Below are 57,671 nucleotides of genomic sequence, written 5' to 3' on the forward strand. Positions count from 1 at the left end.
TGCGCCAACGACGTGCCCTACAAGAAGCCGGCCAGAACCCTGACGGGGCGCAAGCCCGTTCCGGTGATCAGGTCGAGGGGTACCTCGGCTAACCCGGTAGCCAGGTAGCTGGGAGGTGCACGATGGATGAGCCGGGCGCGCAACTGCACGGCGGCGTTCTGGTCTGGTCTAGAGACGTTGCCACCGCACGAGCGAGGCCGTGTTGCTCGCGTCCCACGCCGGGAGCTGTGCACTGGCTCTGCGGGAACGTCGCGTCGAGCACTTCACCGACACCACCGTGCAGGCACTGAGGCTGATCTGGCCGGCTCAGCCGCGTAACCGGTGCAGGATCCGAACCAAGACCTCGACCTCTGTCGGCTCCACCAGGCCTCCGAACACGCCTCGGACGACTTCGTTGTTGGCGCGGGCAGCCGACCGGGGTACGGCGGCCCTGCTTCAGACAGATCAGACCGCACGACGATCGGTGCCCGATGGCTCGCGCGCGACGAGGCCTCGGGCCGGTCGACCATCCGGGTCAACGCGCTGCGGGTGAGGATGACCCGGTCGGCCAGCTGCCTGCCACGCCGTTACCGCGGACGTGGCGGCTCGCTGTGGCGGACCGTGCCGCAAGAGAGCCGACCTCCGATTGCTCGGCCGGGGGTGAAGGTTGGTGCAGAGGGCGGCACGGTTAGTCGGTGACCTTGCTCGGCGGGGCGCCGTACAGCAGGTCGCCGTACTCGTGATGGTTGCATACCCAACCGGTGATGAAGGGGCAAATGACCAGCGCCTTGATGCCGCGTTCGCGGACGTCGTCGAGCGCCGCCCGGGCCAGCGCACTACCGACCCCTTGCCCCTCAACCGAGGTGTCCACCTCGGTGTGGGTGAGCACCACGAGATCGGTCGCGAGCTGGTAGTCAGCGAACCCGGCCAACGCGCCGTCCACATGGGCCTTATAGCGGTGCTGATCGGAGTCGTCGGTGACGGACACATCGACGGCCACAATAATCACCCCTCCTTGGCCAGGCGCTGACGTTGGGGGAAGTACCACTGCAAGACCTTGCGGAACTTGTCGGAGTCCTCGCGGGCCCAGTTACGCATCAGCTCCGAACCGAACGAAACCGCGGTCACCGGCTGCGCACCGGCGGCGATCATCCGATCGAACGCCCGCTCATGCGCCACCGGCGAGATGCCGCCGACCGCATCGGCAACAGGATATACGTCGTATCCCTCGGCGAGCAGGTCCAAGGTCGGAAAGGTCAGGCAAACCTCGGTCCACAACCCGGCAATCACCACCTTCCGGCGACCGCTGTTCTCGATCGCGGCGCGGAAATCCGCATCCTCCCAGGCATTGACACCGGTACGGTCGATCTCCTCAACCTCCGGTAGTTCGTCGCGGATCACCTTCGCGGTGCCCTCGTTCACCCCCATGTCCACCCCGACGGTGGACAACACCACCGGCACGTCGTAACTGGTGGCCAGCCGACACAGCGCCACCACGTTGAGATCGATCTCCTCCCGGGTGGCCGTGGTGACGGTGGAATACTGCCCGGGCTGAAAATCAATCAACGCCAGCACGAGGTTCCCGCCCAAGACACCGGTGGTGGTCAGGGTGAGCTGATCTGTGTGATCACCACGCTCACCGACCCACACGCCGCCCCCGCTGCCCGGCTGGCCCAGACCTACCATCAACGGTGGGAGAGCGAGGGTGCCAACGCCGAACTCAAGACCACCCTGCGCGGCCCGGGGCGGGTGTTGCGCTCGCACAGCCCGGACATGGTGCGCCAAGAGATCTACGGCTGTCTGCTCACCCACCACGCGTTGAGCGCGTTGATCTGTGGGGCGGCCACCGAGGCCGATATCGATCCCGATCGGGTCAAGTTCACCCGCACGGTGCGTATCGCCCGCCGCCGCGTCGCTGACCCGGCGGCTTTTTCCCCCTGAGAGTCCGCTCGGTGGGCTGCGGGGCCTGCATCGCGATCTCACCCGGAGGAAGAACCTCAACCCGCGTCGCCGTCATCGTCGTTACCCGCGTGTGGTCAAACGCGCCCGCCACAACAGCTACCGGATCAAACGCGCGACCGATACCGGCACACACCATGCTGGTGCCGCGACGGTTCGGCTGGTCAACCTCCCCGAGCCCGGGCTCGCCGCGTGAGGACCGACCTACGCTAAGCGGCATTGCCCTCTGGTGCGTTGGTGAACAAACTGCGCGCGGCTTGGGCATAGGCATAGGTGATCTGCTCACGGCTGGAAGCATCACTCCAGACCAGCATGTCTACCATCCGGTCTGGGGTGGCAATCTCCCGCTGGCTGCGAGCATGGCGGGCGGCGAGCTGGGTCTTGCCCACCCCGCCAGCACCGGAGAGGACTTGGCGCAGGACGACGGCACCGAACCTATCCAAAGCGGCGTCGAGCTGATCGGCGATAGCACGGCGCTGGAAGTGGTCAGCCTCCTCGGGGATGGTGCCGACCCTGATAGGCCAAGCCACTTCATGAGCTTGCGGGGGGTGATGTATACGTCCCTGCCTTGAATGAGGGGAACGCCGGAGACGTCTCCGTTCACAGAGTTGGTGACGTCACCCCTTGCGATGTCCATGCCATCTGATTGTGGTGCGTCAAGCCTCACAGGTTAAGAGGTTTCGGCGGAAACGGCCGCATGCGGCCTGTGGGGCCAGACGGCGTAGACGGTGTGGGCCGTGTGGTGTGAGGGCGGCTGTGGGGCGCTGGTGGGCGGACACACGGCACCCCGGGCGCCGCCGCCAGAGTCACGGGACGGCAAAGTGCTCCGCGAGGTGGGCCTCCACCTGTACTGGACCCTGCACTGCGGAGCACACATGGAGGATGTCAGGCCCGGATTCAGACCCCGCGCCTCGTCTGTTCGACTCGCGCACCCCGTCTGACCTGGGGTTTTGTGGCGCACCCGGCAGGATTCGAACCTGCGACCATCGGATGAGAAGTTCGCTGGTTACGTACCGTGGCATATCACTACGTGCCGTTTCGTGTCACCCCAACCGATCCGCCATGCCGTCTGAGACCGTGTGATGCCGCCTGCTGTCGTGTCAGTACGGAACTGAAGAGCACAAACGGAGCACGGAGGGCCGGTTAGCGGCGTCCGATGGCACCTCGCGAGGTTCTCACTTGTCGGTGCCAACCTGGACAACCACAGAGTTTTTACTTCTATCAGAGGCTGTCCTGGGTCGGGTCCATGCACAAGGGCGATGGCTGGAGAAGCCAACGCTCGTGGAGCTTTGCAACCACCGAGTAAACGCCTGTGTAGGTGGCCCCTTCGCCGATTGGTGATTGTAATCGGTAGAACGTTCGGAGGCGGAGTGCTCACTCGACGGGCACACTGAGTTCATGACCCCTCACACCCCTGTCCCTGAGGACCTCGGAGCGGAGAATGACTCGACGGTCGTGAAGTCTGATCTGAGCAATGCCGTCCGGGGTGATGTGTCGGGCACAGCGGTCCAGGCCCACACCATCCAGGCGGTGAACATCAACCATGCCGTGCGGGCCGAGACTGGACGAGATGGGGCCTGGGTGCCGGTTCGGGTGGATGAAGTCGATCTGCGGGAGTTAGGAGTCCACCCTGCGCGTGAAGGCCGTGATGGCTCGTCGCTGCCGCCGTACGTGGAGCGCGACATCGACACCCGCCTGCACCAACTGCTCACCCAGGCAGGCACCTGGGGCGGGGCGGTGCTGGTGGAAGGTGACTCCACCGCCGGAAAGACCCGCGCTGCTCTGCACGCCCTGCAGCAGGTCCTGCCGGGCCGACCACTATTCTTTCCCGCCCCGGGCCAAGACCTGCGCACTCTGGCCGAGCACCTGACCACACAGGGCAGCAGGGGGGCGGTTGTCTGGCTGGACGACCTCCACCGCTTCCTGGGGCTGGGCCAGCAGGGGATGACTGAGCACCTCCTCCAGGTGCTGCGCCACCATAGGACGGTCGTCGTGGCTACGCTGCGCGCGGAGTACGCCGACCTCTACCGCGGAATCGACCTCGATCATGGCCATGATGCTCACGGGTGGCAGCATGCGCACGGTGAGGGCGAGAGTATCCTCGCACTGCTGCGTCGGTTCGCATTGGTCGAACTCGACCGCATATGGTCCCAAAGCGAACTCGATCGCGCTGCGCGGGTGGGTGATGATCGTCTGGACGAGGCGGTGGCCCGCCACGGAGAGCACGGTATCGCCGAGTACTTGGCTGCTGGTCCCGAACTGTTGCGTACCTGGACCCGCGCCAAACGCTCCACTGCCCGAGGCGGACACCCTCGTGGACACTCGGTCGTGGCCGCGGCCATTGACCTGGCCCGTACTGGCTTGCTCACCGCCCCCAGTCGCGACCTCCTAGAACAGGCCCACACCCCCTACATGGCCGGAACCGCGTACCTGCGACCCGAGCCCTTCAGTGAGGCTTTGGAGTGGGCACAGCAACCTGGGCTGGGTGCCAGTGGCCTACTGCTTCCTGTCGACGGCGACGCCGAGTGCTGGCGGGCCTTCGACTACCTGATCGAAGCAGCCACAGCTCCGATCCCGGCACCGGTATGGGAACTGGCGGTGGGAAGAGCTACTGGCCCGGACGAGCGCTTGGGCATCGCGATCAACGCCTATGAAGCGGGCCGGGAGGATCTGGCGTGGACCGTCTGTGAGAGCCTGGCCCGCTCCGGTAACCCCAGGGCCATGAACCTGGCGGGATACTGGGCCCACCAGCAAGGCCGAGACAATGAGGCCGAAGGATGGCTTCGTAAGGCTGTGAAGTGTGGGTTCACTGCTGCTCTGAACAACCTCGGAATCTTATTGAGTGACCAGGGAAAAACAGCAGATGCGGAAGAGATTTACCGACGTTCCATCAAAGAGGGAAACACCTATGCCTTGAGTAACCTCGGCCTTCTTCTGGGTGATCAAGGTAAAGAGGATGAAGCCGAAGAAATGTACCGCCGTGCAGCAGAGTCTGGCGTTGACACGGGTGCGTACAACCTAGGAAATCTCCTAGTCGCACGTGGGCAGTTTGGGGAAGCCGAACGGGCTTACCGTGATGCTATTAGCTTGGGTCATCTGAACTCTCTTTTCAACCTTGGTCTCTTGCTGGAAAACCAGGGGAGAATAACCGAAGCTGAAGAGGTGTACCGCCGAGCTGCGGAGAACAACGATGTCGGTTCCTTGATCAATCTCGGTGCTTTGCTAGTGGGCCAACAGCGCCATGAAGAAGCTGAAGAGTGTTACCGCCATCTCGGTGGTGCCGATCACCTTGAGATTGTGCGGAACCTCGGCCATGTGGTTGCTCTGCGAGGACGATTAGCGGAAGCGGAAGATATATTCCGTGTCGCTGTTGATGGCGGTGATCTCGATTCTTTGGTTGGGCTCGGTTCCGTCCTTGCCCAGCAGGGTCGTTTGGTGCAATCTGTCAAAGTACTCGAGAGGGCTGTAGAAGTTCTTCAGGGTTCTGGTCGGGATGAAAGGCGAAAAAGGGCTGCCAGTCTAGTGGGGGAGGTGAGGAGATTCCAGGAGGTGGTGGATAATATACGCAGCAAAGTTGAGTACGCCAAGGATGAAATGATGTCGCTTGATGCTTTGTCTGTCGACCAGAAGCGTGTAGTGAAGGTGGGCTTGGCGATGCTCGATGCTTTCCAAAATCTGACGGACGCTGAGCAGGTGGACCCGCGCCGGGTGGCCTTTGAACTACGGGAAATGCTACGCAGCATCGCCCAAGAGAACCCTTCTGAATAGGGGGCACTGGTTGTACCATCACGAAGGTTCGCTTGATGGGGGTCCTGCTTTTTGGCCGCCACGCGAGTGGCAATCGCTCAAATTAGAACAGACCTCATATTTTGCTTCGGCTATCCTTTCGGGCTGCTTGATCTAATATCGATTGCTATCCCAGATGCCTGCAAGGCGGAGACCGTGATTGCCGACCAGCCTATATTTCCTTGGATCTCGGGAGAGTGAATGGAAGATTCGAGGACTGTCGTCGAGTGCCTTCGAATTTCCTGATCATTCCCCTGTAGTAGGGACAGAACCAACTCCAGCACGGCGTACTTGTGTGCGTATTCTCCGCGGGCTGTGGCTCGAGCAGAACGTACGCCGGGGGCTGACATCAAAGAAAGGAAGGCGCTTTGTGCCTTGGTGTCGACTTCAAAAAGGGAGAAACCAGCCAACTGGAGGCCGATGTTGTTCATGGCGTCGTCGAGGTTTGGCTTGAATAGAGGGTTTGTGCCCATGTGTGCGATGAAGTATTTGAGTTCGGCTAGACCCTCGCTCCAACGGTGCTGGTAGAAGAGGGCTTCGATCAGGAATCTGCGGGCCTCTAGGCCATGGGTGGTTTCACCGTTGTCCTCTCGGATGATCCGTCGGCACAGTTGTTCGGCTGTGGAATGGTCGCCCGAGGACAAGAGCTGAGAGGCCTCACGGAGGTCCTTCGTGGCTGCTGCCTCACTGGTAATGGGAAGCCGTTCCAAGGTTTCGTTGAGGATCTGGGTGAGCTGGCGTGCTGCCGGCGAGGTGAGCTTGATGTTCTCCGCCCGTTCGAGTACGGCTAGGGCTCGGACACAGAAGGTCGCTGACTTGCCTTGGAACTCTGAATCCACGGCCAACCTCTGCGCGTAAACCAGGACATGCCCAATCTGTTCCACAACATCATCGAGGGAGGAGTGTTGAGGGTCATCGTGGATGATTGCCGCGCTCGCAAGGTGGAGACGGGCCTGGTTGATGAGAAAGCCGTTTGATGGGTCGCTTTTTTCTAGTACTCGAACTTCCCTTCGAAGCAGGGAGATCGCGGTTTCCGGGTCCTTACCGCTGAGATGATAGAAGGAAGCCAGATTGCCCATGAGGAGCACAGCCGGGGCGCTGGTGACCTCTAACCGTATGAGGTGTTCAACGAGACTAGACGCTTGCGGGTAGATGCTGTGAGAACGATCCGCTTGCTGTTTCTGCAAGGTGGACCAGAGCCACCGGTTGGTGTGGAAGGAGAGGCGAGTCAGTGCCGCGTGCACCTCGGAGGCCGGGGTGATGGACTCGAACCTGCCCCCTAGAACCTCCTGCAACACGCTGTTGAAGGTGACGGTGACGTTCGCCTCGGGCCAATCAGGATCGGTTTCGGGCAGTGAATGATCCTCTCGGATGAGGTTGGCTCGCGTCAGTGTACGGATGACTTCCCTCTCCAGATGCCTCGGGTAAATGGATATCGGCTGGGGTTCATCATCCAGGTCCACCTCCTCGTCGAGGGAGGCGATCACCAGGTGCAGGGGGATACGACGGGTGTTCAAGTACGAAGCGTGGAAGAGGAACCCGTAGGACAGGTTCTGGATGATTGCATCATCCTCCTGCGCGATGAGTTCGAGGGAGAGGTTGATGGACGCGACCAGGGTGCGGGGATAACCGTCTGGGACCGAATGACGGTCCGCGTAGGCCCGTTTGCGTAGCTCGCCAACGAACTCGGGAATCTCCACAACCCGGTAACCACACGTGTGCAGGTATCGGGAGACGAGTTCCAGAGCGAGCGGCCAATGTTCGACTGAGGCCGCCAAGCCCTTCAACGTCTCCCTATGCTCCAGAACCTCCTCCTCCGTGAGCTCCAGCCGAGCCGTGAGCAGCCGGACTGCCTCTTCAGGGCGCATCCCCTCCACTAAAACCGTGCAACCGGAGCCGGTGGGCAGGTGCCGGTTCAATGAAGTAACCAGCACATCGCCGTTACCCATGCGAGGAACCCAGGAAGAAACAGAAGCCTCCCGAGCGTCGTCGAGGATCATCAGCCAACGCCCCGAACGCGAGCTCAGTGCGTGAAAAACCGCTGAGCGTGTTTCCCCCGGGCCACCCTCACTGCTGACTCCCAGCTTCCGGGCCAGGGCCCGGAAACCCTCGAAAGCGGTGTCCTCGTTGGAGGAGTCGACCCAGAACGCGATGTCGTAGGCGTCGGCATACTCGGCCAGGTAGGCCGCGGCCAGGGACGACTTCCCGATTCCCGACAGACCTGCCAGCACACACAGCCCCGGCTTGCGAGACCCGTTCTCCCGGTAGGGGAGCAGTCTGCCTGCCACATCATCCAGCAACGCTTGCCTCGGTACATCCGGGATGGGGGCCATCTCACCAAGCACGCCTCCCCAGTCCCGCTGCCCCAGCGCATCCGCCAGCACCTGGTCGTCCAGGGTCAGGGCCTCGCGCAAATCCTCCGCCGTCCACTCGGCCGCGTTTCGGTCGCCCGCGCGCCGTTGGGCCTCAGCCTGGAGGTAGGCGAGTAGCAGACCGCTCGACTGGTGTCCGAGGGAACGCCCTGATTGCCTCCGGGCCTTCCTCAAAGCCTCGCGCAGGTCCTGGTCGAGTTCGGCGCGGTCCCGGGAGTCCACCTTGACGACACACCGGCCTAACCGGTTCAGTTCCTCCTTGTCGAGGCTGTTGAGCCAACTAAGCGAGTTGGTGCGCCGGAGCACTTCCGCGAGCCGTGTCCGTCGTTCCTCGGGCAGTAGTGGTTCCGCCAGAACACGGGCGAGGGCGTCAACAGTGGGGTGGGTCCGGGTGTTGGTCAGGAGTGCGTAGCGGTCGGCCTCCCCGCTGCTGATCAGCTTGGCGAGAATGTCGACGACCTGTCCCACCCTCAGCTCACTGGTGGGGCCGCCACTCTTGACTTGTGCGGACTGGAGGACACGCCCCTCAGGGCCAACGAAGGCGAAGTCGACGATATCGACGGCCGGGCCCTCTGTCGGCAACGGATCGCCCTCCACATGACAGGCATGGAAATCCGGGTCGGATAGGGCGATCAGCGTGGCTTCTATCGTCCGCAGGTACTGGTATTCGAAGCCGCGTGCGGCTACTCTGCCGCCGTCCATGACACTCCTCTGCACTCCGCTGGGGGTTTCTTGGGGAATCCTAGAAGGCGCCAGTGACGTTCCGGCGTTAAATCATGAATTTCCGTTGTGGTTTGAGGTGTTTTGTCTTGTGCGGGGTGTAATGGAAACTTCGGTGTGCCGGGATCGCCTCCTGTCACCTGTCCTGGAACGCTCGGGCAGCGAGCTGGACGCACGTCGGCCCCCGGTGGTGCTTGAGTTCTAGTGGTCGTCGCAACACCCCACCTCAGGGGATGCGATGGAATTCAAGATCCGGGACCGCTCGGTCAACGCGGGGACGCGTGCCCTGGTAGAAGAACGCCGGGTCTACCTTCAGCTGGTGGATCAAGGTGTGGGGTACGCAGAGGCAGCCCGGATCGTGGGCATCAACGTGCGCACAGGCAAGCGATGGCGCAACGGGCGTACCGCGTCCGGTGGCACCGGCGAGGCATTGCCGATCGAACCGTCAGGGGCGTCCCCGAAACCTTCGGGAACGCCCCTGGACGGACCGTCCAGGTATCTGCGCGAGGCGGACCGAATCCGCATAGCCGACCGGCTCCGGGAGAAGGCCACGATCCGCGCGATCGCGGCCGAGCTGGACCGTAGCCCCTCCACAGTCAGCCGGGAAATCCGCCGCAACCGGACCGTCCTGCCAGACGGCAGCTGGGTCTACCGGCCGCACGCCGCCCAGCGCCGAGCTGATCAGCGCAAACCCCGTCCCAAGCCCGGCAAGATCGGCCAGAGCCCAGAGCTAGGGGACTTCATCCAGCACCACCTGAAGATGCGGTGGAGCCCCGAACAGATCTGCCACGCTCTTCGCAGACGGTTCCCTGACCGCCCGGAGATGCGCGTGACCCACGAGACGATCTACCAGGCCCTCTACGTCCAGGGCCGCGGTGAACTGTGCCGAGAGCTGGCCCGTGCCCTGCGGACGGAACGCGCACGTCGCCGCCCCCACCGCCACGCATGCAAACGCCTGCCCCGCGCGATCCGGAACATGGTCATGATCAGTGATCGGCCCGCTGAGGCCGCTGACCGGGCCGTTCCCGGCCACTGGGAGGGCGACCTCATCATCGGCAAGGGCGGCAAGTCAGCGATCGGCACCCTGGTGGAACGCTCCACCCGCTACGTGATGCTGCTTCATCTGCCCGCCGGCCACAGCGCGGCCTCCACCCGCAATGCCCTGGTCAAGAGCGTTGGGACGCTCCCGCCGCACCTGCGGCGATCTCTCACCTGGGACCAGGGATCGGAGATGGCCGCGCACCTCGCGTTCACCGTCGCCACCGACGTCCCGGTCTATTTCTGCAACCCGGCCAGTCCCTGGCAACGCGGCTCGAACGAGAACACCAATGGTCTGCTGCGGCAGTACTTTCCCAAGGGCACCGACCTGTCCGACCACACCCGTGAGCGCCTGGACGCCGTCGCCGCTGAACTCAACAGCCGACCACGCAAGACGCTCGGCTGGGAAACCCCAGCCGAGCGCCTCACTAAGCTACTCCAAACGAGCAACTGACCTTCTGTGTTGCAACGACCCCTAGAATCCGCCGTGTTCCGGGGGCCGACGTGCTGCAGGAGGGTCAGCGGCCTTGAGTCTTCACCTGGCGGAGGAAGGTGCTCCACTCGGGAGAGGGGAAGGCCAGCTGCGCGTCGTCGGGGTGCTGGGAGTCGCGGACGGCGGAACCGGTCGGCAGCTCCGCTACCTCGACGCAGTTCTGGCCTCCACCTCCGCTGTAGGAGGACTTGCGCCATGACAGGTTCTGCATCAGTGTTCGCTCTCTAACGCCGCCAGGACACCCTGGAGGAACTCACGTGACTGAGCTGGAGTGGACGCCGCGTTGTGTACCGCGTGCCATGTCGCGTTATACCGTGCCAGCTCAGGATCGGTCTCTACGAACAGACTATCCGTGGGAGTCTCGGCGAACCCGATCGAAGGGTCCAGGGGTTCGGGGAAGTCCATGATGACGAAGCTTCCCAGCGTCGCGGCGTGCAGCCCCGCGCTGAACGGCAGGACGTGGATGTGGATGTTCGGCCGGGTCGACACCTCCACCAGGTGTTCGAGCTGCTCCCGCATGATGTCGAGGTCCTGGGGTTGGCGGCGCAGGGCGGCCTCGTCGACGACCGCGTAGTACTCCGGTGGATAGAACCGGGTCAGGATCTGTTGCCGTTCCATCCGAGCGTCCACGTGCCGCTTGATCTCGGCGTCGTCCAAGGCCGCGGTGCCCCGTGCGAGCGCGTCCGCGTAGCGCGGAGTCTGCAGCAGCCCGGGCACGACCTGGCATTCGTAGGTGCGGATCACCGAGGCTTCCGTCTCGAAGTCCGGAAGCGCGTGCGTGCCGAACACGTCGCGGTACCGCGACCACCATCCTCGTTCTCCCGCCTCACGCGCCAAGGAGTGCATGGCCTCACGGGTTCCCGCGTCGGTGATCTCGTACAGGTCCAACAAGGCGTCCAGGTCGGTGGCCTTGACGGTCTTCAGGTCGCTGGTCTCGATCCGGCCCAGGCGGCTCTTCGGGATGCGGGTGCTCTGCGCGGCCTGCTCCAACGTCAGCTTGTGTTGGGAGCGTAGGCGGCGCAGCTCGGCGGACAACCGCCGTCGACGCACGCTGGGACTGTGGGTGCGCGGTATCCGTCTCATGACACTGATCCTAACCTTCCCAGTGTGATCATGGATTCCCCTTGACATTTGGGAATCCCTAGTCATGCTTGAAGAGTCAAGGTGGACCGAGCCTCCCAGCTCGTATCCGATACCGCTGCGCCCGCGTGCCATATGTGCGGCCAGAGGGCCGTGGCGCATCGAGAGAAGGCGAGGCTCGCAGGCCACCTCAGACGAGAAAGTCCCGGCGACTGTTACAGCAGCCCCGGGACACGGCCTCACCCATGCGTTCTCGACACTCCAGGTGACAACATGCAGGAGAGTACCCAGCTCGGGACAAGCCGGGGTAACGCCCCCAGCCCTTCCGACGCCTTGCCGCGGCTGCCTCGCCGCATTCGCTGCGCCGACCCCAACACGTGGATCGCCGAGTTCGGACACGAATCGCGCCACATCCGCACGGCCGCCCGCTGGCTGTTCCCGCGCTGTGGCTCGCCGGCGAGCCAGCGCAAACGGCTGCTCGAGGCTGTGACGATCCTCCACCGCAACGCCTTGGCGCACACCGCCTCCGGCCTGCCGGGCGGGACCGTGCGGATCAGGCTGGAGAAACAGCCCTTCTCCTTCAAGCTGGCGGTGACCGACGACGGACCCCGTCCGGGTGAACCGTTGACCTTCCCCGTTCCCACCGAGGCCCCTTCCGCCGAAGGGCGCCCCGAACGGCAGGGGAGCGGGCTACGACGCCTGGCCGAGCTCGCCCTGTACTGGGAGTGGGACGGCTGCGCCGGAGGCCCCGTCACCGTGTGGGGGATCTTCGACCGCCACCTCCCGCCCACGCGATAGCAACCGCGCCGCGGCCTGGGACGTCCGCCACGGCCCCGAGCACGATGAGACCGCCCGCGCGCTTCAGCGCGGGCGGACCACCGCCCGGTCACCGTGCCGACGAGCCCTCAGTGTCCGCTTCCACGGCCCCGAGCACGCGTGCGTCCGCTGATCGCACTCACCCCCGGCGGTAACGCCACACACCCTGTCCAGCGCCTTAAGGCTTTCCGCCGAGGAACACGAGGACCAGCCGCACAGGCCGTACCCCTGCGCACCTTACGCCTTCAGAGAGGAACCCCTGTTGTCTCTGTCCCCTGGACCGACGACACCCGCTCTCCGAACCCTTCGCGTACTCACGCCAGGAGAGGTCGCCCAGACCTTCCGCGTGGACGCCAGAACCGTCTCCCGGTGGGCCAAGGAAGGCCGGATCAGCAGCTTCCGAACCCCTGGTGGCCATCGCCGCTTCCTCAAGCACGAGGTGGACGCACTACTGGTCGCGAGCACCTCCCTCACCCGCTGACCCTCACCCCCGACGACGAAGAAAGCACCCTCATGTCCAGGTCCATGCTCTACCTACTCAACGTCTCCAACGCCTCCCGGCTCAGCGCCGACTCCGGATGGATCTACGCCGACATCCTCACCCCGGCACTCACCGACGCCGGATACGACGTCACGCTGGTGTGCCCCATTCCGGTCACCGACACCCGCGTCCGCCACATGGTGCCCCCACCCGCGGCCACCAGCAAGTACCGCGTGCGCCTCACCCACGACGTCGGCTACCTCGCCCAGCTCCTGCGCGCCACCCGCCCGGACACCGTCGTGGTCAACCAGATCGAGGCCGCCCCCGCCGTCCGCACCGCGATGCTCGACGCGGGCATCGACGCCCAGGTCGTCGGCTACTGCCACTACCTGCCCTTCTCCGTCGACGAACACGGGCACCTGGTCAAGGACGCCTCCCTCAGCGACGGCGGCCTCGAAGTCCCCCTCCGCCTGGCCTTCGCCAGCGGCCTGGCCGCCTGCGACCGACTCCTCGTCCACTCCCGCACCGCTCGGGACTGGGTCCTCCAGGCCTCGGCCACCTACCGGGCCGGCGTCGACGACCGGGTCCACATCGTGCCGCCTCCCCGCGATCCCCGCCTGGTCCGCTCCGACGCCACCGCTCCCGAGCACCCGACAGGTCTGTACAACCACCGGCTCTACCGCCACTACGGCACCGGCCACTTCGTCGACATCGCCCAGCGGGTCACCGCCAACGGCCTCGCCCTCCGCGTCATGGACCTCTTCGGCCGCCGCGACCCCAGCCGCATCGCCCTGGACCCCAGCCCCGAACACGCCCTCGCCCGACTCTCCGCGACCCCCGGAGTCACCGTCTGCACCGATGGCGGCGACCGCGAACGCTACCGCTCCTTCCTCGCCGAGAGCACCCTCGGGTTCGCACCCCTGCGCCCCGGCTGTACCTGGTCCATGTCGATCATCGACCTGCACGCCATGGGCGTTCCCGTCATCGCGCCCCGGATGGCGTGGATGGCCGAGGCCGTCCACCAGGACCTGCTCTTCGACCCCCACGACCTCGACGGAGCCGTCAAGCTCGCCGACCGCCTGGTCCAGGACCCCGCTTTCTGGTCCGCCCACAGCCGCCACGCCCACGACTCCACCCGCCACCTCGCCCCCGAGCACGTGGCCGCCCGCTACCTGGAGGCGATCGCGTGAACCCCCGCCCCGACGCGGTGATGCTCTCCTTCGACGAACCCCTCGCCAACGACCTGCACACCCGCCTGGAACGTGTCCTGGAGCGCCCGGTCAAACGCCTGCACGGCGTGGTCGGCATGCGCCGCGCCTACCGGCTCGCCGCCGAACTGGTCGACACCGACGCCTTCCTCCTCGCTGACGGAGACTTCCACATCCACACCACCTTCACCCTCGAACCCGATGCCCTGGGCGAGGACGTGGCCATGCGGGTGTGGAAGGCCGCCAACCCGGTCACCGGCCGCGCCTACGGCTACGGCGGGATGAAGCTCATCAGCCGCGACGCCCTCCGCCACCTGGGCGAGGCCGTCGACGTCCTCGCCGCCCTCCCCGGGCGGGTGGAGTTCCTCGACCAGGTGGCGGGCACCACCCGTTTCGACCAGAGCCCCTACCACGCCTGGAAGGCCGCCTTCCGGGAGATCGCGATGCTCACCCGCGGCTGCGAGTACGGGGCCGACACCGACACCACGCGCGAGCAGCTCCGCGCCTGGTCCGCCCCGGCCGGAGGCCGCTTCACCCGTTGGGTCCAACGCGGTGCGCGCGACGGCACCGCCTTCGCCCGCAGCACACCCGACGACGCCCCCGCCTGGCAGCGTCTGAACGATCCCGTATGGCTGCGCGCCCGGTTCGACGCGGCCTGTGCCCAGGAGCGGTCGTGAGGCGGGCCGTGGCGCTGGTCGAACCGGCCACCGAACACGCGGGGCACTGGCAGCACGCCCTCACCCACCTCGCCCGTGCCGCCGCCACCGCAGGCCACCAGGTCGCGGTGATCACTCTCAACGGAATGCCAGCCCACGTACACACCCTGCTCCAAGAGCACGGCGTCCGAGTGGCCACACGACCGGAGGGCGTCAAAGCCCGACTTCTCCTCGCCCTGGGGAAGGGCGCGCAGCGCTCCGCCGCGAGGGCACGGCACCTGCTGCCACACCGGCGACTCCCGCACCAGGTCACCCTGGTCGCCCGATGCCTGACCGAAGCCGCCTCCCTGCACACCGCACGTCACCTGCTGGGCCGCACCCCCGAGACCGCCGTCATCCTTACCGCCAGCGAGGCCCTCCACGACCTGGCCCGCGCGTTGTCCCGGACACCGCACCTGCGCGTGGTCCACGAGGTCAACACCACCGAGGACCTCATCGTGCGGGCACTCGGACGCCTCGCCCCGCCCAGGCGGGTCCTCGCCCTGTGCCCGACGCGGTCCGTGGAGGACGAGGTACGCGAACGCTTCCCCGCACTCAGGACCGCGGTCCACCCCTTCGCCCTCGCCAACCCCGACGAGCGCATCAGCCCGAGCGAACGCACCCGTGCCCGACAGGCCCTCGGCCTACCGGAGAGGGAAGCCGTCCTGTGCCTGGTGGGCGGATGGTGGCCGCACAAGGACATGGCGACCGTGACCACCGCGCTGGAACACCTCACCCAGCCCCTTCACGTCCTCGTCGCGGGCAGCCCCACCGATCCGGACCTGCTCGACCGTATGGCCAGAGCACCCGGCGTCGACCTCCGCGCGCTACCCGGCCCACTGAACCCCGCGGACATCCGGCAGGTCTACGCCGCCAGCGGCTTCACCGCCGTCATCCGGTGCCCAGGAGTGGGCAAGGAGTCCGGGCTGGTCGCGGACTGCGCCCGCTTCGGCGTCCCGCTCCTGCTCTCCGACCACGACCCCGACCTGACCGGACGCGTCCGAACCTGGGCCACCGTCGTCCCGCCCCAAGACCCCGTCGCGCTCGCCCACGCCATCGATGAGGCCGCGACGCACCCGCCGCTGGTACCCCCGCCGGCAGCGGCTGAGGACCTCGGGCTGCGTACACCGGCCCGGATGCTCGCGCTTCTCCAGAGCCTGGCCACCGAGGAGGAACAGTCATGCCCCCACCGCTGATCGCCGTCATCGGACCCGTCGAGACACACCTGCTCCACGCCTGGGTCGACCACTACCGGGCGCTCGGGGTCCGCGACTTCCACCTCGCGCTCCACCTGCCCGAGCACGCACCGCAGGGAAGCGAACAGCGCCTGCGGGAGACGCTCGACCGCCTGGGCGTCACCCCGGTACTGGTCGAGCACGGACCCTGGCACGAGACCACCAACGCCAACCTGCGCGATCGCCTTCGGGCCCACGCCGACGCCGAGTGGCACCTGATCGCCGACAGCGACGAGTTCCACACCTTCGCCACCAGCCTCGACGACACCGTGACAGCAGCGAAAACCGCGGGACACACGGTGGTGCGCGGTCTGATGCTCGACCGCGTCACCCGCACCGGACACCTGAACGGATGGCACCCGCCCGAAGCGGAGACCACGGGGGAGGACCCGCGAGCACGGTTGGATGCCGCCTACCCCCTGGGCGGCTGGCTCACCCACCGCCTATTGCTGGCGGACCCCCGCAAGATCGTCCTGGCCCGCTCCGGCGTCACCCTCTCCTCGGGCAACCACCGCGCTCCTGGCCACCACCCCGCCCACGGACCGGTCGCGGTGGTCCACCACTTCAAATGGCGGCACGGAATCGACGCCGACCTGCGGCGCCGGATCGACCGCTTCGCCTCTGGCACCTGGACCGAGACCAGCCCGGCCGTCCGCCACGAGGCAGCCCGACTCCTGGAACACCTGCGTCAGAACGGGGGGCGGATCGACACCGCCGACCCCGTGCTCCGATTCCGTCCCGTCACCCTCGACCACACCCCGCCCGGCTGGCAGGACGAAGCCCACCGGATCCTCACCCGGTGGCGGCCGGCCCACACGGAAACGAACCCGGAGCGATGACCTCCTCGCCCTCACCCTCCGGCGGGTCGAACCTGGCCATGAAGTCCGCCAACGCCTCCGGGGTGACCGTCAACGCGTTGGCGTCCTGGCGGCGGTTGCGCTCCGACAACCGCCGCAGCAACTCCTCGTGTTCCACGGGGAAGTACAGCAACCTCCACCGCGCCCCCGCCGACTCCACCAGCTTCTTCCACTCGGCCCGCTCAGCACACCGCCACAGACCGTGGTCCACCACCACGTCACGGCCCTCGGACACCAGCGAGACCAGACGCTCGCGCACCCACTCCACGACCGGGGCCTGGCGCTCGAAGTACTCCCACTCCGGATAGTCCACCCCGTACCGGCCGTGCCGCCGGTGGACCTCCTCGTCCACCGACAACCGCACCACACCGCGCGGCTCCAGCACGGTCCGCGCGTAGGTGGTCTTTCCCGATCCGGTCAAGCCGACCAGCAGGAACACCACAGGGATCCGTCCCACACGTCCTCCCTCCCGGAGCAGCCGATGCACCGCTTCACCCGAGCAACCCTACGAACAACGATCCGACACACGCCCGAACTCGTCTCCCCGCGAGCTATCCGGTGGCTGGACCACGAACTCACGCACAGGCCCGTCACGGCCCTCGCCCAGGCACGCTTCGGAGGCCGGTTCCCCGTCACCACCAGCGACATCATTCAGCGCTACCTCTACACTTTCGGCACCTGGGAACCCCACCTGACCGCGTGGATCACCCGCCGCCTCAAACCCGGTCACACCTTCGTGGACGCGGGCGCGAACATCGGCTACTACACGATGCTCGCCTCCCACCTCGTCGGTCCCACCGGGCACGTCGTCGCGATCGAACCCGTTCCGCGCTTTCACCAGTACCTGCGGGCGACCATCCTGCTCAACGGTGCGCGCAACGTCCGAACCGTCGCCCAAGCCGTCGCGGCGGAACCCGGATGTGTGGAGATGTTCCTGACCGACCCAGGCAACCTCGGTGGCACTTCCACGGTCCGGCCGCGTGTCGTGCACGAATCCTTCCACACCAGCGCCGCGCCGCTCACAGGAATTCTCGACCCTTCTGAGGTCCGAAACGCACGGCTGATCAAGATCGACGTCGAGGGGGCCGAAGCCGCAGCGGTGCGGAGCCTCCTGCCCGCGCTCGGAACGCTGCGGTCCGACGCCGAACTGATCATCGAGATCACTCCGCGAGCTCTGGCGAAGCAGGGACTCGACCCGGGCACCGTGATTGGACCGCTGAGGGAAGCGGGCTTTCACACCTACCGCATCGTCAATGAGTACGACGCGACTACCTATCCCACCGCGATCAGGAGGCCCATCCCGCCGCAGAGGTGGGAGAAACCGGTCGCAGAGATGAGCGACCTGGTGTTCTCCCGGGTCGACGCGAACCACCTCTGAACAGGAACGTAGCTGCCCAGTAGAACACGGTGACTATTTCGATCGGCGGGGTTGAAGGTTCTCGCCCATCCAAGGGAACATCGACCACCCTCAGCGAAAAGGGCACCTATTCGTTGGGCTTTGGGGTGTTTTGTGACTAATTGTGCAGAGTGGGTGAGAAGCGCAGTTTCGAGGGCGTATGACCTCGGGGCCATTGACACTCACCCGTGGCCGCACAGGAAGAACCGGCCTCGTTCGCGAGGCCGCTGACAAGAGAAAAGGGTGCCCCGGGCCGGTGCTGAGAACACCGGCCCGGGGCGTGATTCCCACCTGAGTACAGCAGGAGGAAACCGTGGAGAAGCATAGCGGGCGACACCGCAGGCGCCGTCAGGGTTGGGGCGAACAGGTGCGCTGGGTCCTCGGGGCGGTGCTCGCCGCACTGTTCTGCGGCCCCACCGGCCCAAGTACGCGACCGGTGGCCGAGGTCCGCCCACCGCTGCCCTTGCGGAGTGCGCGAAAGGACCGCGAACCAGCCTCGGTACGGGCTGCGGCCAAGGAGCGTACGGATGTTCCTCGGCCCCGGCCCGGAGAGGAACAGCCGAGGGAAGCTCCGGTGAAGGTGCCACCGCAGCGGACTCCGTATACAGGACCGCGTGGATGGTGCGAGGACGATGAGGGAGTGCGCGGGGTGCGCCCCTACCTCGCTCGGCACGAGGACCGCGTCGTCCGTGCTCACAACAGGGGAGGCGTGCAAGGGAACCGAGGCAGGGAAACAGCGGGCGGCCGAGGCCCGGCGACATCACCACCTTCCGGCTCTGGGGGCGGTGGCAAGGGCGAGTTCGCTGAGCTGACCCACCTGGTGCGGCGCTGGCAGGCGATCACCACCTGAGAAGAAAGAACCCACGCCGGGATGGTGCTGACCGTGATCACGGTTGGCGCCGCCCCGGCCTCACATGGCGGAGGCCAGAAGAACCTTGTGTCAGGGTGTGGGCCGTTGGAGGGCCTGTGACTCCGCCTGTGACTCCGCCTTTCCAGGGGCCTGTGACTCCGCCTGTGCCTCCGCCTGTAGGTGGGCCGCTTTGATCGGCCCACCTCTTGGGCGTTATCAGTGCAGGTGGGAGCCGCTGCAGATGGGCCGTTGGGAAGCCAGACTTATACCCAGTGGGTAGTCCTCTTCACGTAGGCGGGCGGGCCCGCCCCGACAAGCGGGGGCGGAACCGCCCGCCTACATCTACCGTGGCCCTCGCCCACCTGTGCCTGCCCCCACCCCTCCGCTGTGTCCCTTCCCTGATCGCCTCGTCTACCCTCTCTTCCTCTAGAGCCAGACCAGGGGCGTGCAAGTCCGCTCACCTGCCACGCGCGGACTTCTCCTGGTTGAGAAGCCATGGAAAAAGGATCTTCTCCTCTCGGGTGACATTTGCGTTCTCTTTCCATGGAGAGTTGATCTGGTGTAATCGAGGTGGGTGGATTGCTCTCGCCTGCCGAGTTGTAAAGCGCGGGTTGCTGCTTCTGTGAGAAGTGCATGCGCGCTTTTCCTCCGACTTCCTTGGAAGCGTGAATGTGGGGTGCGAACCTCCACTGAACCCGAAGTGAACCCCTGGCCAGCGCATGGGCCACCGACTGGGCCAACGGGTGGGCCACTCTTAGCTGGCCCACCCTTAACCATGCTGCTGTGCAGTTCAGAGGGCATCTGGGTGGGCCAGCGGCCGTCCAGACTTATACCCCAGTGGGTAGTTCTCTTCACGTAGGCGGGCGGGGCGCCCTCGCTCACGGGCGAGCGCGCCCGCCCCGCCCGCCTCCACGGGCGCTCTACTTGTGCGGTATCCCTTCTTTCTTCATCTCTTTCTCAGCGAAAGTCTTTCGGCTTCATCATGAGATAAGAATTTAATCCCTTGCTCCTGCGCAGGCTTCAAGATCGTCCCACTCTGGGCGTCGCATAACAGAGCTCTTTCCCCCACCGGCCGTGCGTTTTTTGTTGTCCCGAGCCGCGCTGCACGCAACCTCGTCTGTCAGCGGTACGCGGTGGCGGAGGCCGAGCCGCGTGAGGTTCTGAGGTTGGGTGTCGCATCTTCAGTTGACGCGTCTTCATAGGGGTTCATCAGGGTGAAGAGGCCCACGGCAACGACGGGGGAGGGGCCGAGGCCTGGTGACGAGGAGAAGCACTGTTTGGGAACGGGGCGGTTCGCGGCGGGTTCCAAGCCCATGGTGCGGCCCCGGGACGCGGGCGGGCGGCGTGGGGCTGTCAGCGCCCCGACATCGGCCCCACCGCGCGGCGGGGCCCCAGGCGTCCTGGGGCGGGCTGGTCGGCGCGGACGGGCCGTGTGGCGGGCTCGGTGGGGCCCGCGTCATTGACCCCTGGAACGGCCCTGGTCAGGGCGGTGGCAGAAACAGGGGCATGTCGGGCGTATCGGACGGCCGGGCGGGGGTTGTGTGCCCATCGGACGGGGGTTGTGTCGAATCCGCTTGACCACCTCTACGAGGTCGAGCGTGGATGCGTGGTGCCCCGCTACACGCGGGGCCGTACGCCGTATCCGTCCAGTTCAGAGGTGGTAGCGAGGTGGGCCGTGTGGGTGTGAGTGCTCCGGACACGGCGGTCGAGGTCGGCTCATTGCCGAGGGTTGGCGGGTGTGGTGTGCGTGGGAAGCGAGACGAAGGTGAGGCCGTGCATGGCCGCGCGTGAGGGGTCCACGTTCAAACGGTGCGGATGCCGCGACGAGAACACCGGCAGGGCGTTGGGAGTGAGGTGTCCGCAGCTCAAGCGCCGGACCGGAGGCTGGAACCCGGCCCATGGGGCGTGGGCGTTCCAGTACGAGCTTCCCCCGACCAGTGAGGGCGGGCGCCGCCAAGCCCGACGGGTCGGCCTGGCCTCCCAGGAACAAGCCCGTCAAGGGTTGGAGCACGTCAAGGCGCTCATCGGCCTGGCGGAGAAGGACCCCACGGTCGAGACGCAGATCGCTGACCTGGTCCAAGCGGCGTTGAAACAACGCCGCCCGCTCCCCGACCTGGAGGAGGTGCGCAAGCGGGTCGCGATGGCGGTGGACGTACGCACCGAACCACCCACCGTCGAGACGTGGTTGGGGGAGTGGTTGGCGGGCAAACCCGATCTGGCCGCGGGAACCCGGGCCTCCTACGCCGGGCACATCCGCACCTACCTCTCCCCGCACCTGGGCCGGCTGCGGGTGGACAAGCTCCAGGCTCGTCACGTCGAGACCATGTTCAACCTCATTGAGGAGACCAACGCCCGCATTCTGGAGTGCCGCGAGTCCGACGATGTGAAGGTGCGGGCCTCAGTCAGGGGGCGGAGGGTGATCTCGCTGTCGACCAAGCACCGGATCCGCGCCACTCTGCGGAGTGCGTTGTCCGAAGCGGTCAGGCGTCCGGATCTGCCGGTGTCGGTGAACATCGCCTCGCACGTGCGGTTGCCCTCCTGTCCGAGGAAGCGTCCGCTGGTGTGGACACCGGACCGGGTGCGCCAGTGGAAGAAGGACGGCACGGTGCCGGGGGAGGTCATGGTGTGGACCCCGGAGCAGACGCGTACGTTCCTGGTGCACGCGAGGAAGTATCCGTGGCTGTATCCGATGTTCCACCTGATCGCAGTCAAGGGCCTACGCCGAGGAGAAGCGGTCGGGCTGCCCTGGTCCAACACGAGGTTGACCGATGGGCAGATCGACGTCCGCGTCCAGGTCGTGCAGTTGGCGTGGGAGACGATCACCTCCACCCCGAAGAGCGCGGCGGGCCAGCGCACCATCACCCTGGATACGGACACCATCAAGGTGCTGCGGGCCTGGAAGCGGTTCCAGAACGAGACCCGTCTCAAGGCCGGAGCGGCGTGGACGGACACTGGCCTGGCCTTCACCAAGGAGAACGGTTCGGGGTGGCATCCGGGGCAGGTCAGTGACTGGTTCCTGCGCGTCGCCAGGGCCGCTGGGTTGCCGCCGATCACGTTGCACGGGCTGCGCCACGGGGCCGCCTCACTGGCGTTGGCCGCCGGGACGGACGTGAAAGTCGTGTCCAGCGAGTTGGGGCACGCGACCACGCACTTCACCCAGGACACTTACCAGTCGGTGTTCCCGGATGTAGCGAAGGCGGCGGCCGAGGCCACCGCCGCGCTGCTGCGTGGCCCGGCTCCGGTGAGGGCCGGGTAGCCGAACCGCCGAGCACACCAGGAGCCACACGGCGTCACCGACCCCAGGCCAGCGCACGGGTTCACCCCGACTGGCCTGGGGTTTTCTCGTGCTTGGGGCCGGTGACCGATCGGATCAAAGGTCCCCTCCTCTTACTAGGAGTCTGCGCCAAAGATCCATGTTGAACTCTTCCCTGCTGCCAGACCCCATTAGTGCCTGACCAGCAGAATCTGGGGTCGAGGGGCCCTTTGGCCACGTGCAGGATGGGGGTCTGCCCGGCTGGGGCCCAGATGTGCTCAACCCAGTCGGCGATGGCCTCCTCGTCGTGTTCCACGCCTTGACAGGCGGACAGCTGGTTGGTCCAGCCCATCCGGTGCAGCAGCCGCCACACACCCGACAGGTCGGCGTAGGCCATGCCGAAGGTCTCGGCGATCACCCTCCGGAACCGGGCCAGGGTCAAGCCATCGGCGGGCAAGCCGTAGTCCTTGGCGCCCTGGCACGGGATGGTGGTCGGTGAAGAAGTAGTCCGGGCCGGCAGGGCCTCTGCTGGCCCGGGCGTCCGTGCCGCCCGCTTGCAGGGCGCGGTACCAGTCGTCGACGGCGTGGGTGCGGACTCCCAGCAGGGCGACGATCTGGCTATTAGAGAATAACCCAAATTCTATGAGATTAGGCGCAGATCGCTGTGGCCTCAACATCGGCGTTGCCAAGGTGGTAGCGACGCTCATCTGCTGGCAGATGATGGATCTGTCGACAAATATCATTGTAGGGGTCGTCAAGGTGCGCGATAGCAATAGAAAAGAAAGGATCGGAGTCGAGTGCCATATGGCCTCCGTCCGATGAAAACGTCAACCCGCCAGCGCTGAAGCCGGTAAACCTCGTCGCGAGGGCTTCCAATTCTGTGTCCCAGATGATCAGGCCGTTGCCAGGGGACGCTATGGCCAGGAATCGCCCGTTTGGGGTAAACTCCACGGTCATGGCTGCAAACTCGCCTCCGGACCAAGGGCTTCCTTGAGGCTTGAACACCTTGGATTCGCCAGTGGTGAGATCACGCAATTCGAACCCCGACCTATTGTACCCGATGGCCAGGCGGGAGCCGTCTGGGCTCAATGCCAGAGACACCGCCTCTGAGTTGGTGTCCTGCAGTTCTTCTTCGATTGTTCCGGATTCGGTGTCCCAGATTCGCACATCGGTACTACTTGATGCGAATTTTGTAGTGAGCGTGGCGAGGGTTGTGCCGTCGCCGCTGAACGCAAAGTCTGATGTGGATCCTGTGGGTTCTGAGCCGAGAATGTGAAGCAAGGTGCCGGTCGAAGTATCCCAGAGTTCCAGGGAATGTTCCCATTTTGATGAGGGATCTTCTGGGTCGATGGGCTGCGAGCGATCGAGCAGCAGCAAATTCCCCTCAGGGCTCAACGCAATCAATCCTACGGATGTGCCCTGTTCGGCTTTGATGTTGGCGATCTGGTCGCCAGTATCGGCGTCTACGACTTCGACGGCCTGATTGCCGTACTCGCCACCGTACCGGTCGGCCAGCACCGAGTTGTCAGCGCTTGCGACGGAGTTCTCCCATGCACTCGAGTAACTGTGGCTGGGGTTCCAATCCTCCTCCAGTTGCCACACTTCAGCCCCTTTATCGTTGGTGAGGACCAGTCGTGTGGGTTCGGCTTCTGCTCCAGGGGGTCCAGTCTCGGAACCGGCATTCGCCGGCCAGCGCATCGTCCAGAGCTGGATTCCCTGATCGGTGGCGCCCGCGACAATCTCACCGTTGCTGCTGATAGCGGTGTCTGCAGTCAGAACGTCCCGGGGGATGGCGCCGATGATCCTGCTCGGGTCATCAGACTGCCAGATCCGGCCGTCTTGCCAGTTGTTGACCGCGAGGAATTCGCCATCAGTGCTGTAGGTGAGGCCCGCGGGGAGAAAAAAGTCGAATTCTCTTTGGGATCCGCTCCTGGCGTCTACGACCTGGCACGAAAGTTCGCAACTTGCGAACTCGAATGGTTTGCTGGGATCCTGCCGAAGCAAGGTAACGGGGACATTGTTGTCGGTTCCGTAGATCTGTTTTGACCACAGTTGCTCGCCTGTCACCGAATCCCACTCGCGGACTAGACCGTAGTGGTCCGCTGTGACCATGGTTTGACCAGATTCAGTGAACTGCATCGTTCCGACGCGTACGCTCACCGGTTCGGAGTCGGGTGGTTCGACCGTTCGTCGCGCGTCGAAGCTGGTGATCTCGCCGTAGTCGGCAGTATCCCACAGGTGGATGACTTGAGAACCCGCAGCGAGTATGGTGCCATCCGGTGAGAACGACACTTCGCCGTTCGAGTCGTCTTCCTCTCTGACCGTTTCATATTCGACGTTCCAAGTAGCCAATAGAGATCCATCGGCGGTCCTCCAAAGCCGAACCATGCCGTTGCCGGTAATCATCGCGAAGAGGGACCCGTCAGACGAGAACTCCGAGTCACCGATGCCTCGTTGTTCGAAACCGCGCTCGAGTTGCCGAACCTTCCAGGCACCGGTGTCCCACACTGCGATGCTGCCGTCGCCTGCCAGGCTCGCAAGTTGAGTACCGTCGGGACTGAATTCGACGTCCACGACCGGGCCGTCGTGTCCCTCAGCCTTGAGGCCGATGGCCTGGCTCGCTGCGGCATTGGTCATTGCCAGCCAGGCCTGATCGGTGTGGCTGGCTTCCCAAGCGGCGGCGGCAAGGAGGCGTGCCCGGACGCCGTCGGTGGCTGCAGCCTCCTGACTGTGCACTGCCAACTCCCGAGACAGTTCCTCTTGCTGCAGCAACTGTCGTTCGCGGTTCGATTCCACGACGAGGTACAGCGGGAGGAGCGAAGCGATGGCGACGAGTGCGGTGAGGCGTGTCCATACGACGGCTTGACGGGTCCGGCTCGCTTCAAGGTATTGCACCTCAAGGCTGCTGAGATCGGCGCGTCGCCGCCGCCAATGCCGGGCTTCGCCCAGTTCGCTGAGCGACAACAGCCGCACGCGGTGCCCGCGTCTACCGGGGCGGGATCCGAGACGCGGGCGTAGCAGCTGCCGAACGTAACCGCCACCCGTCGACTGGGCGAGACTTGCCCAGCGGTCGGCGCGGTGGCGGAGGCCGTCTTGCCACAGTCGGAAATCCCGGTCCTCACGCGCGATCTGCAACAGCGTTTGCCAATGGACGATGAGCGATTCGTGTGCCAGCTCGACCGCCGTCTCGGTTCGGCCGGGCTTGTACTCCACGTCACCGAGGACCACCAGGCGATCCCCGGCCAATCGGCAGGCAATGCTCCAAAGCTCCGGGCTGATGTCGTTGTGAGCCACGATCCGCCTGGTGAACACTCGCTCATTGCTCTGTACCGGGTGCACCAATTGGGACAGCAAGCGGCGCGCCAGCTCTCGCTCGTTCGATGAAAGACCCTGCCAGACTCGGTCTGCATGCTCGCTGAGCATGAGCCGGATATCGCCGAGCGCCCGATAGGCTTCGTACCTAACCACACCGTCCTCTTGCCGGTCCCAGAGTTCGGCCAGCGCGAACTGTACCAGCGGCATGCGACCGGGCTGCCCTTCGACGTCGGCGATAAGCCTGTCGATCAGCGTCGGTTCGAACTGGACGGACGGCAGCAGGCGTAGCGGCCCCTCGATGGCCTCTCTTAGCTCATCCGCATTGAGGTCGGCGATCGGGATTTGGAAGGCCTGCGCTGTCAAATCGGAGAGGTTTCGAGAGCGTGCAACCGTCGGCAGAAAGTCGTCGCGCACACTGAGGATCAGGCACGGTCGGTTCTCGGTCGCGGTCAGCGCGCTCAGCGCTTTGCCGAATGCGGCGGTCTGGTCTTCCTCCGCGGTCAAGACCTGTTCGAATTGATCGACGATCAACACGAGTTGTCGGTATTTACTGGCGTCGACCAGGGCCGTCACGACCTCCGCGATGCGTTCCTGCTGGATCATGGCCGCGAAGAGGCTGGCGGTCTCCAGACGCTGCGTGGCAGACGCTTCCGTGTCGGCCGCAGCGGCCAAGGCGAGGGCCAACGCCCGCAATGGTGTCTGTGCCTCGTGCGGGACGCATTTGACCACGAGTGCGTCACCGCGATCGCGTAATTCGGGGACGACCCCTGCCGCAAGCAGTGAGGACTTTCCCGCCCCGGACCCGCCGGTGACCGTGATGATCGGTGCCTTCGCCGACAACCGCACGATCTGGTCGACCAGGTCTCTGCGACCGAAGAACACGGAGGTGTCCGACTCATCGAACGCTCGCAGCCCTGGGAACGGTGAAGGTGGCCGGGCAAGCTCGCGCAACTCGGGGCACGCTGCGAAGAGGCCGTCAGCGGACACCATATAGGCGCTCTTGACACCACCACCACGCCACGCGTGCGTCACCATGCCGACGATGGTGCCCCGAGCTGGATCCCATACCGGGGCTCCTGAAAAGCCCTGTTCGACGGGGAACTGGCTGTCCCGGTCGAGGTCGATCTGTGTCCAACCGGTTGCCTGGCGCCCGCGGATCCGTACGATGCTCCATACGCCGTCGTTGGCGCGGGCCGGAAATCCCAGCACGGTCCCCATCAAGCCGAATGGCGTCTCCGGTTCCACAATTGGCGGCGGTGAAACTGGTGGTGCTGGAGCCTCGGTGAGCCGAAGTACTGCAATGTCGCCGGTCTCACCCTCCCCAGGTGGTACCCAGTGCTCGATCTCAGCATGAAGACGCCGCCCAGGGGCAGACAGCGGAAAGTCCAATTCGACCAAGCTGGTCGGTCGATCCACCGTGCCAGGCGATTGCCCGAGCGCTAGATTGACGACGTGTGCCGCTGTCATCAGCAGGTTGGGGGCGGCGAGAAAGGCGGTGCCGGACGGAAGGCCTCTGGCATCGAGCACCCTGGCGATCGCCAGCCCCAAAGTACTTGGCGGCGATGGAGTCTGGGCCATAGCCATAGGTTGTGGCTCCGATTCGCAGACGGGTTGGGGGAAGGGGTGCCCGGCATCTACACTGGTGGCAATCCTACCAACTCACATCACAAGGGGCGGTACAGCAACCGTGACGAGCCAGATCGCGACCGTGCCACTCGAAAGTGGCGGGACAGTCAACATCGAGATCACCGATGAAACCGAGGCTGTCATCGAACCAGTCGGCCGGAGTGCCGATGCGGCTGCTGCGACGATCCGAACCCTTCGGCAGGCATTGGCGGAAGTGACCCCTGCAGTTGAGGATGTTGTGGCGGGACTTCGCGACACTGCATCACGACCTGAGCGAATTGCGGTGCAGTTCGGTGTCAAGGTCACCGGGGAGACCACTGCCATCCTCGCCAAGGCCGCAGCCGAGGCCAACTTTACCATCACGGTCGAATGGACACGATCGGCTCAATGAGCCTTTTTATCCTGAAGGTGCAGGTCACAGGCTCACATCGAAGTCCTGAGAGCTGCAGATCAATAACGATTAGTTATTGGAGTGGAATGGATCGCTAACATCCGGCCATGGTGTACCCCCTTGAGGCCCTCGAGATGAAGCTTGCCGCCCTGCTACCGCACCTTGACGAACGCCAACGCCGCCTGGCACTGGGAGCCGAAGCCCGCGCCCTGAGCCACGGCGCCATCCGCGCCGTGGCCCGCGCAGCCGGGGTCAGCGAGACGACCATCTCCTGCGGCGCACGCGAATTCGACACCACTCCCGCACCCTCGCCACGGGTGCGCCGCCCAGGGGCGGGCCGCAAACCCCGCTCCGAACAGGACCTCGGCCTGGTTCCCGCGCTCCTGGCGCTGGTCGAACCCGACCAGCGAGGGGGCCCGGAATCACTGTTGCGCTGGACGACGGAGTCGACGCGCAAGCTCGCCGCCGAGCTGACCCACCAGGGACACCCGGGGAGATTTACTCCTCACACCAAGCCAATGCCCGCCAGTGCCACTACCAGAGGCAGGCGCTCCAGGAACTATGACAAACCGGACTGCAATTGGAGTACTAGGAGGCGGCTTGCCACCCGTTGTGGGTGAGGGGCCACCGCTGAAGCACGCACAACCCGGCTTCCAACGCGGCCAGGATGGCGATGGCAGTCAGTCCTACACACCCTGGTTGTGTTCATGCCATCTGATTGGGACGCGTTAGGCCCGGCAAAGTAAGGGGATTCGGCTGAAGCGGCCGTGTCTGGGCGTGTCAGCCGCCCCCACTCCTGGCTGGCCCCTGGGGTAGGGGTCGGGGTGTTGGGGGCGGATATGGCGGTACAGGGCCCTGCCTGCTCCCAACGGGTGTTGGTGGGCGGACACGACCTGTCCCCGGGCGCCGCCGCCATGGTCACGGGACGACAAAGTGCTCCGCGAGGTGGGCCTCCACCTGTACTGGACCCTGCACTGCGGAGCACACGGGGAGCATTTCAGGCCCCGGTTCAGACCCGGCGCCTCGCCTGTTCGACTCGCGCACCCCGTCTGAACTGGGGTTTTGTGGCGCACCCGGCAGGATTCGAACCTGCGACCATCGGATGAGAAGTCCGGTGGTCTGTCAAACGAGCTAGAGGCACGCGACATCTTCGTCCGGGGCGCATCCCGCGCAGTGTTGTTGCCGCCCCTGGTGGCGTATCCGCGAGCCCTGCGCCGGGGTGTCCTTGTGTGGCACAGGGCGAGATGAGCAGTCCATGGGCCTGGCCAGGGACCAAGGCTGAGGGCGGGACCACGGGGGCGCGGCAGACGGTGCGGCGGCGCCCCCGGACGGCCCCACGCCCCCGGACGGCCCCCTCAGAAGCGGCTGCCTGGCCTGGCCACGCTCACCGGGCCGGAGAATCCGCGGGCCGCGTGCAGGGCGCCCTCCTCCCACATGCCGGGGTCGGCGAAGTGGGTGAGGACCAGGTGGCCGACCCCGGCCTCGGCGGCCAGCTCACCGGCCATCGCGGCGGTGAGGTGGCCGTGGCCGGTCAGGGCCTGGTCGTCGGCCTCCAGGTAGGTCGACTCGCACACGAACAGGTCGGCCCCCTCGGCCGCGCGCACGACGGCCTCGCAGTACCCCGTATCGGAGGAGAAGGAGACCACCCTGCCGCCGTCGGGGTCCTCGAACCGCAGCGCCGCCGAGGGGACGCTGTGGTGGGCCCGGAAGGAGCGGAAGGAGGCTCCCGCCGCCTCGTAGCGGGTGGTCCCGTCCATGGCCATCTCCCTGGGCTCGAAGGACTGGGCGATGGGACTGTTCATCGTGGGCAGGGTCGGGATGCCGAAGACCGCGTCGAAGGCGGCCAGGCGCTCGGCCTCCCCCTCCGGGTAGTACAGGGGGATGCGCGGCAGGACCTCGGGGAAGGTCCACCGGTAGGCCCAGGCCATGAGGTCCAGGCTGTGGTCGGCGTGCAGGTGCGTCACCACGATCCCGCGCAGCCGGTCGAGCCCGTAGCGCGCGCAGTAGGCCAGCAGGGACCCCGGCCCGGCGTCGACCAGCAGGATGCCGTCGTCGGTGTGCAGCAGGTAGCAGGAGGCGGGGCCCTCCGCGGTGGGCGCCGTGGCGTTGGAGCCGAGGATTTCGAGTTCGAGCATGGGTTTCTCCGTCGTGGGGTGGTCTGGTGCCCTCAGGGGCGGAGCCGGGTGGTTGCCTCAGGAACAGGACCGAAGCGGTGGCCTTAGCGGGCGGAGCCGGAACGCCCGCTATCAGGCCGCGGGCACGAGCAGGGTGGCGCGGCCGGGAACGACCGCCAGCGACACGGAACGGCCGATCCGGGCGTCGGGCGGGACCCGCACGCCGAACACGTGGCCGTGCGCGTCGACCGTGAGGCGGACGGCGTCGCCGACGAACTCGGCGTGCGTGACCTGAGCGGTCACGGCGCGGGCGTCCTCGCGGTCGGTGACAGTGAGGCTGTCGTCGCGCAGGAGCAGGCGGGTGCGGCCGTGCCGGGTCGGCCCGGTCCGCAGGTCCGACGCGGGGATCCTCCACCGGCCGCCGAGCACCGCGGCTTCGCCCTGGGAGGGTTCGGCGTCCAACAGGACCGCGTTGGCCAGGAAGTCCGCGACGAAGGCGTCGGCGGGGTCCTCCCAGAGCTCCCGGGGCGTCCCGAACTGCACCAGTGACCCCTCGCGCATCAGGGCGATCCGCGACCCCAGGGACAGGGCCTCGCGCTGGTCGTGCGTGACGATCAGCGTGGCGCACCCCGAGGAGGAGAGCATGGCGGACAGCTCCCGGCGCAGGCCGCCCCGCAGCTGCGGGTCCAGGGCCGCCAGGGGCTCGTCCAGGAGCAGGACGTCCGGCTCGACGGCCAGGGCCCGGGCCAGGGCCACGCGCTGGCGCTGGCCGCCGGAGAGCTGGTCGGGCCGCCGCTCCGCGAGTTCGGTGAGCTGGGTCAGCTCCAGCATCTCGGCGACCCGGCGGCGCCTGCGGTCGGCCGGGAGGCGCCGGGCGCGCAGTCCGTAGGCGATGTTGCCCGCCACGCTCAGGTGCGGGAACACCGCGTAGTTCTGCGGGACCAGGCCCACGCCCCGGCGGGCCGGGTCCAGGTGTGTGATGTCGCGTCCGCCCAGGCCGATGCCTCCTTCGGCGACCGGGGTGAGTCCGGCGACCGCGCGCAGGGTGCTGCTCTTGCCGCAGCCGGAGGGGCCCACGACGGCCACGGTCTCGTCGGGCAGCACCTCCATCGACACCCCGCGGACGGCCTCGGTGTCTCCATAGCGGATGGTCAGGTCGGACACGGTGAGGCCGGACCCGCGGGTGGCGGGGTCGGGCGCGGGAGCGGCGGGGTCGGACGCGCGGGTCCCGGGTTCACGGAGATCGGTCACGGAGTGCTCCTCAGGGCGTGCCGCCGGGCCAGCACGATGGCCGTCAGCACCGGGGCGACGAAGGCGATGAAGATGATCGACTGCGCGGACGCGGGTTCGAGCCTCTGGGTGGAGTAGGAGTCGAACAGGGCGAACGGCACGGTGGGCGTGGCGGGCGGGTTGACGAAGAAGGAGATGTTGAACTCGCCGAAGGACAGGGCGAAGACCATCGTCATCGCCTGGGTGATCGCGATGAGGCAGCCGGGGACGGTGACCGTGGCCAGGGCCCTGGCGGGTCCGGCCCCCAGACTGCGGGCGACCTGCTCGTTGAGGCGCAGGTCGTCGTCGGCCAGCGCGGGCACCAGGGCGGCCAGGGTGAAGGGCAGCGTGAACACCACGTGGCCCATGACCAGCAGGATTCCGCTGGGGCGCAGCGCCGCGTAGGCGCTCACCAGGGCGACGCTCAACGCGATGCCCGGCACGGCCAGGGGCACGTTGACCAGGTATCCCGTCAGCCGGGTCAGCGGCGAGGGGTGGCGGGCCACCCACCAGGCCAGCGGGCCGCCCAGGGCGAGGTTGAGCACCACCACCAGCGCCGCCACGGCCAGGCTGCGGCCGATGACGGGGGCCAGCGGGGGCCAGGCGTAGGCGAACCAGTCCAGCGTGAACCCGCCGCCCCAGGGGCCCTGGGAGAAGTCGACGCTGGTGGCCACCACCAGGGTCGCCAGGATCGGGACGAGGACGAAGGCGCAGACGGCCCAGGTGACGACGCGGTTCACGAGGCCACCGCCCGTCCGACCAGGCGGCCCAGGCCGCGGCCGAGCACCAGCGCGGCGACGGCCATGGCCGCCAGCAGCACCGCCAGGGTGGAGGAGGCGGCCAGGCGGTAGCCGGTGGTCAGTTCGTTGGCGACGTTGAGCGGGAGCAGGCGGATCCCCTCCGAGAGCGTGGCGACCGTGCCGTACCCGCCCAGGGCGATCGCCGCCGCCGTGCCCCCGGTCTCGATGAGCGCGGGCAGCAGCAGGGGCAGGGTGACCGTGAACAGCACCCGCACCCTGGAGGCGCCCAGGGTGCGGGCGCTCTCGGTGAGCGAGGGCGCCAGTCCGGCCGCGGCGGCGCGCAGCGGCCCCAGGACCCGGGGCAGCGAGAAGTAGACGTAGGCCACGAGCAGGCCGGGCAGGGTGTAGGCCAGCCCCGCGAAGCCCTCCCACAGCGGCGCGAGCAGCCCGGTCCTGCCGTTGAGCACGATCGCGAAGAACCCGATGATGATGCCGGGCAGGGCGATCGGCAGGGTGAGCAGGGCGTCGGTGGCGGCCCCGCTGCCCCCGGCGCGGTCCTGCCGCGCCTGGTGCAGGACGACGGGGACGGCGATCACGAGCGTGGCCAGGACCGCCACCCCGGCGACCAGCGCCGACGCGGCCAGGGACTCGCGCACGGCCGCCGAGGACAGGGCGTCGGCGTAGTGCTCCAGGGTGGGGCCCCCGTCGGCCGGGAACCGGCCCAGGCCCAGGGAGTTGGCCACCAGCACCACGACCGGGTAGGCGCTGAACAGGCAGACGAGGGCGAGCGCCGGGAGCGCCGCGGACCACGGGGGCGGTGTGCCGCGGCGCACGCGCGCGGTACCGGGGGACACTAGAAGCCGACCTCGCTCTGGTACAGGTCGATGAACTCCTGCTGCCGCTCGCCCTGTTCGAGGTAGTCGATGGTGATCGCGCGCTCGTAGTCGGACTCGGGCAGGACCTGGTCGGCGAGCTGCTCGGGCATCTGGCCGACCACCGGGCGCATGTAGCCGTCCGCGAAGAGGCCCTGGCCCTGTTCGGAGAAGTAGAAGTCCAGCAGCTCCCTGCCGTTCTCGGCGTTGGGGGCGCCCTCGACCAGGCCGACGATGTAGGGGATCTGCAGCGATCCCTCCTCGGGGATGACGACGCTGACGTCGGCGCCCTCGTCGCGGAGTTTGTAGCCGTTGAAGTCGGTGTCGATGAGGATGGGGATCTCGCCCTGGGCGACCTTGGCGGTGGCGGTCTGGGCGGAGGTGGAGGCGCCGTTCTCCTTCAGTTCGGCCAGGTAGTCCAGGCCCGGCTGCCAGTCGGACAGGTCGCCGCCGAGCGCGTGGTTGACCGCAGTCGCGGCGGAGTAGCCCACGGCCGCCTGGGTGGGGTCGAGGTAGCCGACCTTGCCCTCGTAGGCGGGGTCGAGGAGGTCCTCCCAGCTGCTCGGCACGGGCGCGCCGTCCAAGTGGTCCTCGTTGACGATGAAGGCGATGGTGCCGGTGTGGACGGCCGTCCAGTTCCCGTCGGGGTCGCGCAGGTCCTCGGGGACCTCCTCCGCGCCCTCGGGCACGTAGGACTGCAGGACCCCGGCCTCCACGAGCTGTCCGGCGAAGGCGATGCCGGTGTAGGCGACGTCGGCGACGGGCGCGCCCTTCTCGGCCTGGAGCGCGGCCAGGGCCTGCCCGGAGTTCTTCGGGTCGTTGGGGGCCTGGATGCCGGTCTCCTCGGTGAAGGCGGCCAGGACCTCGCCGTAGTTGCCCCACTCGGCGGGGGAGTTGTAGGTGATGACGGTGCCGCCGTCGCCGGTGGCCGCGGCTTGGGGCAGGTCGGCGTTGCCGCAGGCGGTCAGCGCGAGGACGGACGTGATCGCGGCGGCGCTCAGGACGCCGCGTCCGCGGGTGAGGGTCATGGGGACTCCGGGGTCGGGTCTGCGGTGCCTGCCGGACACCGCTGTGCGGAAGTGCGTGATTAAACGATTAATCAGTGCGGTGACCTGTTGTTTCGCAAACGGTGACCGGAGGTCGAACACCGGTGGAACAGCGTCCCGTGCCGTCGACCCGCCGGTGCTCGCCCCGAGCGGGCGCACGGTACTTTCGAGTCCACGGTCACAGTCCCCCCGAGGAGAGCCATGCCGGAACCGACCAAGCGCGCGACCCTGCGGGACGTCGCGGCCGGTGCGGGCGTCTCGGTCGCCCAGGCCAGCTTCGCCCTCAACGGCACCGGCCGCGTGGCCGCCGCGACCGCCGAGCGGGTCCGCCGGATCGCCGCGGAACTCGACTACCAGGCCGACGGCCGGGCCCGGGCGCTGCGCACCGGCCGACGTTCCGCCTACGGCGTGGTGATCCGCAACATGCGCAACCCCTTCTTCCTGGACGTGCTGCGCGGCATGGAGACCGTCGCGCACCGCGAGGGTGCGCTCCTGCTGATCATGAGCTCGGACTACGACCAGGAGCGGGAGAGCGCCGCGCTGCGCAGGCTCGCCGCCGAGGCGGTCGCCGGGATCGCCATCGCGCCCATCGGGCGGCGCGACCGCCTCCTGGAGTGGATGGACCGCCACTCCCACGTCCCGGTGGTGGCCTTCAACTGCACGCCCGAACCCGACCGGGAGGGCACCGCCGGCCGCCTGTCCACGGTCGGCCCCGACGACGAGGAGGCCGTCGCCCGGGCCGTGGAGCACCTGGCGGAGCGGGGCCACCGCGAGGCCGCGCTCCTGATGGCTCCCGAGCACCTGGCCGCCGACTGGGGGCGCGAGGAGGCCTTCCACCGCCACTGCGCCCGACACGGGATGACCGCGTCGGTGGCACGCGGCCCCCTGGACTACGAGGCGGTGGCCCGCAGGTCCGCGGAGATGATGGCGCGCCCCGGGCACCGCGCTCTGATCGTCAACTCCGACCACCTGAGCGCCGCCGTCTACGACGCCGCCCGCTCCCTGGGCCTGCGCGTGGGGCGCGACGTCAGCGTGGTGGGCCACGACGACCTGCCCACCTCGGCCCTGCTGGACCCCGGCCTGACCACGATCGCCGTGGAGCGCGAGGTGCTGGGGGAGCGGATCATGGGCCTGCTCGTGGAGGGCCCCGGCACCGCCGTGCGGCTGCCCGTGCGCTTGGTGGAGCGGGGGTCGGTCGCGGTCCTGGCGTGAGGCCGCCGTCCGCGCCCTCCCGACGTCGCGGACCACCGACGGCTTCCCGTGCCCCCCGTCCGCGCCCTCCTGCCGTCCGCGCCCTCCCGTCGTCGTGGACCGTTTCCGGGGCGGTGACCGCGTCCGCGGCCTGCCCGGCCGGACGATCGCTCCCGGGGCGGCGGAACTTCCGAAGCGCTCCTGACCGCGGCTGACAGCACGGCTGACGCGGTGCTGACAGCTCTATGGCGCGCTGTCAGGGAAGGACGCTGTCAGCCGGGGGAGGACGGCTGTTCGCCGTGTTCAGGGTGTTCGCCGGGGTGTTCGTCTAAGCGTGCGAACAGGGTGGGTGGCACTGACAGGGCAGGTCAGGGCCGGTTTCGGGTGTTCGTTCCGACGCCCCGACTTACAGTGTTTTTCCCTCTGTTGTCAGTGCGGGGGGCGGGCGAGACCGGTCCCTCCTAAGGTGAGGCCCACGTCGTTTGACGAGCGCGACGCGAAGCGGCTTCCCGCACCCGTCAGCGGTCCTGCGGCACAGTGGAGGGGACGGACACCGCGAAATCCGTCGGAAAAAGTCGCCGCGGGATGTCGAGAACCCGCGCACGGCTCCGTCCCCGGAGTGAACACGGCCCGCGACGGGCCGCACCGCACCCGGCCCGCACGGGCCACGAGAGCGACCCACGGAGGACATCATGGCCAAGTACCTGCTGCTCAAGCACTACCGAGGCGCACCCGCATCGGTCAACGACGTGCCCATGGACCAGTGGACGCCGGAGGAGGTCTCGGCCCACATGCGCTACATGCAGGACTTCGCCGACCGGCTGGAGGGCACCGGCGAGTTCGTCGACGGCCAGGCGCTCTCCCCGGAGGGCGCGTTCGTCCGCTACGACGGCGAGGGACGGCCGCCGGTCACCGACGGCCCGTTCGCCGAGACCAAGGACCTGATCGCCGGCTGGATGGTGATCGACGTCGAGACCTACGAGCGGGCGGTCGAACTGGCCGGGGAGCTGTCGGCCGCGCCCGGGGCGGGCGGGAAGCCGATCCACGAGTGGCTGGAGGTGCGCCCGTTCCTGACCGCGCCCCCGACCATCACGGAGTGACACACCATGGATGAGGCCCTTCTACGGACCCTCACCCCCACCGTGATCGCCGTCCTCGGCCGCCGCGGAGCGGACTTCGCCGCGGCCGAGGACGCCGTGCAGGAAGCCCTGGTCGAGGCCGTGCGCGTGTGGCCGGACCACCCGCCGCACGATCCCCGGGGCTGGTTGGTCACGGTGGCCTGGCGCAAGTTCCTCGACGCCGCCCGCGCCGACACCTCCCGACGGCACCGCGAGGTACGCGTCGAGGCCGAACCCGCACCCGGCCCGGGTGAGGCGGTGGACGACACGCTCCGGCTGTACTTCCTGTGCGCGCACCCGTCCCTGACACCGGCCTCCGCCGTCGCGCTCACGCTGCGCGCGGTCGGCGGCCTGACCACGCGCCAGATCGCGCGGGCCTACCTCGTGCCGGAGGCGACCATGGCCCAGCGCATCAGCAGGGCCAAGCGGACCGTCTCGGGCGTCCGGTTCGACCGGCCCGGCGACGTCGCCACCGTGCTGCGCGTGCTCTACCTGGTCTTCAACGAGGGCTACTCCGGAGACGTCGACCTCGCCGGTGAGGCGATCCGGCTCACCCGCCAGCTTGCGGCCGGAACCGACCACGAGGAGGTCGCGGGGCTGCTCGCGCTCATGCTTTTGCACCACGCCCGGCGCCCGGCGCGGACCGGACCCGACGGCAGACTCGTGCCCCTCGCCGAGCAGGACCGCGGCCTGTGGGACACCCGCATGATCGCCGAGGGCGTCGGCGTGCTCCAGGCGGCCCTGGCCCGCGACCGCCTGGGCGAGTACCAGGCCCAGGCCGCGATCGCCGCCCTCCACGCCGACGCCCGGACGGCAGAGGAGACCGACTGGACGCAGATCGTCGAGTGGTACGACGAACTGGTGCGCCTCACCGACAGCCCCGTGGCCCGCCTCAACCGGGCCGTCGCGGTCGGTGAGGCCGACGGCCCGCGGGCGGGGCTGGCCGCCTTGGCGGAGCTGGACCCCTCCGTTCCCCGGCACGGCGCCGCCGCCGCGTACCTGCACGAGCGCGACGGCGACCCGGTCACCGCGGCCCGGCTCTACGCCGAGGCCGCCCGGTCCGCGCCCAACCTGCCCGAACGCGACCACCTCACGAGGCAGGCCGCACGGCTCAACGCCCGGCTGCGCGGTTGAGCGTCCCCCGGGGGCGGCGGGCGTGCACCGACCCGGCGGGGGGAGGTCCGCCCGACCCGCCGTTCGGTCGGCCGGACCGTGCCGTGCGAAGGCGGTGGTCAGTCCAGAAGTCGTTTCCGGAGGGCGGCCAGGTCCTCCTCCGCGACCCCCGCCGCCAGCAGGTAGGCGTGCGCGTCCAGCCCGCGCAGGGCGTCCAGGACGGTGTCGCGCAGGGTCAGGCCGCGCTCGGACAGCACGGCCTCGATCACGGGGCCCTGGTCCCGTTGTCCCATCGCGGCGAAGAGCGGGACGAGCTCGGTCGTGGACAGCTCGTAGTCGTCGGCGATCGCGTCGGCTCCGACGTCGGCCAGGGCGAGCAGCAGCAGGGCGACCAGACCGGTGCGGTCGCGTCCGGCCCCGCAGTGGAACAGGACGCCGCCCGGCCCGGACCGGGCCAGGGCGGTGACCACCGCGGCGCAGCGTTCGGCCTTGCGGTCGAGGAAGGGAGGGTAGTAGAGCGGGCTCCCGTTCAGCCGTCGGCGGTTGACGTCCTGCCAGAACCCGACGTCCTCGACGTGGTCCAGGGCCACCTCCAGACGCGTCATCCCCGCGGGCAGGGGAGTGGGGGCCGCCTCCGCGGGGAAGGCGGCGGACCCGCCCCGGCTCGTCGGGCCCTCACCCGGAGCCGGCCGGATCTCGTCCGGGTTGCGCAGGTCCACGACGGTGCGCACGCCCGCCTCGTAGGCGGCCCGCCAGCCCCTGTCCGTGACGAAGCGCAGGTCGGCGGAGCGAATGAAGGCGCCCCGGCGGACGCTGCGTCCGTCCCGGCTCGGCAGACCGCCGAGGTCGCGGGTGTTGAAGAAGCCCTCCCAGGTGATCCTTCTGCTGTCGCTCATGGACGAAGGGGTACTTCACCTGGCGCAGGAAGAAAAGTTCCTTGGTCCCTTACCGCGCGGCGGTCAGACGGTCGGTGAGGAGGCCCCCGAGGCCGCGATATGGTCCGCGAGCTGTTCGGCGGCGCTGCGGGGCTCGCGGCCGAGGAGTTCGGTCAGTAGCGGGTGGTGTCCCGCGAAGTACCCGTCGCGGGCGGCCCGCGACATCATGAGCGTCAGCCCTACCACGTGTTCCGGGACGCCGCTCGCGATCTGGTCGGCGCTCCACCGCTCGTCGTCCACGACGACGCGTTCGATGTCGCGGCCGGTGAGCTCGGAGGCGATCCGGGCGAAGTCGCCGAGGGTGACGGGCTCGGGCGGAGTGAGGGTGACCGGGCCGTCGAAGGAGCGCTCACCGGTGAGGATGACCGCCGCGGCCTCGGCCAGGTCGGCGCGATCGGCCCAGGGGAGGGGGCCGTCCGCCGGTTTGGCGATCACCCCGGTCCGCTGCCACGGGCCGAGCAGGAGGTCGAGGCTGCCGAAGAACCCGTAGCGCAGCGCGGTCCAGGCGGTCCCCGACCCGGCGAGGATCGCCTCGGTGGCGGCGTGCAGGCGCGCCGGGAGGTAGGGGCTGTCGGCGGCGGCGCCGTGCTGGCTGGTGTAGAGAATCCGCCGGGCGCCGGCCGCGACGGCCGCCTCGATCGCGACGCGGTGCTGTTCGACCACATCGGACTCCGTGTCGCTGGAGGACACCAGGAGCACCTGGTCGGCGTCCTCGAAGGAGTCGCGCAGCGCGGCCGGGTCGTCGTAGGAGCCCTGTCGCACGCGCACCCCGCGGTCGGCGAGGTGCCGTGCCTTGGCGGCGTCGCGTGCGCTGACGCCGATCCGGTCGGCCGGAACGCGCCTGAGGAGGTGCTCGACGGTGGCTCCGTTGAGGGCGCCGGTGGCGCCGGTGACGACGATCATGCCCGTGGTCCTCTCCATGTGTGTTCGTGCCCGCCCCGGTGGGCGGGTCGCGGCGGTGACGGGGGAATCCGACGCTTCGGCGGGGCGCGCGTACGGCGGTCCCCGGGCCCGGGCGGAAGCGTCCCGGACACGGCGGCCGGTCGCCCGCACTTAAGTTGACCGGCATGGTCAACTTCGCTCGCGCCGACGACACTAGGTAAACTGACCATGTGAGTCAAGTTGTTGTGTCGGCAGTGGGGGACGGTGGGCGGCCATGACCGGTGCGGCGTCTTCGGGGCCCCGCCTGCGGGCGGACGCCAAACGCAACGCCGAGCAGATCCGGCGCGCCGCGATCGACGCCTTCCAGGGGCGGGGCCTGTCCGTGCCTCTGGAGGAGGTCGCCCGGGCGGCCGGGGTGAGCAAGGCCACGATCTTCAACCGGTTCGGCGGCAGGGTCGGCCTCATCGAGGCCGTCGTCGAAGAGGTGGTCGCGGCTGAGCTGTACGCCGCCATCGACCGCACCCGGGACCTCGACGACGCGGGGGAGCGGATCGCCCACTACGTCACCGCGATGCGCGACCTCCTGTACCGCCAGCCCGCCGCGGTCGACCTGCTGTTGCAGGCGTATCCGCACTCGCGGCGGCTCCTGGAGATCTGCCGGGCCGCGGGGGAGATCAACGGCGAGCTCGTCGCGGCGGGCCGGGCCTGTGGCGCACTGCGTCCGGAGTTCGAGGAGGACGACCTCCACGCGATCGTCGTCGACACCGCGCTCGCCCTCAAGCACGGGACCCGCCCGCCGCGTGAGGACTACGACCGCCGCACCGCCTTCCTCCTCGACGGGATACGCGGGCGCCGGGAGTCCGCCTGACCCCCGGGGCGCATGCCTCGGGGCGAGGGGGCGAAACGCCCGAGCGCGCGGGGTGCGGCGCACCCGGGCGATCTTATGAATCTACGTCGTAAAGGCCATGGTTCTCAACATCCGAACTCCACGTTCCTCACTCCAGACCGCCGAAGGCCTGCCCGTCCTCGGGCAGCACCTGACCCCCGTCGACCACGATGCTCTGCCCGGTGATGAAGGAGGCGCCGGGACCGGCCAGGAACAGGCAGGCCGCGGCGATGTCCTCGACCTCGCCGATGCGTCCGAGGGGGATAGCCGCGCGCATGCGCTCCAGGTAGTCCGGCCCCAACTCCTCCAGGCCCTCGGTGCGCACGTTGCCGGGCAGCACCGCGTTGACGGTGATGTTCCGGGGCGCGAGTTCCACCGCGGCGCTGCGCATGAACCCGAGCTGGGCGGCCTTGGTGGCGGCGTAGTGGGACCAGCCCGCGTATCCGGTCAGGGGTCCGGTGATGGAGGAGGTGATCACCACGCGTCCCCGCCCGGAGGCCGTCAGGGCCTCCACCGCGGCGCGCACCGTCAGCACGGTGCCTTTGACGTTGGTGTCCACGACCCGGTCGAGTTCGCCGGGGTCCATCGACACCAGCGGGGACGAGGGGAAGATTCCGGCGTTGGCGCAGACCACGTCCAGGCCGCCGGTGCGCCGCACGGCATGCTCCACGACGCGTTCGCAGTCCTCGGCCCTGGCCACGTCGCCGACCACCCACTCCGCCCCCGGGACGCCCCGGGCGGCCTCACGCGTCCGGGCCTCGTCGCGGCCGACGATCACCACCCGGTCCCCGGCCTCGGCGAACCCCTTGGCGATACCGAGCCCGATGCCCCGGCTCCCGCCGGTCACCAGAACTGATCTGTCCACGGTCGGCTCCTGCCCTTAGGTCGAACGCTGCTCCGTCCCGTCCAGGATTCCGTACGGGGGCGCGCTCTCGCCCGGCTTTCCGGTGATCGGACCGGAACACGTCCGGGCCCCGCCCGTGCGCCGGGATGGCGAGCGCGGCCAGCCCGGCGGTGCCCGTGGGCAGCAGACTACGGGCACCACCGGGCTGGCCTAAGCGTGCCCGCGGTACCGGACGGGCCGGGCGGCCGGGGCCCCTTCCAAGCCCTCCCGGTTCTCGTCCGCGAGCACGCGCGGCAGGCGCTGGTCCGCCGCCGTTCCGCACCCGTCCCCGACGCCTTCGCCGTCGGCGCGGGTAGCCGGGCCGGGCGGTGGTGCTCCTAGGCTGGGAGCATGCTCTCGTCAGCGCAACTGGCCGTCTTCGTCCCCGCCGCGCTGGCCGTGGCGGCCTCTCCGGGCGCCAACAACCTGCTCGCGTTCCGCAACGGCCTGCGGCAGGGCCTGCGACCGGCCGCCGTCGCGCTCACCGGGCGCCTCGCCGCCTTCGCCCTCATGCTCGCCGTGGTCGTCACGGGGCTGGGGGCGCTCCTGCACACCTCCCGGACGGCCTTCGAGGTCCTGCGGTTCCTCGGGACCGCCGTCCTGGTCGGAATGGGCGCCTGGGTGCTCTGGTCGGCACGGGCCGCTCCCGCCTCCGAGAAGGGCCCGCCGGAGCGGGAGGACGGGCGTCCCCGCCGCGTGGCGGGGTGGAGGCTGGCGGCCCAGGAGTTCGTCACCGCGGCCGCCAATCCCAAGGCGCTGCTGCTGTTCACCGCGTTCCTGCCGCCGTTCGTCTCCTCCCAGGACGGGGCGGCCGCGGCCGGGGCGCAGTTGGCCGTGCTGGGCGCGCTCTACATCGTGTGCGAGGCGGCCACGGCGTCGGGGTGGGCGGCCGCCGGGCACCTGCTGGCCGGGCGCGAGCCGCGCCCGGCCACGCTGCGCCGGTTGGACCAGGCCTCGGGCTGTGCGCTGATCGCCTTCGGCGGGGGCCTGGCGCTGGCGGACCCGCCCCGCCGTTAGGCAGTCAGAACCCCGTGGGCGCCCGAACCAACCCCCACAAGCTGAGGCCGGTCCAAAAAACGGACCCTGGGGCGGTGGACCCGGCCGGTGAACGCCGGGCAGCCGGGCCCCGCGTCAGCCGCAGGCCGCGCGCGGCGGCGCGAGGGAGTCGGTGATGCGCACCTCGGTGGGCAGCCTGCGCCCCCGGGGGCGGGCCCCCGAGGGCCCGTCGACCAGCTCGACCAGCGCCGACACCGCCGCGCGGCCCAGCTCGTCCGCCGGGGCCAGCACCGCCGAGATCGGCGGCCCCGGCAGGTCGGCCAGGGCGATGTCGTCTGCCGCGGCCACACTGATGTCCTCGGGCACCCGCACCCCCATACGGCCGAACTCGAACATCGCTCCCAGCAGCAACAGACTGTTGTAGACCAGCATCGCCGTGCAACCCGAGTCCACGATCTCCCGCGCCGCCGCGGCCCCCTCGGCGAAGGCCGGTCGCACGGGCCCGAAGACCCGCACCCGCAGCCGGGACCGGGCGGCGTGCTCCACCAGCTCCTCGCGCCTGCGCCGGTCCATCCACGAACTGGGCGGCCCCGCCAGGTAGGCGACGTCGCGGTGCCCCAGCTCCACCAGGCGGTCGTAGACGGTGCCCAGACCGCCGGGGGTGTCCACCGTGAACGAGGTCAGTCCGGGCACGCGGCGGTTGATCACCACCAGCGGCTTGCGCCGGTGCGCCTCCTTCAGGTCGGCGGCCGAACCCACCGGTGACTGGAGCGCGAACCCGTCCACCTGGCTCTCCAGCTCGCCGAGCACCTCGGCCTCGCGGGCCGCGTCGCCGCCGGTGACGGCGATGATCACCCGGCGCCCGCTCCTGCCCGCCAGCTCCTGCGCGGCGGTGGCGGTGGTGGAGTAGAAGGGGTTGTCCAGGTCGGGGACGAGCAGGGCGAAGAAACCGCTGCGGCCCGTGGTCAGCGCCCGAGCGGCCGGGTTGGCCCGAAACCCCAGCCGCTCCGCGGCGGCGCGCACTCTGAGCAGGGTGGGCTCGGAGACCATGGACGGCCGCGACAGGGCCCGCGAAACGGTGGACGCCGACACACCGGCCTCCCTGGCCACGTCGTCCAGACTCGCCATTGCAGCTCCTCACACCCGGTGGTGCCCCCTGTCACACTCGCGACCCGGGGGTTGGCTCATGTCCCCGACACAGGCTACGGTGTGCAAGCGCTTGTGCAAGCGCTTGCAGATGTTTCCGCAGATGAACCGCTGTTCGGATCAAGCATCGTGCAGGCGAATCCTCGCGCAGACACGGCACCGCGCAGCTCGGGCGCCGTGCCGAACCCAGACCGTCCCCTCGACAGCGATCGGGAGTGGAATTGCCCCGCCCGTCACCCACCGTCGGCGCCGACGCGGCCGCTCCGCGCCGCGGCCGCCTCCCACGACCACCCGTCACGGTCCTGCTGGTCCCGGGGCTGGCCGTGGTCCTGTTCGCCTTCTGCTACCCGGTCGTGGCCACCCTGGCCTGGCCGCCCGACGGCGACCCCGCCACGGTCGCGCGCGAGACGGGCGGCCTGCTCACCGACCCCTACCTGCTGCCCGTGGTCGCCCGCACCGTCCGCGTCGCCGTGGTGACCACCGCGCTGTGCCTGCTCATGGGCTTCCCGGTGGCCTACCTCATCTCCCGGGCGCCCGGCCGCTGGCCCGGCCGCCTCCTGGCCCTGGCGATCTTCCCGCTGCTGCTCAACACCGTCGTGCGCACCTACGGCTGGATCATGGTCCTGGGCGGCAACGGCCTCATCAGCGGCATCAGCGAGGCCCTGGGCATGGGCCGGGTCCAGCTGCTCTACACCGAGACCGCCATCGTGCTCGGCCTGGTCCAGCTGTTCCTGCCGCTGATGATCCTGTCCTCCTACTCCAGCCTCGCCCAGCAGGACCACCGCCTGGAGGACGCCGCCCGCGGCCTGGGCGCCTCGCCCGGCCGGGCCTTCCGCACCGTGGTCTTCCCGCTCGCCCTGCCCGGCGTGCTCGTGGGCTGCACGCTCGTCTTCGCGGGCGCGGTCACCGCCTTCACCACGCCCCAGCTGCTCGGCGGGCCGCGCGAACGCCTTCTGTCCACCCTGCTCTACAGCCGGGTCAACGTCAGCCTCGACTGGCCCTCCGCCAGCGCCGTCGCCCTGGTGATGACGGTGCTCGTGCTGGCGGTCAGCGCGCTGTCGGGTCGGCTCGGCAAGATCGGGAGCACCACGTCATGATCCTGAGACGCCCCTTCCTGTCGCTGCTCGCGGCGGCGGCCTTCGTCCTCATGCTCGGCCCCGTGGTGATCCTGATCGGGGTCGCCTTCACCGCCGGGAGCACCCTGGCCTTCCCGCCCGAGGGCCTGTCCCTGCGCTGGTTCGCCGCCGCCCTGGACTACGGGCCCTTCATCGACTCCTTCGGCACCAGCGTCGCCGTGGCGCTGGCCTCCACCGCCATCGCCCTGCTCCTGGGCGTTCCGGCCACCCTGGCTCTGCACCGGGGCAACCCGCGCGGGCGCAGGCTGATGGAGAACCTCTTCTTCGCCCCGATCGTGGTCCCCGAACTGGTCCTGAGCCTGGCCCTGTTCCAGCAGCTCATGGTGGGCATGCGCGTCACCGCGCTGGGCGCGCTGATCGTCGGCCACACCGTCCTGCTGCTGCCCTACACCGTCCGCGTCGTGGGCGCCTCGCTGTCGCTGGCCGACGCGCGCCTGGAGGAGGCCGCACGGGGGCTGGGCGCCGGACCGGTGCGCGCCTTCTTCACCGTGACCCTGCCGGTCATGGCGCCGGGCATCCTGTCCGCCACCATCCTGGCCTTCATCACCTCCCTGAACAACGTTCCCCTGTCCCTGCTGCTCACCGGCCCGGGCGTGGCGACCCTGCCGGTGGAGATGCTCAACTACGTCCAGTCCTCGTTCGACCCGGTGGTCGCGGCGGTCAGCGTGCTGCTCCTGGTGCTCAGCGTCGCGGTCGCCTTCGCCACCGAACGCATGGTCGGTTTCACGAAGGTCTTCGGCCGCTAACCGGGAAGAGAAGGACACACACCACATGACACCCGTCGTCGAACTCGACCGCGTCACCCACCGCTTCGGCGGACGCAAGGGCAAGGACGGCCCCGCCGCCGTCGCCGACCTGGACCTGGCCGTGCAGCGCGGCAGGTTCACCACCCTGCTGGGCCCCAGCGGCTGCGGCAAGACCACCACCCTGCGCATGATCGCCGGGTTCCTCCAGCCCACCTCCGGCAGGATCCTGCTGGAGGGCGAGGACGCCACCCGCACCCCGCCGGAGAAGCGCAACATCGGCATGGTCTTCCAGTCCTACGCGCTCTTCCCGCACATGACCCTGCGCGACAACGTCGGCTACGGGCTGCGCACCCGAAAGATCGCCGCCCAGGAGGTGACCAGGCGCGCCGGTGAGGCACTGGACCTGGTGGGCCTGGCCCACCTGGCCGACCGCAAGCCCGCCGAGCTGTCCGGCGGCCAGCAGCAGCGCGTGGCCCTGGCCCGCGCCGTGGCCATCCGCCCCTCGGTGCTGCTGCTGGACGAGCCGCTGTCCAACCTCGACGCCCAGCTGCGCGTGCAGATGCGCCGCGAACTGCTGCGGGTCCAGCGCGAGACCGGGCTGACCGCCGTCCTGGTCACCCACGACCAGGACGAGGCGCTGGAGCTGTCCGACACCATGGTCATCCTCAACGAGGGGCGCCTGGAGCAGCAGGGCGCGCCCCGGGAGGTCTTCCCCGCGCCCGCCAACCGCTTCGTCGCCGAGTTCCTGGGCTACGACAACTTCCCGCGGGTGCCCGGGCACGGAGCCGTCACCATCCGGCCCGAGCACGTGCGCCTGCTGCCCGCCGGAACCCGCGAGGGCGAGGGCGAGACCGGTCTGGACGGCACCGTCGGCGAGGTCACCTTCCAGGGCAGCAACTGCCTGGTCGAGGCCCGCATCGACGGTGTGGAGGGGCCCGGGGCGGTCCTGCGCTCCCTGCACCCGGCCGACGACCTGCGTCCCGGCGACCCCGTGCGTATCGCCCTGCCCCATCGCCACCTGGTGGAACTCGCCGAGGAGACCGGATGAGCCGCCCCGCACGCACGCGCCGCACGCTCGCCGCGCTCGCCGGGACGGCGGCGCTGGCCCTGGTGAGCGCCTCCTGCGCACCGGTGCGCGAGGACGACCCCCACACGCTGGTGGTGAGCACCTTCGCCTTCGCCACCGAGGAGTTCACCGAGGTGGTGGCCGACCCCTTCGAGGCCGAGACCGGTATCCGGGTGGTCCTGGACACCGGCAACAACGCCGGGCGGCTCACCAAGCTCAGGATCAACGCCGAGACGCCCGACACCGACGTCGTGCTCATCTCCGACTACTACGCCCAGATCGGCAAGGACATGGGGCTGTTCGCCCCCGTCGACCCCGCCGACGTGCCCAACCTCGACGCCATCCAGCCCTGGGCGGTGGACCCGGACGGGTACGGCCCCGCCTACACCTTCCAGCTCCTGGGCCTGCTCTACCGCACCGACCTGGTCGAGGAGGCCCCCGACTCCTGGGACGACCTGTGGGCCAAGCCCGAGGCGGGGTACGTGCTACCCGACATCTCGGTCTCGGCCGGTCCGATGTTCGTCCTGGCCGCGGGCGAGCACTTCGGCTCGGGCCCCTCCGACCCCGACGCCGGGTTCGAGGCGATGGGCCGCATCGGCTCCGACGCGCTCCAGTTCTACACCGGCTCCACCGAGCTCACCAGCCTGCTCGAACGCGGTGAGATCGCCATGGCGCCCGGCCTGGACAACTTCGCCATGGGCTCGGTGGAGGCCGGGCAGCCGATCGGCTTCGCCGCGCCCGAACAGGGCCGGGTGATGACCGCCAACACCGTCCAGGTCGTCAACGGCGCGCCCAACGAGGCCGGGGCCCTGGCCTTCGTCGACTTCCTGCTGCGCCCCGAGATCCAGGAGGGGATGGCCGAGGCCCTCTACGACAAGCCCGTGGCGCTGGAGGCCGACCCCACCCCGCTCATGGAGCGGGTGTCGGGGCAGGCCGCCTCCTCCCCGTCCGACAGCGGCTACCACCAGGGCGACCTGGCCCTCATCGCGCAGGAGCGCTCCACCTGGCTGGACCGCTTCACCGAGGAGGTGGCCCGGTGAGCGTCCCCGTCGTGATCGACTGCGACCCCGGCGTCGACGACGCCCTCGCCCTGCTGCTCGCGCTGGCCTCCCCGGAGCTGGAGGTGCGGGGGGTGACCACGGTGGCCGGGAACGCCTCCCTCGCCGACGTGGACCGCAACGCCGCGCACGTGCTGGACCTGGCCGGCGCCCCGGCCGACCTGCCGCTGGTGTCGGGGCTGGCCGGGCCGATCTCCCGGACCGCGCGCCTGCGCGACGAGCCCATGCACGGAGTCTGCGGCCTGGGCGGGCTCGTCCCCGCCTCGCCGCCCCGGGCGTTCGGCCCCGGCCACGCGGTCGACTGGCTGGCGCAGCAGGCCCTGGGATCGCCGGGGGAGCTGACCCTGGTGGCGATCGGCCCGCTGTCCAACGTGGCCGCCCTGCTCGCCCGCCACCCGCAGGCCGGACCGGCGCTGCGCGAGATCGTCGTCATGGGCGGCGCCGCCTTCGCCCAGGGCAACATCACCCCGGCGGCGGAGTTCAACTTCCACGCCGACCCCGAGGCCGCCCGCTACGTCCTGGAGTCGGGCCTGCCCGTGCGGATCGTGGGCCTGGACGTCACCCGCGCCGCCCTGTACCCACTGAGCCGGGCCGAGGAGCTGGCGGCGCTGCCCGGCACCGCCGGGATCGCCGGAGCACTGCTGCGCGACTACGCCCTGCGCTACCTGGACCGCTTCGGCGTCGCCGCCGTGCCGGTGCACGACGCCCTGGCGGTGGCCGCCGTCGCCCACCCCGAGCTGCTCGGCTGGGAGGAGGGCACCGCCTCGGTGGAGTGCGCCGGGGAACTCACCCGCGGCGCCCTCGTGGCCGACCTGCGCACCCCAGGCCGCGCACGCCACGTGCGCGTGGCCCGCACCGTGGACGCCGACGGGTTCGCCGCCCGCCTCACCGAGGGCATCGCCGGCTACGCCGCAGAACCGAACGACAGCGCGCGGACGCCGTGAACCGCGACCGCGCACCGGAAGGGGAACCGACTCCGATGCTCACCGCAGACCTGCTCATCCGCGGCGGAGACGTCGTCTCCGTCCACACCGGCCAGGTGTGGCGGGCCGACGTCGCCGTGGTCGGCGACGCGATCCGCGCGGTGCTGCCGCCGGGCACCCCGGTCGAGGCCCGCCAGACCGTCGACGCCGACGGGCTCGTGGTCGCGCCCGGGTACGTGGACGCGCACATGCACATCGAGAGCTCCCTGCTGGCCCCGGCCGAGTTCGCCCGGGTCACGCTCGCGCGCGGCACCACGACCGTGCTCGCCGACGCCCACGAGATCGTCAACGTCGCCGGGCGCGAGGGGCAGGCGTGGATGATCGCGCAGGGCCAGTCCACCGGGCAGACCATGCGCTGGGCGGTCCCCTCGTGCGTGCCCGCGCTCGACGGGTTCGAGACGGCCGGGGCCCGCCTGGACGCCGACGACGTCGCCGAGATGCTGGACTGGGAGGGGGTCACCACCCTCGGCGAGGTGATGGACTACCGTGCGGTGGTCTCCGGCGACCCCAGGATGGACGCCATCATCGCCGCGGCCCGCAGCCGGGGCGTGCGCCTGGACGGGCACTGCCCCAACCTGTCCGGCGCCGAGCTAGGCGAGTACCTGTGGGCCGGGATCGACTCCGACCACTGCAAGAACACCGCCGAGGTGGCGGTGGAGAAGGCCCGCCTGGGCATGCTGCTGATGCTCCAGGAGAAGTGCCTGACCCCCGAGGTCGTGCGGGCGCTGCTGGACCTGCCGCACCTGCCCGACTTCTGCCTGGTCACCGACGACATCGTCGTGGACGCCATCGTGAGCACCGGCCACCTGGACCGCGTGGGGGCGGTGGCACTCGAACGCGGACTGCCCCCGCTGGCGGTGCTGCGGGCGCTCACGCTCCAGCCCGCGCGCAGGCTCGGCCTCGACGACCGGGGGACCGTCACCCCGGGCAAGCGCGCCGACCTGGTCCTGCTGCGCTCGCTCACCGAGCTGACCCCCGTGGTCGCGATCGCGGGCGGCGAGGTCGTGGGCCGCGACGGCGCCCCGCTCACCGGCCCCGGACCCGCGCCGGACCACCCGTTCGGCGGCACGGTGCGCATCAGCGCTCCCGACGCGCAGGCGGCCCGCTGGCGGGTGGACCTGCCCGACGGCGACCACGCCTTCCGGGCGCTGCGGGTGAACCCGGTGGACACCTACACCGAGCCGGACGAGGTCGTGCTGCCCGTGCGCGGGGGAGTGGTGCACTGGCAGGGCCGGACCGCGGTGGTGGCGGTCTTCGAGCGCCACACCGGGGCGGGCGGGGTGGCGTTCGCACCGGTCACCGGCCAGGAACTGGGCGCGGGGGCCTTCGCCACCACCTACGCCCACGACAGCCACAACCTCACCGTCGTGGCCACGGGCGAGGAGGCGCTGCGCGAGGCCGCCGCGCGGGTGGTGTCCTGGGGCGGCGGCATGAGCCTGGTCCGCGAGGGCGGCGAGGGCGCCGGGATCGCCCTGCCCGTCGGCGGGGTCATGTCGGAGCGGCCCGCCGACGAGGTGGCCCGGGCCACCCGGGAGCTGCGCGCGGAGCTGGCGGCGTGGGGCTGGGACAACCGCAACGCCTTCATGAGCCTGTCCACGCTGACCCTGGCGGTGTCCCCGAGCGTGAAGATCACCGACCGGGGCCTGGTGCGCGTGGTCGAGCGCGCCTGGGAACCGGCGACGGTGGGCTGACACCCGCCCGCGGAGCCCCGCCCCGGGCAGGGGCGCGGCTCCGCGGGTGAGATTTTCTCCCACAGGCAGGGGGATCGGGACGGCGGCCGTCGCACGGCCCGCCTGATGCCGCCCCTGGCCCGACCCGCGAGCCGCGTCGTCCCGCCGACCGCTCTCAGCCTTCGTCCCCGCCCGTGCCGCGGGGCAGGGCCGTCAGACGCGACTGCCCCACCGCGAGATAGAAGGGTGAGGGCACGACCGGGCGCCTGCCCCGTAGCAGGCGGCGCACGTTGAACTCGGCCCACTTCGGGGCGTCCCTGGTCGCGGTGTACAGCAGCACCGCCTCACCGGCCCCCTCCAGCGCGTGCAGCGCGGGCCCGTACACACCACGCGCCATCCACTCCGGCGTATCCGTGTGATCGGTGTCCAGCACACGCACCGGGGCCGTCCACCCCGACCGTTCCGGGACGAGTTCGGCGGCCGTGGTGATCCACAGGCCCTGGTCGGGAAAGTGCGGTGTGCCGTGCAGGTTCGATCCCCGGGCCAGCACCATGACCCACCGGCCGTCCACGCGGTGGACGGCGTTGTCGAAGAATCCCTCCTCGGGCCCCGCGAAGACCTTCGGCGCCGACCACGACAGGCCGTCGGTGCTCTCGGTGACCCGGAGTTCGTAGTCGGGCAGCTCGCCCGGTCCGATCTCGTGCGGGTTCGCCTGGAACCACATCAGGTAGCGGCCCCGGTCGTGGACCACGAGAGGCTCCAGCACACTCATGCGGGGCGCGCTGCCGCGCAGGACGGGCTCCGCGCGGCGCTCCCACCGTCCCCCGCGGTACTCCAGGACCCCGATCGCGTAGCTGCTGCGGCTCCCGTAGTGCCGGAGCGAGGCGCGCCCGGTGTAGTAGAGGCGCGGCGGGTGGCCGTCGATGCCGGGCACGAACGAGGGCGTGTGCATCCCCGCGCGGTCCCATCCGTCACGGGGAGGGTCCACGACCAGCGGCCTCACCCGGCCGCGCGCGTCGGTGTCGAACACCCACCGCCCGCTGTCCAGCGCCTGACCGGGTGCCAGACGCGCACGGTAGAGACGGTTGCGGAACGTCGTGGAGAAGCCGCCCAGGTACATCGTCGGGACGCCGTCGATCACGTGTACATCGGGGTCACCGGCGCCCAGCAGTCCGCGCGGCATCGGCCCGTCGACCATGTCCCACAGTGCCGTGGACTGACCTGGAGCATCGATCGAGAACATGCCTGCCTCCGGGGATCGGGCACGCCGAACGGCGCGGACTCCCCTGGGGATCAGGTAGGTCGTTGCCCCGACGGTAACAGCGTCCACGCGATGAGGCCAGGGGTGTTCCCATCCCCGCCGCCACCGCTCCGGGTGCCGCGACGTCTCCGGGCGGCGGTGGGCCCCTCTCAGGGGAGGGCCGTCTGGGAGCCGTGCGGTGCCACGACCTCAGCCGGTGCGGCCGCCCGGGGCCCTTCCGGCCGGGTCGGCGGGCCGGGCCCCTCCGGGGGCTCCCGCCTCCCGGTGGCCCAGGGCGCGCAGCAGGTAGGGCAGGAGCCGGTCGGCCATGTCGTGGCCCGGGGAGGCGCCGGGCGCGGGCGGCACCAGGAACGTGTGGCTGACCATCGGGCCGATCACCATCTCCGCCACCACCATCGGGTCCTCCACCGGCGGGATCTCCCCGCGCGCGACGGCGCGCTCCACCACCGCCAGCACCCGCTCCTGGAGCGGCACCACGAAGTCGCCGAAGAGCGCGTCGGCGAGCGCCTGGTTGTGCGCCGCCTCGCCCAGCACCGCGCGCAGCAGCCTCCCCGAGGACCCCTCCAGGGCCGCGGCCTTGTCGTGCAGGAGCCGGGACAGGTCCGAGCGCAGCGCGCCCGTGTCCAGGTCGGGCCCCAGGTTCTCCGCCCAGTCCCGGGCGGCTCCCAACACCAGGTCCTCCTTGGAGCGCCAGCGGCGGTAGAGGGTGGCGGTGGAGACACCGGCCCGCCGTGCGACGGCGGCCGTGGTCAGACCGCCGTACCCGTGCAGTTCGAGTTCGGCGAGGGTGGCGTCCATCAGCGCGCGGTCCCGGGAGGCGTCGCGCGGTCGGCCCCGTTGGGGGGCGCGCGAGGCGTCGGGCAGATGGTCGGTGGTCATGCCCGAATCCTATGCGAGTGAGGCCTAGGGAAACGAAAGCGTTTCGTTTAGTATCGCTCCATGACCGAGACCCAAGGCGCTCCCGCCGCCGAGGCCGCCCCCCGGCCCCCCGCCGAGCCGCTCACCCTGACCACCGAGATCCCGCCGGTGGTCGCCCGCCTGCGCGCCGCCTTCGCCTCCGGCCGCACCAAGCCGGTCGCCTGGCGCCGCGCCCAGCTGCGCGCGCTGCGCCGCATGCTCACCGAGGAGCGCACCGCGTTCGAACGCGCGCTCGGGGCCGACCTCGGCAAGAGCCCCATCGAGTCCCACACCACCGAGATCGGCTTCGTGGTCAACGAGATCGACCACACCCTCAGACACCTGGCCTCCTGGCTGCGCCCGCAGCGGGTGCCGGTGCCCGTCGCCCTGGCCCCGGCCAGGGCCCGCCGCGTGCGCGAGCCCCTGGGCACCGTGCTGATCATCGCCCCGTGGAACTACCCGGTGAACCTGTCCCTGGCTCCCCTGGTCGGCGCCCTCGCCGCGGGCAACGCCGCCCTGGTCAAGCCCAGCGAACTGGCCCCGGCCACCTCCGCCGCCCTGGCCGAGCTGCTGCCCCGCTACCTGGACACCGAGGCGGTCGCGGTCGTGGAGGGCGGCATCCCCGAGAGCACCGCCCTGCTGGACGAGCGCTTCGACCACATCTTCTACACCGGCAACGGCGCCGTGGCCCGCATCGTCATGGCCGCCGCCGCCAAGCACCTGACCCCCGTCACCCTGGAGCTGGGCGGCAAGAGCCCGGCCATCGTCGAACCCGGTGTGGACCTGGCCACCACCGCCCGCCGCCTGGCCTGGGGCAAGTTCACCAACACCGGTCAGACCTGCGTGGCCCCCGACTACGTGCTCGCCGTCGGCGACACCGCCGAACCGCTCCAGCGCGAGCTGGCCGCCGCCATCACCGAGATGTTCGGCGAGGACCCCTCGCGCAGCGCCGACTACGGGCGCATCGTCAACGAGCGCCACTTCGCCCGGATCACCGCCCTGCTGGGCAGCGGCACCGTGGTCACCGGCGGACAGCACGACATCGACCGCCTCTACGTCGCCCCCACCGTCCTGGGCGACGTGGCACCCGACTCCCCGGTGATGTCGGAGGAGATCTTCGGCCCCGTCCTGCCGGTCCTGCGGGTTCCCGACCTGGACGCGGCCATCGCCTTCGTCAACGAACGCGACAAGCCGCTGGCGCTGTACGGCTTCACCGACTCCGAGGAGACCAAGCGCCGCCTGACCACCGAGACCTCCTCGGGCGGGCTGGCCTTCGGTCTGCCGGTCGCCCACCTGGCCGTCCCCGACCTGCCCTTCGGCGGCGTGGGGGACAGCGGCATGGGCGCCTACCACTCCGCGGCCTCCCTGGACACCTTCTCGCACACCAAGTCGGTGCTGGACAAGTCGCTGTTCATGGACACCATGCGCATCGCCTACGCGCCCGTCACCGACCTCAAGCAGAAGCTGCTGCGCCGGTTCCTCTGAGCGGGGGAGTGGGGGCGGGCAGCGGCCCGCCCCCGCCCGCGCGGGTCAGCGCCTCGGGGCGGCCTCCCCGCGCCCGGCCTCGTCCAGGGCCTGCGCCGCCACGTGCGGGTGGTTCAGGTCGAACGCGGGACGCTCGGAGCGGATCCGCGGCAGCGACGTGAAGTTGTGCCGCGGCGGCGGGCAGGACGTGGCCCACTCCAGCGAGCAGCCGTAGCCCCACGGGTCGTCCATCCCCACCTGGGGGGCGTTGCGCGCGGTCACGAAGACGTTCCAGAAGAAGATCAGCGTCGAGGCCGCCAGCACGAACGAGGACACCGAGGAGATCTGGTTCAACTGCGTGAACCCGTCACCGGGCAGGTAGTCGGCGTAGCGGCGCGGGAAACCCGCCGCGCCCAGCCAGTGCTGCACCAGGAACGTGCCGTGGAAGCCCAGGAACAGCAGCCAGAAGTGGAACTTGCCCAGACCCTCGTGGAGCATCGTCCCGGTGAACTTGGGCCACCAGAAGTAGAAGCCCGCGAACATCGCGAACACCACCGTGCCGAACACCACGTAGTGGAAGTGGGCCACCACGAAGTAGGAGTCGGTGACGTGGAAGTCGATCGGCGGGGAGGCCAGCAGCACACCGGTCAGACCGCCGAACAGGAAGGTCACCAGGAACCCGATCGAGAACAGCATCGGCGTCTCGAAACTGATCTGGCCCCGCCACATCGTGCCGATCCAGTTGAAGAACTTCACCCCGGTCGGCACCGCGATGAGGAAGCTCATGAACGAGAAGAACGGCAGCAGCACCGCACCCGTCGGGAACATGTGGTGCGCCCACACCGTCACCGACAGGCCGGTGATGGCGATGGTCGCCGCCACCAACCCCTTGTAGCCGAAGATCGGCTTGCGGCTGAACACCGGCAGGATCTCGGTCACGATGCCGAAGAACGGCAGCGCGATGATGTACACCTCGGGGTGGCCGAAGAACCAGAACAGGTGCTGCCACAGGATGGCCCCGCCGTGCTCGGCGTTGAACACCTGCGTGCCGACCATGCGGTCCGCGCCCAGAGCGATCAGGGCCGCCGTCAGCACGGGGAACGCGATGAGCACCAGCACGCTGGTCAGGATGATGTTCCAGGTGAAGATCGGCATGCGGAACATCGTCATACCGGGCGCGCGCATGCACAGGGCGGTCGTGATGAAGTTGACCGCGCCCAGGATGGTGCCCAGACCCGACACCACCAGCCCCATGATCCACAGGTCGCCCCCCACCCCCGGTGAGTGGACCGCCGAGGACAGGGGTGTGTAGGCGAACCAGCCGAAGCTGGCCGCGCCGCCCGGGGTCAGGAACCCGGCCGAGACGATCAGCCCGCCGAACAGGAACAGGTAGTAGCCGAACAGGTTCATCCTCGGGAACGCCACGTCGGGCGCGCCGATCTGCAACGGCATGATCACGTTGCCGAAACCCACGAACAGCGGGGTCGCGAAGAGCAGCAGCATGATCGTGCCGTGCATGGTGAACAGCTGGTTGTACTCGTCGTTGGACATGATCTGCATGCCCGGGAAGAACAGTTCGGCGCGGATGAGCACCGCCAGGATTCCGCCGAAGACGAAGAAGACGAAGGCGGTGATGATGTACATGTACCCGATGACCTTGTGGTCGGTCGAGGTCAGCCAGCTCACGATGATCGACCCCTTGCGGGTCTTCACGGAGGACTCCTCTGCCTCGGTCTTGGCTGGTGCCACTGCTCGTGCCTCCGTGCGGAAGATGGGTGCGGGCGAATGGGAAAAACGAGGCTTTTCCTTTTTGGGGGTGATTCGGGAAGGGAATGTCCCGGGCCTCGGAAACGCAACCTAGCCCATCGGGTCCGCCGGAAGCGGTGATCGCCACCAGCGTTTTCTCGAACGGAAGGAGAATGTCCTCTTTGTTGGTGAAAAGGGGTGCGGGGGAGTTCCCTCGCCAGCGCTCTCCCGGCTGTCGGCCGCGGTCCTCCGGACGCCGCCCCGGGCGCGGCGGGCGCCCGTCCACGGCTCCGCGGGCGCACCGTCCCGGCGCGGGCCGCCGCCTCGCGGGCCCCGGCCGGGACCTTCTCCCGGCCGGGGCCCCGCCGCGCGGGCGCGGGGCCTAGGAGAGCCGCGCGTCGGTGTACACGTCGCCCGACTCCATGCCCTGGTAGCCGAAGATGTCGGTGACCGTCACGAAGTGGTAGCCCCGCCGGTGCAGTCCCGCCAGCACGTCCGGGATCGCCTCCACGGAGGTCTCGTGGATGTCGTGGAAGAGCACCACGCTCCCCGGCACGGTGTTGTCCAGCGCCGCCGCGCTGACCTCCTCGGTGTCGCGGCTCCTCCAGTCCAGCGTGTCCACGTCCCACAGGATCAGGGGCTGTTCCACCGTCTTGCGCACCGTCCCGTTCAGCGACCCGTAGGGCGGCCGGATGGTCGGCGGCTCCACCCCGGTCACCTCGCGCACGGCCGCGTTGGTGCGTTCGATGTCCTTGCGGATCTCGTCGGCCGACATCTTGGCCAGGTCGTCGTGCTTCCAGGTGTGGTTGCCCAGCTCGTGGCCCTCCTCGGCCATGCGCTCCACCGGTGCGGGGAACTCGTCCACGAGCGAGCCCAGCACGTAGAACGTGGCGCGGGCGTCGTACTCGGCCAGGCTGTCCAGCAACTGGTCGGTGTGCTCGCCCGGCCCGTCGTCGAAGGTCAGTGCCACGCACTTGAGGCGCTCGCAGTCCAGGGTGTGCCCCTGGGAGCTCAGGCCCCCCTCGTCCTGCGAGAGGTCGTCGCCCAGGCCGTCCCCGTTCAGGGCCGCCTCCCGGGCCAGGTAGCCCAGTTCGGACAGCAGCCCCTCGACGTCGGCGGCCTCCACCGGGACCAGCACCTCGCCGACCCGGCCCGCGCTGGGCACCGCGTCGGGGTCCATGCGCACGGCCAGGCCGCCCGCCGTGCTGAAGGCCAGGTCGCCCAGGGGCGAGCCCGCCCAGCGCTCGGCGGCCTCCCGGGCCTGGTCGGGCTCGGACAGGTCGAGCGGCTCGGAGCCCCCGTCCGCCTCCCCGCCGCCGGGTTCCCCGGCCGCCTCACTGTTGGAATCCCCGGCCGCCCCACCGTTGGTCGTCCCGCCCCGCCCGTCGGCGGACGCGCCGCCCTCCGGCGCCGACCGCTCGCCCGAGGCGACCTCGCCGACCAGCCCGGGCAACTGGCGCTCGGGCAGGTTGTACCCCTCCTCCAGGACCTCGGCCAGGGCCAGGTGGGCCCGCTCGATCGCCTCCTCGTCCCGGAACAGCGAGGTCCAGGGCAGCACCTCCCCGCTGTCGGCGTCGTACCACAGGGTGTCGGCCTCGAAGGTCTCGTCCCCGCCCGCGGAGGCGGTCGCGGTCAGCCGCGCGCCCACCACCTCCGGCGAGGCGGCGAGGATGGCCGTGTCCTGGTGCAGCTCGGGGGAGCCGCCCTCCGGCAGGTCCTCCAGGAAGGCGGTCTGGCGCGCGGCCATGGCGGTGCGCGCCTCCACCGTCAGCGGGTGGTCGCCGCCCAGCCGCGGGTAGCGGTAGCTCACCGCGCTGTCGTCGGTGGTCACCGACACGGTGCCCGCCTCCATCCCCGCCAGGTCGTCGGGCGAGGAGCGGACCGGCTCGGCGTAGGGCAGCTCCTGTTCCACGGCGTGGCAGCCGGGGACCAGGAGCAGACCCACGGCCGCGCTGACGGAGAGTTTGCGTCGTAGTGAGGTGACAGCCACGAGGGGGACCATATCCGAGCCGCTCACCTCAGCGTGAATCGCCTCGCAGGCGTGCGCGTACTCAGCGTGTCCGGTGTGCGGTCACGCTCCGTTCACCCGACCCGCCTCAGGCGGACCGCATGCCGCCTCCGGGAAGGCCCGTGGGGAGGGTCGCGCCGCCGTGTCCCCGGTGGACCCGGGGTCCGGCTCCGGACCCCGGGTCCGGGGCTTTGCGGCCACCTGCCCGCACTGTCCGAAACCCGGTGCGGGCGCGGGTGCGCCGGTCCCCGGCGGGTCCGCGTTCCGGCCATACTGATTCCGAAGGGGCGTACACGGTGTTCCCCCGCGAATCCGGATGCCGGTGACACGCCCTCCCCCGTCGGAGCGCCCGCTCCGTCCACCCCTGAAAGGCGCCCATGAGTTACGGTCCCGGAACCGGCGGCTACTTCCCCCCGAGCGGGGGAAGCGGAGGCCACCAGCCCCCTCCCGGAGGAGGCGGAGGCTATCCGCCGCCCGGCGGCGGCCTCCCCCCGCCCCCCGGAGGCTGGTACGGCGGCCCCGGCTACCAGCCGCCGCCCCCGCCCGCGAGCCAGGGCTCGGCCATCGGCGCGCTCATCGCCAACATCTTCGGCCTGTGCCTGTGCTGGACGCTGTCGATCGTCGGCCTCATCCTGGCCATCGTCGCGCTGACCATGACCGCCACCAACCCCCAGTCGGCCAGGACCTGCACCATCATCTCCTGGGTGCTCTTCGGAGTCGGGACCGCGCTGTACGCCGTCCTGTTCTTCGTCTACGGGGCTGCGGGTCTCATGGGCGTCTTCGCGGCCGACCCGTCCTACTGAGACGGGCGGGAGCGCCCACCACCAGCGCCCACCGCCGCGCGGCCCCGCGCGGCGGTGGGCGCCCCGACGAGGTGGGGGAGGGGGTCAGTCCT

At 69.3% G+C, this 57,671-nt stretch carries 49 protein-coding genes and 1 pseudogene (2 of these 50 cut by a window edge); 27 read left to right on the forward strand and 23 right to left on the reverse strand.

Annotated elements, in window-relative coordinates; translation table 11 throughout:
* Positions 1-92, forward strand: the 3' end of a protein-coding gene (locus ACSTA4_RS14040) for a DUF2630 family protein (protein ID WP_444963931.1). Its footprint begins 160 nt before the window's first position; the window shows 92 of its 252 coding nt (coding positions 161-252); its start codon lies beyond the left edge, outside the window; the stop codon is at positions 90-92.
* 575 nt (positions 93-667) lie between these two features.
* On the opposite strand, the gene ACSTA4_RS14045 is transcribed toward ACSTA4_RS14040, so the two are convergent.
* Positions 668-979 (reverse strand): GNAT family N-acetyltransferase, encoded by a 312-nt coding sequence (locus ACSTA4_RS14045; protein WP_444963932.1) that lies wholly within the window; start codon positions 977-979, stop codon positions 668-670.
* Between the two features lie 5 nt (positions 980-984).
* Positions 985-1,569: an isochorismatase family protein gene (locus tag ACSTA4_RS14050; RefSeq protein ID WP_444963933.1), complete on the reverse strand. Its 585-nt coding sequence runs from the start codon at positions 1,567-1,569 to the stop codon at positions 985-987.
* On the opposite strand from ACSTA4_RS14050, the gene ACSTA4_RS14055 reads away from it, so the two are divergent.
* Complete coding sequence (locus ACSTA4_RS14055) at positions 1,537-1,920, forward strand: hypothetical protein (protein WP_444964172.1); 384 nt, start codon at positions 1,537-1,539, stop codon at positions 1,918-1,920. The genes ACSTA4_RS14050 and ACSTA4_RS14055 overlap by 33 nt on opposite strands.
* Positions 1,921-2,147: 227 nt before the next feature.
* Here ACSTA4_RS14055 and ACSTA4_RS14060 read toward each other — a convergent pair whose 3' ends face one another.
* Positions 2,148-2,468 carry a hypothetical protein gene (locus ACSTA4_RS14060; protein WP_444963934.1) on the reverse strand — a complete coding sequence of 107 codons (321 nt, stop codon included), beginning with the start codon at positions 2,466-2,468 and terminating at the stop codon, positions 2,148-2,150.
* Between the two features lie 868 nt (positions 2,469-3,336).
* Here ACSTA4_RS14060 and ACSTA4_RS14065 point away from each other — a divergent pair.
* Positions 3,337-5,706, forward strand: coding sequence for a tetratricopeptide repeat protein (locus tag ACSTA4_RS14065; RefSeq protein ID WP_444963935.1), 2,370 nt, complete (start codon positions 3,337-3,339; stop codon positions 5,704-5,706).
* Positions 5,707-5,816: 110 nt separating this feature from the next.
* Here ACSTA4_RS14065 and ACSTA4_RS14070 read toward each other — a convergent pair whose 3' ends face one another.
* Complete coding sequence (locus ACSTA4_RS14070) at positions 5,817-8,798, reverse strand: NB-ARC domain-containing protein (protein WP_444963936.1); 2,982 nt, start codon at positions 8,796-8,798, stop codon at positions 5,817-5,819.
* 256 nt (positions 8,799-9,054) lie between these two features.
* Here ACSTA4_RS14070 and ACSTA4_RS14075 point away from each other — a divergent pair, with 256 nt between their 5' ends.
* A complete protein-coding gene (locus ACSTA4_RS14075; RefSeq protein ID WP_444963937.1) occupies positions 9,055-10,308 on the forward strand; it encodes an IS30 family transposase in 1,254 nt (417 codons plus the stop codon).
* Positions 10,309-10,372: 64 nt separating this feature from the next.
* Here ACSTA4_RS14075 and ACSTA4_RS14080 read toward each other — a convergent pair whose 3' ends face one another.
* Positions 10,373-10,558: a DUF397 domain-containing protein gene (locus ACSTA4_RS14080; protein ID WP_444963938.1), complete on the reverse strand. Its 186-nt coding sequence runs from the start codon at positions 10,556-10,558 to the stop codon at positions 10,373-10,375.
* A complete protein-coding gene (locus ACSTA4_RS14085) occupies positions 10,558-11,430 on the reverse strand; it encodes a helix-turn-helix domain-containing protein (RefSeq protein WP_051104417.1) in 873 nt (290 codons plus the stop codon). Before ACSTA4_RS14085 ends, ACSTA4_RS14080 begins: the two co-directional genes overlap by 1 nt.
* Before the next feature lie 270 nt (positions 11,431-11,700).
* Between ACSTA4_RS14085 and ACSTA4_RS14090 the strand changes: the two genes are divergently transcribed.
* From ACSTA4_RS14090 to ACSTA4_RS14115, 6 genes are all read left to right on the forward strand, one after another.
* Positions 11,701-12,225, forward strand: coding sequence for an ATP-binding protein (locus ACSTA4_RS14090; RefSeq protein WP_444963939.1), 525 nt, complete (start codon positions 11,701-11,703; stop codon positions 12,223-12,225).
* Between the two features lie 286 nt (positions 12,226-12,511).
* The gene (locus ACSTA4_RS14095) at positions 12,512-12,724 is read left to right on the forward strand and encodes a BldC family transcriptional regulator (protein ID WP_444964173.1); all 213 of its coding nucleotides are present in this window, start codon (positions 12,512-12,514) and stop codon (positions 12,722-12,724) included.
* Positions 12,725-12,756: 32 nt separating this feature from the next.
* Positions 12,757-13,914, forward strand: a complete 1,158-nt coding sequence (locus ACSTA4_RS14100) for a glycosyltransferase (protein ID WP_248771576.1) — start codon at positions 12,757-12,759, stop codon at positions 13,912-13,914.
* Positions 13,911-14,609 (forward strand): hypothetical protein, encoded by a 699-nt coding sequence (locus tag ACSTA4_RS14105; protein ID WP_444963940.1) that lies wholly within the window; start codon positions 13,911-13,913, stop codon positions 14,607-14,609. The genes ACSTA4_RS14100 and ACSTA4_RS14105 overlap by 4 nt, the downstream gene beginning before the upstream one ends.
* Positions 14,606-15,823, forward strand: coding sequence for a glycosyltransferase family 1 protein (locus ACSTA4_RS14110; protein WP_444963941.1), 1,218 nt, complete (start codon positions 14,606-14,608; stop codon positions 15,821-15,823). The genes ACSTA4_RS14105 and ACSTA4_RS14110 overlap by 4 nt, the downstream gene beginning before the upstream one ends.
* A complete protein-coding gene (locus ACSTA4_RS14115; protein ID WP_444963942.1) occupies positions 15,808-16,701 on the forward strand; it encodes a glycosyltransferase family 2 protein in 894 nt (297 codons plus the stop codon). Before ACSTA4_RS14110 ends, ACSTA4_RS14115 begins: the two co-directional genes overlap by 16 nt.
* Here ACSTA4_RS14115 and ACSTA4_RS14120 read toward each other — a convergent pair.
* Positions 16,655-17,176: an AAA family ATPase gene (locus ACSTA4_RS14120; RefSeq protein WP_444963943.1), complete on the reverse strand. Its 522-nt coding sequence runs from the start codon at positions 17,174-17,176 to the stop codon at positions 16,655-16,657. The two genes, ACSTA4_RS14115 and ACSTA4_RS14120, sit on opposite strands and share 47 nt — an antisense overlap.
* A 24-nt stretch (positions 17,177-17,200) precedes the next feature.
* Between ACSTA4_RS14120 and ACSTA4_RS14125 the strand changes: the two genes are divergently transcribed.
* Positions 17,201-18,097: an FkbM family methyltransferase gene (locus ACSTA4_RS14125; RefSeq protein WP_444963944.1), complete on the forward strand. Its 897-nt coding sequence runs from the start codon at positions 17,201-17,203 to the stop codon at positions 18,095-18,097.
* A gap of 2,645 nt (positions 18,098-20,742) precedes the next feature.
* Positions 20,743-22,221, forward strand: a complete 1,479-nt coding sequence (locus tag ACSTA4_RS14130; protein WP_444963945.1) for a tyrosine-type recombinase/integrase — start codon at positions 20,743-20,745, stop codon at positions 22,219-22,221.
* Positions 22,222-22,282: 61 nt separating this feature from the next.
* Here the strand turns inward: ACSTA4_RS14130 and ACSTA4_RS14135 are convergent, their stop codons facing one another.
* Positions 22,283-22,855: a helix-turn-helix domain-containing protein gene (locus ACSTA4_RS14135; protein ID WP_444963946.1), complete on the reverse strand. Its 573-nt coding sequence runs from the start codon at positions 22,853-22,855 to the stop codon at positions 22,283-22,285.
* Between the two features lie 11 nt (positions 22,856-22,866).
* Positions 22,867-27,111, reverse strand: a complete 4,245-nt coding sequence (locus ACSTA4_RS14140) for an nSTAND1 domain-containing NTPase (RefSeq protein WP_444963947.1) — start codon at positions 27,109-27,111, stop codon at positions 22,867-22,869.
* Positions 27,112-27,220: 109 nt separating this feature from the next.
* Here ACSTA4_RS14140 and ACSTA4_RS14145 point away from each other — a divergent pair, with 109 nt between their 5' ends.
* Both ACSTA4_RS14145 and ACSTA4_RS14150 read left to right on the forward strand, forming a co-directional pair.
* A complete protein-coding gene (locus tag ACSTA4_RS14145; RefSeq protein WP_358421513.1) occupies positions 27,221-27,550 on the forward strand; it encodes a CU044_2847 family protein in 330 nt (109 codons plus the stop codon).
* A gap of 107 nt (positions 27,551-27,657) precedes the next feature.
* Positions 27,658-28,038 (forward strand): annotated as a pseudogene (locus tag ACSTA4_RS14150) (ISAzo13-like element transposase-related protein); the annotation flags it as partial.
* An 867-nt stretch (positions 28,039-28,905) separates the two neighbouring features.
* Here ACSTA4_RS14150 and ACSTA4_RS14155 read toward each other — a convergent pair.
* The 5 genes from ACSTA4_RS14155 to ACSTA4_RS14175 all read right to left on the reverse strand — a co-directional run bounded on the left by ACSTA4_RS14155 (position 28,906) and on the right by ACSTA4_RS14175 (position 33,573).
* On the reverse strand, positions 28,906-29,685 hold the full coding sequence (locus tag ACSTA4_RS14155) for an MBL fold metallo-hydrolase (protein ID WP_444963948.1): 780 nt from the start codon (positions 29,683-29,685) through the stop codon (positions 28,906-28,908).
* 111 nt (positions 29,686-29,796) lie between these two features.
* A complete protein-coding gene (locus ACSTA4_RS14160; RefSeq protein WP_444963949.1) occupies positions 29,797-30,915 on the reverse strand; it encodes an ABC transporter ATP-binding protein in 1,119 nt (372 codons plus the stop codon).
* Complete coding sequence (locus ACSTA4_RS14165; protein ID WP_019607421.1) at positions 30,912-31,673, reverse strand: ABC transporter permease; 762 nt, start codon at positions 31,671-31,673, stop codon at positions 30,912-30,914. Before ACSTA4_RS14165 ends, ACSTA4_RS14160 begins: the two co-directional genes overlap by 4 nt.
* Positions 31,670-32,527 (reverse strand): ABC transporter permease, encoded by an 858-nt coding sequence (locus ACSTA4_RS14170; protein ID WP_444963950.1) that lies wholly within the window; start codon positions 32,525-32,527, stop codon positions 31,670-31,672. Before ACSTA4_RS14170 ends, ACSTA4_RS14165 begins: the two co-directional genes overlap by 4 nt.
* Positions 32,527-33,573: an ABC transporter substrate-binding protein gene (locus ACSTA4_RS14175; RefSeq protein ID WP_444963951.1), complete on the reverse strand. Its 1,047-nt coding sequence runs from the start codon at positions 33,571-33,573 to the stop codon at positions 32,527-32,529. The genes ACSTA4_RS14170 and ACSTA4_RS14175 overlap by 1 nt, the downstream gene beginning before the upstream one ends.
* 219 nt (positions 33,574-33,792) lie before the next feature.
* On the opposite strand from ACSTA4_RS14175, the gene ACSTA4_RS14180 reads away from it, so the two are divergent.
* From ACSTA4_RS14180 to ACSTA4_RS14190, 3 genes are all read left to right on the forward strand, one after another.
* Positions 33,793-34,803, forward strand: a complete 1,011-nt coding sequence (locus ACSTA4_RS14180; RefSeq protein ID WP_444963952.1) for a LacI family DNA-binding transcriptional regulator — start codon at positions 33,793-33,795, stop codon at positions 34,801-34,803.
* Positions 34,804-35,474: 671 nt separating this feature from the next.
* Positions 35,475-35,882, forward strand: coding sequence for a YciI family protein (locus ACSTA4_RS14185; protein WP_444963953.1), 408 nt, complete (start codon positions 35,475-35,477; stop codon positions 35,880-35,882).
* 6 nt (positions 35,883-35,888) lie between these two features.
* Positions 35,889-37,034, forward strand: coding sequence for an RNA polymerase sigma factor (locus tag ACSTA4_RS14190; RefSeq protein WP_444963954.1), 1,146 nt, complete (start codon positions 35,889-35,891; stop codon positions 37,032-37,034).
* A 98-nt stretch (positions 37,035-37,132) separates the two neighbouring features.
* On the opposite strand, the gene ACSTA4_RS14195 is transcribed toward ACSTA4_RS14190, so the two are convergent.
* On the reverse strand, positions 37,133-37,909 hold the full coding sequence (locus ACSTA4_RS14195; protein WP_444963955.1) for a tyrosine-protein phosphatase: 777 nt from the start codon (positions 37,907-37,909) through the stop codon (positions 37,133-37,135).
* A 63-nt stretch (positions 37,910-37,972) separates the two neighbouring features.
* Positions 37,973-38,851, reverse strand: a complete 879-nt coding sequence (locus ACSTA4_RS14200) for an NmrA family NAD(P)-binding protein (protein ID WP_444964174.1) — start codon at positions 38,849-38,851, stop codon at positions 37,973-37,975.
* Between the two features lie 253 nt (positions 38,852-39,104).
* Between ACSTA4_RS14200 and ACSTA4_RS14205 the strand changes: the two genes are divergently transcribed.
* A complete protein-coding gene (locus ACSTA4_RS14205) occupies positions 39,105-39,698 on the forward strand; it encodes a TetR/AcrR family transcriptional regulator (RefSeq protein ID WP_444963956.1) in 594 nt (197 codons plus the stop codon).
* Positions 39,699-39,825: 127 nt separating this feature from the next.
* Here ACSTA4_RS14205 and fabG read toward each other — a convergent pair whose 3' ends face one another.
* Positions 39,826-40,581, reverse strand: a complete 756-nt coding sequence (gene fabG / locus ACSTA4_RS14210; protein ID WP_444963957.1) for a 3-oxoacyl-ACP reductase FabG — start codon at positions 40,579-40,581, stop codon at positions 39,826-39,828.
* Between the two features lie 369 nt (positions 40,582-40,950).
* Here fabG and ACSTA4_RS14215 point away from each other — a divergent pair, with 369 nt between their 5' ends.
* Complete coding sequence (locus ACSTA4_RS14215; protein WP_444963958.1) at positions 40,951-41,616, forward strand: LysE family translocator; 666 nt, start codon at positions 40,951-40,953, stop codon at positions 41,614-41,616.
* 114 nt (positions 41,617-41,730) lie between these two features.
* Here ACSTA4_RS14215 and ACSTA4_RS14220 read toward each other — a convergent pair whose 3' ends face one another.
* A complete protein-coding gene (locus ACSTA4_RS14220) occupies positions 41,731-42,723 on the reverse strand; it encodes a LacI family DNA-binding transcriptional regulator (protein ID WP_444963959.1) in 993 nt (330 codons plus the stop codon).
* A 233-nt stretch (positions 42,724-42,956) separates the two neighbouring features.
* On the opposite strand from ACSTA4_RS14220, the gene ACSTA4_RS14225 reads away from it, so the two are divergent.
* The 6 genes from ACSTA4_RS14225 to ACSTA4_RS14250 are packed head-to-tail and all read left to right on the forward strand — an operon-like array spanning position 42,957 to position 49,421.
* Positions 42,957-43,838, forward strand: a complete 882-nt coding sequence (locus ACSTA4_RS14225; protein ID WP_232051660.1) for an ABC transporter permease — start codon at positions 42,957-42,959, stop codon at positions 43,836-43,838.
* Positions 43,835-44,623 carry an ABC transporter permease gene (locus ACSTA4_RS14230; protein WP_274977865.1) on the forward strand — a complete coding sequence of 263 codons (789 nt, stop codon included), beginning with the start codon at positions 43,835-43,837 and terminating at the stop codon, positions 44,621-44,623. Before ACSTA4_RS14225 ends, ACSTA4_RS14230 begins: the two co-directional genes overlap by 4 nt.
* A 25-nt stretch (positions 44,624-44,648) precedes the next feature.
* Positions 44,649-45,671 carry an ABC transporter ATP-binding protein gene (locus tag ACSTA4_RS14235; RefSeq protein ID WP_174548097.1) on the forward strand — a complete coding sequence of 341 codons (1,023 nt, stop codon included), beginning with the start codon at positions 44,649-44,651 and terminating at the stop codon, positions 45,669-45,671.
* Positions 45,668-46,729, forward strand: a complete 1,062-nt coding sequence (locus tag ACSTA4_RS14240; RefSeq protein ID WP_444963960.1) for an ABC transporter substrate-binding protein — start codon at positions 45,668-45,670, stop codon at positions 46,727-46,729. The genes ACSTA4_RS14235 and ACSTA4_RS14240 overlap by 4 nt, the downstream gene beginning before the upstream one ends.
* Positions 46,726-47,691 (forward strand): nucleoside hydrolase, encoded by a 966-nt coding sequence (locus ACSTA4_RS14245; RefSeq protein WP_444963961.1) that lies wholly within the window; start codon positions 46,726-46,728, stop codon positions 47,689-47,691. Before ACSTA4_RS14240 ends, ACSTA4_RS14245 begins: the two co-directional genes overlap by 4 nt.
* 35 nt (positions 47,692-47,726) lie before the next feature.
* A complete protein-coding gene (locus ACSTA4_RS14250; RefSeq protein ID WP_444963962.1) occupies positions 47,727-49,421 on the forward strand; it encodes an adenine deaminase C-terminal domain-containing protein in 1,695 nt (564 codons plus the stop codon).
* Positions 49,422-49,575: 154 nt separating this feature from the next.
* Here the strand turns inward: ACSTA4_RS14250 and ACSTA4_RS14255 are convergent, their stop codons facing one another.
* Together ACSTA4_RS14255 and ACSTA4_RS14260 are read right to left on the reverse strand one after the other, a co-directional pair.
* Complete coding sequence (locus ACSTA4_RS14255; RefSeq protein WP_444963963.1) at positions 49,576-50,643, reverse strand: hypothetical protein; 1,068 nt, start codon at positions 50,641-50,643, stop codon at positions 49,576-49,578.
* 207 nt (positions 50,644-50,850) lie between these two features.
* Positions 50,851-51,540 carry a TetR/AcrR family transcriptional regulator gene (locus ACSTA4_RS14260; protein WP_444963964.1) on the reverse strand — a complete coding sequence of 230 codons (690 nt, stop codon included), beginning with the start codon at positions 51,538-51,540 and terminating at the stop codon, positions 50,851-50,853.
* A gap of 60 nt (positions 51,541-51,600) precedes the next feature.
* Between ACSTA4_RS14260 and ACSTA4_RS14265 the strand changes: the two genes are divergently transcribed.
* Positions 51,601-53,043, forward strand: a complete 1,443-nt coding sequence (locus ACSTA4_RS14265) for an aldehyde dehydrogenase family protein (protein WP_444963965.1) — start codon at positions 51,601-51,603, stop codon at positions 53,041-53,043.
* Between the two features lie 45 nt (positions 53,044-53,088).
* Here the strand turns inward: ACSTA4_RS14265 and ctaD are convergent, their stop codons facing one another.
* Both ctaD and ACSTA4_RS14275 read right to left on the reverse strand, forming a co-directional pair.
* Positions 53,089-54,735: an aa3-type cytochrome oxidase subunit I gene (ctaD, locus tag ACSTA4_RS14270; RefSeq protein WP_444963966.1), complete on the reverse strand. Its 1,647-nt coding sequence runs from the start codon at positions 54,733-54,735 to the stop codon at positions 53,089-53,091.
* Between the two features lie 415 nt (positions 54,736-55,150).
* Entirely contained in the window at positions 55,151-56,770 is a 1,620-nt protein-coding gene (locus tag ACSTA4_RS14275; protein WP_444964175.1) for a polysaccharide deacetylase family protein, read from the reverse strand.
* Between the two features lie 383 nt (positions 56,771-57,153).
* On the opposite strand from ACSTA4_RS14275, the gene ACSTA4_RS14280 reads away from it, so the two are divergent.
* A complete protein-coding gene (locus ACSTA4_RS14280) occupies positions 57,154-57,579 on the forward strand; it encodes a hypothetical protein (protein WP_444963967.1) in 426 nt (141 codons plus the stop codon).
* Between the two features lie 84 nt (positions 57,580-57,663).
* Here the strand turns inward: ACSTA4_RS14280 and ACSTA4_RS14285 are convergent, their stop codons facing one another.
* Positions 57,664-57,671, reverse strand: the final stretch of a protein-coding gene (locus ACSTA4_RS14285; RefSeq protein WP_444963968.1) for a pyroglutamyl peptidase. It continues 1,087 nt past the right edge of the window; 8 of the gene's 1,095 nt are visible here — the last part of the coding sequence; its start codon lies beyond the right edge, outside the window; the stop codon is at positions 57,664-57,666.

Source organism: Nocardiopsis sp. M1B1 (assembly GCF_052466615.1).

Bases quoted from the DNA above. Each gene is read 5' to 3' on its own strand.
- ACSTA4_RS14070 (WP_444963936.1), bottom strand. From the start codon at position 8,798: ATGGACGGCGGCAGAGTAGCCGCACGCGGCTTCGAATACCAGTACCTG.
- ACSTA4_RS14075 (WP_444963937.1), top strand. From the start codon at position 9,055: ATGGAATTCAAGATCCGGGACCGCTCGGTCAACGCGGGGACGCGTGCC.
- ACSTA4_RS14215 (WP_444963958.1), top strand. From the start codon at position 40,951: ATGCTCTCGTCAGCGCAACTGGCCGTCTTCGTCCCCGCCGCGCTGGCC.
- ACSTA4_RS14155 (WP_444963948.1), bottom strand. From the start codon at position 29,685: ATGCTCGAACTCGAAATCCTCGGCTCCAACGCCACGGCGCCCACCGCG.
- ACSTA4_RS14235 (WP_174548097.1), top strand. From the start codon at position 44,649: ATGACACCCGTCGTCGAACTCGACCGCGTCACCCACCGCTTCGGCGGA.
- ACSTA4_RS14190 (WP_444963954.1), top strand. From the start codon at position 35,889: ATGGATGAGGCCCTTCTACGGACCCTCACCCCCACCGTGATCGCCGTC.
- ACSTA4_RS14125 (WP_444963944.1), top strand. From the start codon at position 17,201: ATGCACCGCTTCACCCGAGCAACCCTACGAACAACGATCCGACACACG.
- ACSTA4_RS14195 (WP_444963955.1), bottom strand. From the start codon at position 37,909: ATGAGCGACAGCAGAAGGATCACCTGGGAGGGCTTCTTCAACACCCGC.
- ACSTA4_RS14205 (WP_444963956.1), top strand. From the start codon at position 39,105: ATGACCGGTGCGGCGTCTTCGGGGCCCCGCCTGCGGGCGGACGCCAAA.
- ACSTA4_RS14065 (WP_444963935.1), top strand. From the start codon at position 3,337: ATGACCCCTCACACCCCTGTCCCTGAGGACCTCGGAGCGGAGAATGAC.
- ACSTA4_RS14085 (WP_051104417.1), bottom strand. From the start codon at position 11,430: ATGAGACGGATACCGCGCACCCACAGTCCCAGCGTGCGTCGACGGCGG.
- ACSTA4_RS14180 (WP_444963952.1), top strand. From the start codon at position 33,793: ATGCCGGAACCGACCAAGCGCGCGACCCTGCGGGACGTCGCGGCCGGT.
- ACSTA4_RS14175 (WP_444963951.1), bottom strand. From the start codon at position 33,573: ATGACCCTCACCCGCGGACGCGGCGTCCTGAGCGCCGCCGCGATCACG.
- ACSTA4_RS14100 (WP_248771576.1), top strand. From the start codon at position 12,757: ATGTCCAGGTCCATGCTCTACCTACTCAACGTCTCCAACGCCTCCCGG.
- ACSTA4_RS14140 (WP_444963947.1), bottom strand. From the start codon at position 27,111: ATGGCCCAGACTCCATCGCCGCCAAGTACTTTGGGGCTGGCGATCGCC.
- ACSTA4_RS14185 (WP_444963953.1), top strand. From the start codon at position 35,475: ATGGCCAAGTACCTGCTGCTCAAGCACTACCGAGGCGCACCCGCATCG.
- ACSTA4_RS14220 (WP_444963959.1), bottom strand. From the start codon at position 42,723: ATGGCGAGTCTGGACGACGTGGCCAGGGAGGCCGGTGTGTCGGCGTCC.
- ACSTA4_RS14090 (WP_444963939.1), top strand. From the start codon at position 11,701: ATGCAGGAGAGTACCCAGCTCGGGACAAGCCGGGGTAACGCCCCCAGC.
- ACSTA4_RS14255 (WP_444963963.1), bottom strand. From the start codon at position 50,643: ATGTTCTCGATCGATGCTCCAGGTCAGTCCACGGCACTGTGGGACATG.
- ACSTA4_RS14115 (WP_444963942.1), top strand. From the start codon at position 15,808: ATGCCCCCACCGCTGATCGCCGTCATCGGACCCGTCGAGACACACCTG.
- ACSTA4_RS14265 (WP_444963965.1), top strand. From the start codon at position 51,601: ATGACCGAGACCCAAGGCGCTCCCGCCGCCGAGGCCGCCCCCCGGCCC.
- ACSTA4_RS14250 (WP_444963962.1), top strand. From the start codon at position 47,727: ATGCTCACCGCAGACCTGCTCATCCGCGGCGGAGACGTCGTCTCCGTC.
- ACSTA4_RS14275 (WP_444964175.1), bottom strand. From the start codon at position 56,770: ATGGTCCCCCTCGTGGCTGTCACCTCACTACGACGCAAACTCTCCGTC.
- ACSTA4_RS14130 (WP_444963945.1), top strand. From the start codon at position 20,743: ATGGCCGCGCGTGAGGGGTCCACGTTCAAACGGTGCGGATGCCGCGAC.
- ACSTA4_RS14260 (WP_444963964.1), bottom strand. From the start codon at position 51,540: ATGACCACCGACCATCTGCCCGACGCCTCGCGCGCCCCCCAACGGGGC.
- ACSTA4_RS14080 (WP_444963938.1), bottom strand. From the start codon at position 10,558: ATGCAGAACCTGTCATGGCGCAAGTCCTCCTACAGCGGAGGTGGAGGC.
- ACSTA4_RS14200 (WP_444964174.1), bottom strand. From the start codon at position 38,851: ATGATCGTCGTCACCGGCGCCACCGGCGCCCTCAACGGAGCCACCGTC.
- ACSTA4_RS14230 (WP_274977865.1), top strand. From the start codon at position 43,835: ATGATCCTGAGACGCCCCTTCCTGTCGCTGCTCGCGGCGGCGGCCTTC.
- ACSTA4_RS14280 (WP_444963967.1), top strand. From the start codon at position 57,154: ATGAGTTACGGTCCCGGAACCGGCGGCTACTTCCCCCCGAGCGGGGGA.
- ACSTA4_RS14240 (WP_444963960.1), top strand. From the start codon at position 45,668: ATGAGCCGCCCCGCACGCACGCGCCGCACGCTCGCCGCGCTCGCCGGG.